This is a genomic window from Streptomyces sp. NPDC015125 (assembly GCF_043080045.1).
In the GTDB taxonomy this organism is placed as follows: Bacteria; Actinomycetota; Actinomycetes; order Streptomycetales; family Streptomycetaceae; genus Streptomyces.
In genome coordinates this window covers 168,607-226,277 of sequence record NZ_JBIBVF010000008.1, presented here as the reverse complement: position 1 = coordinate 226,277, position 57,671 = coordinate 168,607, and the positions used below count along the sequence as shown (strand labels likewise).

Annotated in this window: 50 protein-coding genes and 1 tRNA gene (1 of these 51 running past the window's edge); 29 read left to right on the top strand and 22 right to left on the bottom strand. The window is 71.1% G+C overall.

The genetic code is table 11. The features are described from left to right. A protein-coding gene (locus ACF088_RS20075; RefSeq protein WP_392377106.1) for a PP2C family protein-serine/threonine phosphatase crosses the window boundary here: on the top strand, positions 1-1,154 show its 3' portion. Its footprint begins 88 nt before the window's first position; the window shows 1,154 of its 1,242 coding nt (coding positions 89-1,242); the start codon falls outside the window, past its left edge; its stop codon occupies positions 1,152-1,154. 323 nt (positions 1,155-1,477) lie between these two features. Here the strand turns inward: ACF088_RS20075 and ACF088_RS20070 are convergent. Then, positions 1,478-1,552 (bottom strand) — tRNA-Val (locus ACF088_RS20070). Between the two features lie 142 nt (positions 1,553-1,694). Here ACF088_RS20070 and ACF088_RS20065 point away from each other — a divergent pair. From ACF088_RS20065 to ACF088_RS20035, 7 genes are all read left to right on the top strand, one after another. Further along, positions 1,695-3,083, top strand: a complete 1,389-nt coding sequence (locus tag ACF088_RS20065; RefSeq protein ID WP_392377105.1) for a hypothetical protein — start codon at positions 1,695-1,697, stop codon at positions 3,081-3,083. 451 nt (positions 3,084-3,534) lie between these two features. Then, entirely contained in the window at positions 3,535-4,251 is a 717-nt protein-coding gene (locus ACF088_RS20060) for a DUF4383 domain-containing protein (RefSeq protein WP_392377174.1), read from the top strand. A gap of 408 nt (positions 4,252-4,659) precedes the next feature. After that, the gene (locus ACF088_RS20055; protein ID WP_392377104.1) at positions 4,660-5,364 is read left to right on the top strand and encodes a FadR/GntR family transcriptional regulator; all 705 of its coding nucleotides are present in this window, start codon (positions 4,660-4,662) and stop codon (positions 5,362-5,364) included. A gap of 284 nt (positions 5,365-5,648) precedes the next feature. Then, positions 5,649-6,794 carry a galactonate dehydratase gene (gene dgoD / locus ACF088_RS20050; RefSeq protein ID WP_392377103.1) on the top strand — a complete coding sequence of 382 codons (1,146 nt, stop codon included), beginning with the start codon at positions 5,649-5,651 and terminating at the stop codon, positions 6,792-6,794. 378 nt (positions 6,795-7,172) lie between these two features. Further along, positions 7,173-7,793, top strand: coding sequence for a bifunctional 4-hydroxy-2-oxoglutarate aldolase/2-dehydro-3-deoxy-phosphogluconate aldolase (locus tag ACF088_RS20045; protein WP_392377102.1), 621 nt, complete (start codon positions 7,173-7,175; stop codon positions 7,791-7,793). Then, positions 7,790-9,037: a sugar kinase gene (locus ACF088_RS20040; protein WP_392377101.1), complete on the top strand. Its 1,248-nt coding sequence runs from the start codon at positions 7,790-7,792 to the stop codon at positions 9,035-9,037. The genes ACF088_RS20045 and ACF088_RS20040 overlap by 4 nt, the downstream gene beginning before the upstream one ends. A 25-nt stretch (positions 9,038-9,062) precedes the next feature. Further along, entirely contained in the window at positions 9,063-9,275 is a 213-nt protein-coding gene (locus tag ACF088_RS20035) for a zinc ribbon domain-containing protein (protein ID WP_328387039.1), read from the top strand. A 166-nt stretch (positions 9,276-9,441) separates the two neighbouring features. Here the strand turns inward: ACF088_RS20035 and ACF088_RS20030 are convergent, their stop codons facing one another. The 3 genes from ACF088_RS20030 to ACF088_RS20020 form a co-directional block, all read right to left on the bottom strand. After that, positions 9,442-10,065 carry an O-methyltransferase gene (locus ACF088_RS20030; RefSeq protein WP_392377173.1) on the bottom strand — a complete coding sequence of 208 codons (624 nt, stop codon included), beginning with the start codon at positions 10,063-10,065 and terminating at the stop codon, positions 9,442-9,444. A 447-nt stretch (positions 10,066-10,512) separates the two neighbouring features. Then, complete coding sequence (locus tag ACF088_RS20025) at positions 10,513-11,172, bottom strand: response regulator (protein WP_381063086.1); 660 nt, start codon at positions 11,170-11,172, stop codon at positions 10,513-10,515. After that, entirely contained in the window at positions 11,163-12,302 is a 1,140-nt protein-coding gene (locus ACF088_RS20020) for a sensor histidine kinase (RefSeq protein WP_392377100.1), read from the bottom strand. The genes ACF088_RS20025 and ACF088_RS20020 overlap by 10 nt, the downstream gene beginning before the upstream one ends. A gap of 109 nt (positions 12,303-12,411) precedes the next feature. On the opposite strand from ACF088_RS20020, the gene ACF088_RS20015 reads away from it, so the two are divergent. Further along, the gene (locus ACF088_RS20015; protein WP_392377099.1) at positions 12,412-13,050 is read left to right on the top strand and encodes a DedA family protein; all 639 of its coding nucleotides are present in this window, start codon (positions 12,412-12,414) and stop codon (positions 13,048-13,050) included. On the opposite strand, the gene ACF088_RS20010 is transcribed toward ACF088_RS20015, so the two are convergent. The 3 genes from ACF088_RS20010 to ACF088_RS20000 are packed head-to-tail and all read right to left on the bottom strand — an operon-like array spanning position 13,013 to position 17,613. Continuing rightward, positions 13,013-13,834, bottom strand: coding sequence for an HAD family hydrolase (locus ACF088_RS20010; RefSeq protein ID WP_392377098.1), 822 nt, complete (start codon positions 13,832-13,834; stop codon positions 13,013-13,015). The genes ACF088_RS20015 and ACF088_RS20010 overlap by 38 nt on opposite strands. Continuing rightward, entirely contained in the window at positions 13,834-16,425 is a 2,592-nt protein-coding gene (locus ACF088_RS20005; protein ID WP_392377097.1) for a phosphoribosyltransferase, read from the bottom strand. Before ACF088_RS20005 ends, ACF088_RS20010 begins: the two co-directional genes overlap by 1 nt. A gap of 15 nt (positions 16,426-16,440) precedes the next feature. Beyond that, on the bottom strand, positions 16,441-17,613 hold the full coding sequence (locus ACF088_RS20000) for an HpcH/HpaI aldolase/citrate lyase family protein (RefSeq protein WP_392377096.1): 1,173 nt from the start codon (positions 17,611-17,613) through the stop codon (positions 16,441-16,443). A 217-nt stretch (positions 17,614-17,830) separates the two neighbouring features. On the opposite strand from ACF088_RS20000, the gene ACF088_RS19995 reads away from it, so the two are divergent. Next, the gene (locus ACF088_RS19995; protein ID WP_392377095.1) at positions 17,831-19,006 is read left to right on the top strand and encodes a TerD family protein; all 1,176 of its coding nucleotides are present in this window, start codon (positions 17,831-17,833) and stop codon (positions 19,004-19,006) included. A gap of 129 nt (positions 19,007-19,135) precedes the next feature. Here ACF088_RS19995 and ACF088_RS19990 read toward each other — a convergent pair whose 3' ends face one another. The 6 genes from ACF088_RS19990 to ACF088_RS19965 form a co-directional block, all read right to left on the bottom strand. After that, positions 19,136-19,894: a Tellurium resistance gene (locus ACF088_RS19990; RefSeq protein WP_392377094.1), complete on the bottom strand. Its 759-nt coding sequence runs from the start codon at positions 19,892-19,894 to the stop codon at positions 19,136-19,138. An 86-nt stretch (positions 19,895-19,980) separates the two neighbouring features. Beyond that, entirely contained in the window at positions 19,981-21,120 is a 1,140-nt protein-coding gene (locus ACF088_RS19985; RefSeq protein WP_392377093.1) for a DUF475 domain-containing protein, read from the bottom strand. 53 nt (positions 21,121-21,173) lie between these two features. Next, positions 21,174-21,749 (bottom strand): TerD family protein, encoded by a 576-nt coding sequence (locus ACF088_RS19980; protein WP_392377092.1) that lies wholly within the window; start codon positions 21,747-21,749, stop codon positions 21,174-21,176. 206 nt (positions 21,750-21,955) lie between these two features. After that, the gene (locus tag ACF088_RS19975) at positions 21,956-22,531 is read right to left on the bottom strand and encodes a TerD family protein (RefSeq protein WP_086721103.1); all 576 of its coding nucleotides are present in this window, start codon (positions 22,529-22,531) and stop codon (positions 21,956-21,958) included. Positions 22,532-22,720: 189 nt separating this feature from the next. Next, positions 22,721-23,179, bottom strand: a complete 459-nt coding sequence (locus ACF088_RS19970) for a peroxiredoxin (protein ID WP_392377091.1) — start codon at positions 23,177-23,179, stop codon at positions 22,721-22,723. Between the two features lie 148 nt (positions 23,180-23,327). Continuing rightward, positions 23,328-23,759 (bottom strand): DUF3052 domain-containing protein, encoded by a 432-nt coding sequence (locus ACF088_RS19965; RefSeq protein ID WP_350250709.1) that lies wholly within the window; start codon positions 23,757-23,759, stop codon positions 23,328-23,330. A gap of 515 nt (positions 23,760-24,274) precedes the next feature. On the opposite strand from ACF088_RS19965, the gene aceE reads away from it, so the two are divergent. After that, positions 24,275-27,007 carry a pyruvate dehydrogenase (acetyl-transferring), homodimeric type gene (gene aceE / locus ACF088_RS19960; protein WP_392377090.1) on the top strand — a complete coding sequence of 911 codons (2,733 nt, stop codon included), beginning with the start codon at positions 24,275-24,277 and terminating at the stop codon, positions 27,005-27,007. 146 nt (positions 27,008-27,153) lie between these two features. Here the strand turns inward: aceE and ACF088_RS19955 are convergent, their stop codons facing one another. Together ACF088_RS19955 and ACF088_RS19950 are read right to left on the bottom strand one after the other, a co-directional pair. Next, entirely contained in the window at positions 27,154-27,573 is a 420-nt protein-coding gene (locus tag ACF088_RS19955) for a peptidase inhibitor family I36 protein (RefSeq protein WP_392377089.1), read from the bottom strand. Between the two features lie 590 nt (positions 27,574-28,163). Further along, on the bottom strand, positions 28,164-29,765 hold the full coding sequence (locus ACF088_RS19950) for an MFS transporter (RefSeq protein WP_392377088.1): 1,602 nt from the start codon (positions 29,763-29,765) through the stop codon (positions 28,164-28,166). Positions 29,766-29,880: 115 nt separating this feature from the next. Here ACF088_RS19950 and ACF088_RS19945 point away from each other — a divergent pair, with 115 nt between their 5' ends. From ACF088_RS19945 to ACF088_RS19915, 7 genes are all read left to right on the top strand, one after another. Next, positions 29,881-30,534 carry a TetR/AcrR family transcriptional regulator gene (locus tag ACF088_RS19945; RefSeq protein ID WP_392377087.1) on the top strand — a complete coding sequence of 218 codons (654 nt, stop codon included), beginning with the start codon at positions 29,881-29,883 and terminating at the stop codon, positions 30,532-30,534. A gap of 399 nt (positions 30,535-30,933) precedes the next feature. Further along, on the top strand, positions 30,934-32,148 hold the full coding sequence (locus ACF088_RS19940) for an alpha/beta hydrolase (protein WP_392377086.1): 1,215 nt from the start codon (positions 30,934-30,936) through the stop codon (positions 32,146-32,148). A 225-nt stretch (positions 32,149-32,373) separates the two neighbouring features. Continuing rightward, positions 32,374-33,252 (top strand): DUF4429 domain-containing protein, encoded by an 879-nt coding sequence (locus tag ACF088_RS19935; RefSeq protein ID WP_392377085.1) that lies wholly within the window; start codon positions 32,374-32,376, stop codon positions 33,250-33,252. A gap of 201 nt (positions 33,253-33,453) precedes the next feature. Continuing rightward, a complete protein-coding gene (locus ACF088_RS19930; RefSeq protein WP_392377084.1) occupies positions 33,454-34,830 on the top strand; it encodes a sensor histidine kinase in 1,377 nt (458 codons plus the stop codon). Further along, entirely contained in the window at positions 34,827-35,507 is a 681-nt protein-coding gene (locus ACF088_RS19925; protein WP_392377083.1) for a response regulator, read from the top strand. Before ACF088_RS19930 ends, ACF088_RS19925 begins: the two co-directional genes overlap by 4 nt. 234 nt (positions 35,508-35,741) lie before the next feature. Then, positions 35,742-36,908 carry an alpha/beta hydrolase gene (locus ACF088_RS19920; protein ID WP_392377082.1) on the top strand — a complete coding sequence of 389 codons (1,167 nt, stop codon included), beginning with the start codon at positions 35,742-35,744 and terminating at the stop codon, positions 36,906-36,908. Positions 36,909-37,135: 227 nt separating this feature from the next. After that, positions 37,136-38,374, top strand: a complete 1,239-nt coding sequence (locus ACF088_RS19915; protein ID WP_392377081.1) for an acyltransferase family protein — start codon at positions 37,136-37,138, stop codon at positions 38,372-38,374. 115 nt (positions 38,375-38,489) lie between these two features. On the opposite strand, the gene ACF088_RS19910 is transcribed toward ACF088_RS19915, so the two are convergent. Beyond that, positions 38,490-39,509 carry an aldo/keto reductase gene (locus ACF088_RS19910; RefSeq protein ID WP_392377080.1) on the bottom strand — a complete coding sequence of 340 codons (1,020 nt, stop codon included), beginning with the start codon at positions 39,507-39,509 and terminating at the stop codon, positions 38,490-38,492. Positions 39,510-39,513: 4 nt separating this feature from the next. Continuing rightward, a complete protein-coding gene (locus ACF088_RS19905; protein ID WP_392377079.1) occupies positions 39,514-39,999 on the bottom strand; it encodes a MerR family transcriptional regulator in 486 nt (161 codons plus the stop codon). A gap of 185 nt (positions 40,000-40,184) precedes the next feature. On the opposite strand from ACF088_RS19905, the gene ACF088_RS19900 reads away from it, so the two are divergent. Continuing rightward, positions 40,185-41,006: a serine hydrolase domain-containing protein gene (locus tag ACF088_RS19900; RefSeq protein WP_392377078.1), complete on the top strand. Its 822-nt coding sequence runs from the start codon at positions 40,185-40,187 to the stop codon at positions 41,004-41,006. Positions 41,007-41,114: 108 nt separating this feature from the next. Here the strand turns inward: ACF088_RS19900 and ACF088_RS19895 are convergent, their stop codons facing one another. Then, the gene (locus tag ACF088_RS19895) at positions 41,115-41,786 is read right to left on the bottom strand and encodes a pirin family protein (RefSeq protein ID WP_392377077.1); all 672 of its coding nucleotides are present in this window, start codon (positions 41,784-41,786) and stop codon (positions 41,115-41,117) included. 57 nt (positions 41,787-41,843) lie between these two features. On the opposite strand from ACF088_RS19895, the gene ACF088_RS19890 reads away from it, so the two are divergent. From ACF088_RS19890 to fabF, 5 genes are all read left to right on the top strand, one after another. After that, positions 41,844-43,028 (top strand): PucR family transcriptional regulator, encoded by a 1,185-nt coding sequence (locus tag ACF088_RS19890; RefSeq protein ID WP_392377076.1) that lies wholly within the window; start codon positions 41,844-41,846, stop codon positions 43,026-43,028. A gap of 89 nt (positions 43,029-43,117) precedes the next feature. Next, the gene (locus ACF088_RS19885) at positions 43,118-44,068 is read left to right on the top strand and encodes an ACP S-malonyltransferase (RefSeq protein WP_392377075.1); all 951 of its coding nucleotides are present in this window, start codon (positions 43,118-43,120) and stop codon (positions 44,066-44,068) included. A gap of 13 nt (positions 44,069-44,081) precedes the next feature. After that, positions 44,082-45,128 carry a ketoacyl-ACP synthase III gene (locus tag ACF088_RS19880; protein ID WP_392377074.1) on the top strand — a complete coding sequence of 349 codons (1,047 nt, stop codon included), beginning with the start codon at positions 44,082-44,084 and terminating at the stop codon, positions 45,126-45,128. Between the two features lie 105 nt (positions 45,129-45,233). Further along, positions 45,234-45,482: an acyl carrier protein gene (locus ACF088_RS19875; protein ID WP_030991425.1), complete on the top strand. Its 249-nt coding sequence runs from the start codon at positions 45,234-45,236 to the stop codon at positions 45,480-45,482. Positions 45,483-45,559: 77 nt separating this feature from the next. Then, a complete protein-coding gene (fabF, locus tag ACF088_RS19870; RefSeq protein ID WP_392377073.1) occupies positions 45,560-46,825 on the top strand; it encodes a beta-ketoacyl-ACP synthase II in 1,266 nt (421 codons plus the stop codon). Positions 46,826-46,967: 142 nt separating this feature from the next. Here fabF and ACF088_RS19865 read toward each other — a convergent pair whose 3' ends face one another. Both ACF088_RS19865 and ACF088_RS19860 read right to left on the bottom strand, forming a co-directional pair. After that, a complete protein-coding gene (locus ACF088_RS19865) occupies positions 46,968-47,858 on the bottom strand; it encodes an NAD(P)-dependent oxidoreductase (RefSeq protein ID WP_392377072.1) in 891 nt (296 codons plus the stop codon). Positions 47,859-47,928: 70 nt separating this feature from the next. Further along, positions 47,929-48,423 carry a DUF3145 domain-containing protein gene (locus ACF088_RS19860; protein ID WP_088802014.1) on the bottom strand — a complete coding sequence of 165 codons (495 nt, stop codon included), beginning with the start codon at positions 48,421-48,423 and terminating at the stop codon, positions 47,929-47,931. Positions 48,424-48,746: 323 nt separating this feature from the next. Here ACF088_RS19860 and ACF088_RS19855 point away from each other — a divergent pair, with 323 nt between their 5' ends. The 3 genes from ACF088_RS19855 (at position 48,747) to ACF088_RS19845 (ending at position 51,719) form a co-directional block, all read left to right on the top strand. Then, positions 48,747-49,637, top strand: coding sequence for an SGNH/GDSL hydrolase family protein (locus tag ACF088_RS19855; RefSeq protein WP_392377071.1), 891 nt, complete (start codon positions 48,747-48,749; stop codon positions 49,635-49,637). A gap of 218 nt (positions 49,638-49,855) precedes the next feature. Further along, positions 49,856-50,899 carry an aldose epimerase family protein gene (locus tag ACF088_RS19850; RefSeq protein WP_392377070.1) on the top strand — a complete coding sequence of 348 codons (1,044 nt, stop codon included), beginning with the start codon at positions 49,856-49,858 and terminating at the stop codon, positions 50,897-50,899. A 121-nt stretch (positions 50,900-51,020) separates the two neighbouring features. Continuing rightward, a complete protein-coding gene (locus tag ACF088_RS19845) occupies positions 51,021-51,719 on the top strand; it encodes a DUF4097 family beta strand repeat-containing protein (protein ID WP_392377069.1) in 699 nt (232 codons plus the stop codon). A 74-nt stretch (positions 51,720-51,793) separates the two neighbouring features. Here ACF088_RS19845 and ACF088_RS19840 read toward each other — a convergent pair whose 3' ends face one another. After that, positions 51,794-54,349, bottom strand: a complete 2,556-nt coding sequence (locus ACF088_RS19840; protein ID WP_392377068.1) for a beta-glucosidase — start codon at positions 54,347-54,349, stop codon at positions 51,794-51,796. Between the two features lie 143 nt (positions 54,350-54,492). On the opposite strand from ACF088_RS19840, the gene ACF088_RS19835 reads away from it, so the two are divergent. Continuing rightward, positions 54,493-55,170 carry a TetR/AcrR family transcriptional regulator gene (locus ACF088_RS19835; RefSeq protein ID WP_392377067.1) on the top strand — a complete coding sequence of 226 codons (678 nt, stop codon included), beginning with the start codon at positions 54,493-54,495 and terminating at the stop codon, positions 55,168-55,170. A gap of 20 nt (positions 55,171-55,190) precedes the next feature. Here the strand turns inward: ACF088_RS19835 and ACF088_RS19830 are convergent, their stop codons facing one another. After that, a complete protein-coding gene (locus ACF088_RS19830) occupies positions 55,191-56,102 on the bottom strand; it encodes a hypothetical protein (RefSeq protein ID WP_392377066.1) in 912 nt (303 codons plus the stop codon). 177 nt (positions 56,103-56,279) lie between these two features. On the opposite strand from ACF088_RS19830, the gene ACF088_RS19825 reads away from it, so the two are divergent. After that, positions 56,280-57,572: a pyroglutamyl peptidase gene (locus tag ACF088_RS19825; RefSeq protein ID WP_392377065.1), complete on the top strand. Its 1,293-nt coding sequence runs from the start codon at positions 56,280-56,282 to the stop codon at positions 57,570-57,572. The last annotated feature ends 99 nt before the right edge of the window (positions 57,573-57,671 follow it).

Below are 57,671 nucleotides of genomic sequence, written 5' to 3'. Positions count from 1 at the left end.
GGGCACATGAGATGCCGCCACAGTTGATCGCCCCGCTGATCGCGGAAGAGGTGGCCAGGGTTGGCGGCCGCGACGTCTCGATCCTCCTGCAGGACTATGCGCAGCTGCTGCTGGTGCCGCTGCCCGGTAGGGGGCTGACCGTCGGCGAGCCCGAGCTGATCGGTGACTCCCCCGCGGGATCGGCCTTCTTGTTCGGGGCCCCGGTCGAGGTTCCGCAGGCCGATGGCGTCCGGATGTATCTGCCGTTGCTGGACGGCAGCGACCAGGTGGGAGTGTTGACCCTCACTCTGAACACCGTCGATGACGACGACCGGCGCTTGCTGCGCAGACTCGCCGGTCTCGTCGCCGACATGCTGGTCACCAAGCACAGCTACACCGACCAGTTCTTCCTCGCACGACGCCGCGAACCGATGAGCTTGGCCGCGGAGATCCAGTGGTCCCTGCTACCGCCGCTGGCGATGTCCGTCCCCCAGGTCGCGGTGGCCGGAATTCTGGAGCCCGCCTACAACGTCGCCGGCGACAGCTTCGACTACGCCCTCAACGAGGACATCCTGCACGTGGCCATGGTCGATGCGATGGGCCACGGCCTGGACGCCGCCACGATGGCGACCGTCTCCGTCGGCGCCTACCGGCACGCCCGACGTGCCGGCATCGGCCTGTCCGAGATCTACGTGTTCATGGACCGGGCCATCGCCGAGCAGTTCGGGCCCGATCACTTCGTCACCGCGCAGATGATGCGCTTGAACATCACCACGGGACACCTGCAGTGGGTCAACGCGGGCCACCCCGCACCACTGCTCATCCGCGACCACCGGGTCGTCCGACAACTGGAGAGCCCGACAACCTTGCCGGTCGGCTTCGGCGGTGAAGCACCCCGGATCAGCGAGCACATCCTCCAGCGCGGCGACCGAGTGCTGTGCTTCACCGACGGCCTGATCGAGGAGCACGAGGCCGGCGAAGAACAATTCGGCGAGGAACAACTCATCCACTGGGTCAACCGCATCGAGCCAGCGGAGAAGGGAGTGCGGGCGGTGGTGCGCTCGCTCTCCCACACCTTGCTGCAGGAACGGGGCGGGAGCACCAGCGACGACGCGACCCTCTTCCTGATCGAGTGGCGCGGGGGCGCCGCCGACCACCTCGCCGTCCTGGAGTGAGCAAACAACCGCCCCCTTGGCGCCAGGCCCTGCATGGTCCATGCGCCGTGCGGTGCCCAGGTCTGGCGAGGAGGCCAGGCGGCAACAACAGGATCTGGGGCCGGTGGGAGTGGTGACGGAGATCTTGGGACACAGCCGGATCGCCCTCACGATGCACACGTACCCGCACGTCGTGCAGGACACGCAGCGTGCGGCTGTGCGCCACATGGGCCGGCTCTTGAAGCGGCGGCCCACTGGCGGCCCGCTACCGGCCGACCAGTGCCGTTGATGTCAATTCCAGATGTCAAAGACCCCCTACCATGATCAGTAGGGGGTCTTTTGACTGGTGGGCACAACAGGATTTGAACCTGTGACATCTGCTTTGTAAGAGCAGCGCTCTACCGCTGAGCTATGCGCCCTGGCCGAGCAGACAGACTACCTTGCCTCCAGGGCTGAACGGCAAACCAGTGCTCGAAGTCCGAACTTACCGGCCGGTGTGTTCGTTTCCGGTGAGTGGGAGAATGACATTCGGTCCTGGGGCGATCCGATCGGGAGAGGGAAGTGACGGCGACAGAGACGCAGCCGCATGAGCAGCGAGAACGCCGTCGCGTCCGTGGGGGTCCGCTCCGGGATGTGGTGGGGCTCGTGTTGCTGCCGTTGCCGTTGCTGGTGGCGATGGTGCCGATGTCGTTCGCGGGTGGAGGGACCCGTCGCTGGTTCGGGCGCGGGGAGAGTCAGCGGGCCGATGCGCAGGCCGCGAAGGATGCCGCCGCGGCGGCGTTCTACGAGCTGGACACCGCACACCGTGACCTGCGGATCTCCATAGAGGCGATCACCGCGGTCGACAATTCGCCGGCCGCGCGGAAGGCCGCGGAGGATTACGAGGGCTTCGGCCGGCGGATCGACGAGGTGAGTCAGCGGTACATCACCGCGGTCGACTCCCACGATCTGGACCGCGACGACCTGGACGGCGCCGCGGTGGCGCGGGCACGAGCGGATCTGACGCGTGCCAAGGAGGAGCTGGACCGCGTCAAGGGCGAGCTGGAGCGGTTCGCCCAGGGGCTCGGGCCGTTGCTGCAGACCGCCGAGACGCAGCTGGCGCGGCTGGCTCCGGCCGTGGAGCGGGCGCGGCAGGCGCTGCTGGCGGCGAGCAATGCGCTGGACGCGGTCCGTGCGCAGGGTCTGCGGGCCGATGATCTCGCGACCCGGCTGGCGGCGCTCGGGCCCGAGCTGACCAAGCTCAATCAGGGCGCCGGGCAGCACGGCGTACAGGAGACGATCCGGCGCGCCGACGACATGCTGCGCACGGCCGAGGGCGTACGGGCCGAGGCCGAGCGGCTGCCGGGGAAAGCGGCGGAGATCGACAAGCGGCTGGTGTCGCTGCGGACCCGGGCGCAGGCGATCACGACGCGTGCCGGGAAGGTCGACCCGGTCCTCAGCGAGCTGCGGCGGCGGTACAGCGCCGCATGCTGGCAGGACCTGCAGCAGGTACCGGAACAGGCCGCGCAGTCCGTCCAGCAGGCCGAGGTCAAGCTGCGGGAGGCGCAGCAGGCGCGGGACGAGCAGCGCTGGGCGGATGCCACGAGCCTGCTGGCGACCGTACGGGCGCTGCTGGACGGCACCGACGAGGCGGTCTCGGCGGCCGGTGACCGACTGCAGCGGCTCGATGCGGTGTCGTTCGACCGGCAGAAGGAGGTCGAACGGACGCGCTTCGCGGTCCGGGATGCGCAGCGGCTGGCGATGACCGGGCGCAGCACCCCCGATCCCCGGCATGCCGGTCCCCTGGACGACGCGGTGGCACGGCTGGACCGTGCGGTCGCGGGCCTGGAAGGGCGGCATCCGGACTGGTGGCATTTCCTGACGGAGACCGAGGCGGTACGGGAGACGGCGGCCCGGGTGGTGCAGGAGATCCGCGAGGCCAGGGGCGGCGCGGGGGCCGGCGGCGGCTGAGATTCCCGGGGGAGCGGCTGAGACTCCGGGCAGCGGTGAGCCTCCCGGGGGGGGGGCGGCTGAGGCTCCCGGGGGGGGCGGCTGGCTCCGGGCAGCGGCTGGGATCACGGGCCGGCCGGTGGTCCCGAAGCCAGCCAGTCAGCCAGCCAGCCCGGATGACACCTAGGTACTCGTCACCGGGGCTATCACCGGGGTTACGTGCTCGTCACCGGGATTTGCGCCCGTCACCGCGGCTATGTGCCCGTCGCCGCAGCTACGTGCCGTCACCCAGGGTGCAATGGCGTGATGTCGCACGTGGGCGGATCCTGGAGAGAAGTACGGCCCAGGCGGCACACCTGCGCGAAGGAGGCCGGAGATGGCTACTGGGGTTACTGGCCAGACCCTCCACGGGCCCTCGAACCCGTTCCACCGGACGAAGACGCCGCACACCCGGCTCGATGAGCATCTGCCCGTGGACCACCGGCTCAGCAAGGTCTACCGCATCGGCGCTGGGCTGATGGGCTTGGTGCTGATCGCCTTCGGCATCCTCGGGCTGACCCACCACATCGGCTTCTTCGACACCGGCGGCGACACCGTTGCCGGGCTGAACACCAACGGCTCCCTGAGCGTCCTCTCGATCGTCGTCGGCGCGATCCTCGTCGCCGGAATGGTGATCGGCGGTAACTTCGCCTCGACCCTCAACATCGTGTTCGGTGTCCTCTTCCTCCTGAGCGGCTTTGTGAACCTGGCGCTGCTGGACACCGGCGCGAACTTCCTCGCCTTCCAGCTCCAGAACGTCCTCTTCAGCTTTGTGGTCGGACTGATGCTGCTGGTCTTCGGGATGTACGGACGGGTCAGCGGCGGCCTCCCGCACGACAATCCGTACTGGCGCGCCCGGCACCCGGAGGAAGCGGAGCGGTTCGACCGCGGACAGCTGCATCCCGTCTCCGGCATGACGGCCGCACGGCAGGCGGCGCGGGTCAAGGTCCAAGGCGCCTCGCATGCCGGGCGCGGTTCGATCGGGGCCGGCACCAGCGGGAGCAGATCCCGCACGGGCATGAGTACGGGTACGGGTGCGAGTGCGCGTGCGAGTACGGGTACTGGCTCCGGTACGAGGGGTGCGGGTACTGGCTCCGGCACCGGCACCGGCACCGGGACGGATGCCGGAACTGTCGGCAAGAGGCCCTGAGCCGGGGCGAGGAGACGTCAGGGCGTACCGAGGTGGGAAGGGAATGGGGTGCTCGGTACGCCCTGACGGCTGATGACGGGCTGGAGACGGGGGGTGGATCACGGGGACCGGATCACAAGGACCGGATCACGGGGACCGGATGACGGGGGTTGCATAGCGGGTGACGGTGCTGGCGGGGACGGCTGGACGGCAGGTGCGGTGTGACGGCCCGAGCGGTGGGCAGGTGGGGCGGGGACTGCAGCGGCGGGCGGGACCGGAGCGGGCAGGCGGGACCGGAGCGGGCAGGCCGGTGTGACGGCCGGGTGGCACGGGGTGGGTGTGGGTGAGGACGGCATGGGTGTGGGTGGGGACGGCGTGGGTGTGGGTGGGGACGGCAGGTCGGCGGAGACGGGTAGCAGGGAGCACACGATGAGCCGTTCGGAGCACACCGCCTCCTCCAGCGGGCACGGGGTGCACCACGAAGCGGTCGAAGCGCTCGCCAAGCGGATCGTCAAGGGCACTTACGGTGAGGGCGACAGCCTTGTCATGCCGGACGTGATGACGCAGCTGGACGTGACCCAGACCGTGCTGCGTGAGGCGGTCAAGGTGCTGACCATGAAAGGCCTCCTCGACACCGACAAGGAGCGTGGCACGTTCGTCCGCCCCCGGGACGACTGGAACCTCCTGGATTCGGACGTGCTGCGCTGGAAGCTCGCGGCCGGTGTCTCGTCCGATTTCTTCGCCGATGTGCTCGAACTGCGCCGTTCCATCGAGCCCGCGGCGGCCGCGCTCGCCGCGGAGCGCCGCACGGATGAGGATCTGGCGGCACTGGACACCGCGCTCGGTGCGATGGCCACGACCGACACCGATCCGGCACTGCGCATACGCGCCGATGCGTCGTTCCACACGGCGCTGCTGATCGCCTCGAACAATCGCTTCTACGCGCAGATGCACCGGGTGATCGTGCCGATACTCGTCCAGCGTGACCGGGCCGTGCTCGCCGGGGACGGCGCATCCGAGCATCCTCATGCGGCCCACGCCGCGGTGGTCGAGGCCGTACGGAACCGGGACGTCGACGGGGCCTATATGGCGATGCTCGAACTGCTTGATCTGTCGGCGCGGGAGCATCCGTAAGGGCTGGTGGGGCGGTCGGGCCGGTGAGACGGAGGCCGCCCGTAGGCGGCGCGCCGCACTGGCGATAACCGGTGCAGGGTCCCGCACCGGTTATCGCCAGGACATGGGTGGGCAGGACACCGCGCAGGGGCCGGACGCCCCAACGCGCCGCACGGCCGTACACCGCACACCCCACCTCGTACATCGCCCACCGCTGCACCCCGCACCCCCCGTCCCCCGTCCCCCGTCCCGCGTCCCACGCCCCACGCCCCACGCCCCACGCCCCGAAAGGACGGAACCGGTCCATGAAGATCAGCCGCATCGAGACGTTCCTCGCGCCACCACGCTGGCTGTTCGTCCGGGTGGAGACCGATGAGGGCGTCGTCGGCTGGGGTGAGCCGGTGGTCGAGGGGCGGGCCGAGCCGGTCCGGGCAGCGGTGGAGGTGCTGTCCGAGTACCTTCTGGGCCAGGATCCGGCGCGCATCGAGGACCACTGGCAGGTCATGACCAAAGGCGGCTTCTACCGCGGCGGGCCCGTCCTGTCGTCCGCCGTCGCCGGCCTGGACCAGGCACTGTGGGACATCAAGGGGAAGCGGCACGGTGTCCCCGTCCACCAACTGCTCGGCGGGCCGGTCCGCGAGAGGATCCGCGCATACGCATGGGTGGGCGGCGACGAGCCGCACGCCGTCCGCGACGCGGTCACCGCCCAGGTCGAGGCGGGTTTCACCGCCGTCAAGATGAACGGCTGCGGCCGGATGACGCCGGTCGCCACCCGCGCCGAGGTACGGGAATGCCTGCGGCGCGCCGAGACCGCACGCGAAGTCCTCGGCGACGAACGGGACTTCGGCCTCGACTTCCACGGCCGGGTCTCGCCCGCCAACGCCCGCAGGCTCCTCCCCCTGCTGGCCGACTACGCACCGATGTTCGTCGAGGAGCCGGTGCTCTCCGACTACCTGCAAGCCCTCCCCGACCTCGTCAACGCCTCCAATATCCCCCTCGCACTCGGTGAACGTCTCTTCAGCCGGCGAGAGTTCCTGGCTCCCCTCCAAGCCGGCGTGGCGATCCTCCAGCCCGATATCTCGCATGCGGGCGGCATCTCCGAGCTGCGCCGGATCGCCGCACTCGCGGAGGCGTACGGGGCACAGCTCGCCCCGCACTGCCCGCTCGGTCCGGTCGCACTCGCCGCCAGCCTCCAAGTCGCCTTCACCACCCCGAACTTCCTCATCCAGGAGCAGTCCATCGGGATCCACTACCACCGGGGCGCCGAGCTGCTGGACTACGTGGTGGATCCGGAGCCGTTCCGCTTCCACGAGGGGTCACTGCTGCGGACCGACCGCCCCGGGCTCGGTGTGGAGGTGGACGAGGCCGCGGTGCGGGCGGCGGATGAGCGGGGCCACGCCTGGCGGAACCCCGTGTGGCGCCATGAGGACGGGTCGTTCGCCGAATGGTGAGCGGTGCGCCCGGTGCTCGGAGCCCTGGCCCCTCTGTTGGGGAAGCCCGGCCCCGGGATGGGCACGGGGGGACGGGGGGACGGGGGCATTGGGGCACGGGGCATGGGGGGGCATGGGGGCACGGGGCAGGGGCCTCCCTGACCCCCGCCGAAGGGATCCCCGGCACGGGCCGCCCGGCCCTGAGACCAGGTACCCACCCCGGGGCGTACCGGACGACGAACACGCAGGTCACCCCCACAACTCCAGTCCCGCCCCATGCGGCACACCCCTCACGCGCGTCGGCCCGGCCCGGAATAATCGAAGGTGTCACCCGCGCGCCCGAACGACCCCGCCGCGCAGTACGCACACGGCGGGGTGCAGGAGAAAGCAGGAAACGCCATGGACCTCAGCACAGCGCTCCGGACCGAACGGCTGGTCGCCATCATCCGGGGCAGAGATGCGGAGGCGTCCTTCCGTACCGTCATGGCGCTTGTGGAGGCGGGCCTTCCGCTGATCGAGATCTCGCTCAGCGGAAAGGACGCCCTCACCGTGATCCGACGGGCGCGCGCCGAGCTCGGCGACACGGCCTGGCTCGGCGCCGGCACCATCCTGACCGCAGCTGACGCCCGGCGCGCCGCCGAAGCCGGGGCGAATCTCATCGTCACCCCCGGGCTCGGAGCCGGTCTGGAGGAGTCCGTACGCCAGGGGCTGCCGACGCTCGCCGGGGTGCTGACGCCGTCCGAGGTGATCGCGGCGGACGCGCTGGGTGTCTCGGCCCTGAAGCTGTTCCCGGCGTCGGTCGGCGGACCCGGGTATCTGCAGGCGCTGCGTGCGCCCTTCCCCGAGCTGCCGTTCGTGCCGGTCGGTGGGGTCGACGCAGCCGCTGCGCAGGCGTACTTCGCCGCCGGGGCGGTGGCGGTGGGTGTCGGTTCGCCGCTGGTGGGGGACGCGGCGGACGGCGGTGACCTGGACGGGCTGCGCAAGCGCGCGGCGGAGTTCAGGGCGGTGTGCGCACGATGACGCAGCAACCGGGTCCCGGGAGCGGCGAAGCCCAGCGGGACAGTGACGATGACGGGCACGGGAACGGGCACGGGAACGGGCACGGGAACGGGCACGGGAACGGCGACGGGAACGGGCACGGGAACGGCGACGGGAACGGGCACGGGAACGGCGACGGGAACGGGCACGGGAACGGCGACGGGAACGGCGACGGGGACGGGGAGGCGCAGCACGGCGGGGCCGATCCCCGCCCCGGCGCCGCCCCCGGTCGTCCGTGGGTTCCCCCGCAACCGGGCCGTCCGGACCTCTTCACCTTCGGCGAGACCATGGTCGCGCTACGCGGCAGCGGCCCGCTGAAGCTCGGCGGCACGATGCAGGTCTCCATCGCCGGAGCGGAGAGCAATGTCGCGATCGGGCTGGCCCGGCTCGGGCACGAGGTCCGCTGGGCGGGTGCGGTCGGCGAGGACGAGGCCGGCCGGCTGGTGCTGCGTACGCTGCGCGCCGAGGGCGTCGAGGTATCCGGCGCCTCGACCGATCCGGGCGCCCCGACCGGGCTGCTCCTCTTCGAGCCGCGGCTGCCCGATGTCACCCGGGTGCACTACTACCGTGCGGGCTCGGCCGGCTCACGGCTCACGGCAGGCGTGATCGAGCGCGCCTTCCGCGCAGCCCCGCCCCGCATCCTGCACCTGACGGGCATCACCCCGTCCCTGAGCCCCACGGCTCGCTCGGCAGCCCTGCAGTCCCTCCGACTGGCCCGCGAGTACGGCTCCTTGGTCTGTCTCGATGTCAACTTCCGCGCTCGGCTGTGGACGGCCGAGGAAGCCGCCGTGGTCCTGGGCGAGTGGCTCCCCTACGTGGATCTCCTGATCGCCTCCGATGACGAACTCCCGCTGTGCCTCCCGCCCCGCGACGCCGCCGGTGGCTCCGCCGCCACCCTCGCGTCGCAGGCCAGGCTGCTGAGGGAGCTGGGCGTCGGCGAGATCGTGGTCAAACTCGGCGCGGAGGGGGCAACGGCCTTCACTCACGGCGGCTCCCTGCACCGGCCCGCCAGGGCCGTACGAGCCGTCGATGCCGTGGGAGCCGGCGATGCCTTCGTGGCGGGCTATCTGTCCGCGCTGCTGGACGGTGAAGGGCCGGCCGGATGCCTGGAGCGCGCCGTGAACACCGGAGCGTTCGCCGTCGCGTCCCCCGGCGACTGGGAGGGCGCGCCGACCCGTGCGGAGCTGGGCATGCTGGGCGCGCCGCCCGGCACCGTCGTCCGCTGAGCGGCGCCACGGCTAACCTGTGCCCATGCCTCGTTACGAATACCGGTGCCGCCCCTGCGGTTCCACCTTCGAGCTGAACCGGCCGATGGCCGAGTCCTCCGCCCCGGCCGTGTGTCCCGAGGGCCATGAGGACACCGTGAAACTCCTCTCCACGGTCGCCGTGGGCGGCTCCGCGACCGCTGCCGCCCCGCAAGGCGGGGGCGGCGGCTGCTGCGGAGGCGGTTGCTGCGGCGGCTAGTGGCTGGTGCTGCACCGGCGGGGTGCCCTGGAGCCCCGCCCGCGCCCCCGTCCCGCCCCCGTCCCCGTCCGCGCAGTGACGCCATGGCCTCAAGGACCGTCCCTCGACTCCGAAGCCTCGGATCCGAGGCCCCGGATCTGAGGCCCCGGATCTGAGGCCCCGGCCGCTATTTCTTGCGCGCCAGGGTCACGCCGTCCGCCACCGTGAGAATGACCGCCTCCATACGGGCGTCCTCCACGACATGGTCGTTGAATGCCCTGATCGCCAGGGCCGACCCGGTCGCCGCCGGGTCGACAACCTCCCCGTGGTACAGGACGTTGTCCGCCACGATCAGGCCCCCCGGCCGCATCCTGGGCACCAGCTCTTCCCAGTACGCGATATAGCCGCCCTTATCCGCGTCGAGGTACGCGAGATCGATGTGCGGTTCGGACGGCATCGCCCGCAGCGTTTCCAACGCGGGCGCGATCCGCAGCTCGACACGGTCCCCGACACCGGCCTTCTCCCATGCCTCCCGGCCGTACGCCGTCCACTCCTCGGAGACATCGCAGGCGATCAGCGTGCCGTCCGCGGGCAGCGCCTGGGCCATGGACAGCGCCGAAAACCCGGTGAACGTGCCCACTTCGACGACATGGCGGGCCCCGATCAGCCGCACCAGGAACGCCAGCAGGGGCCCCTGTTCCTCCGCCGACTGCATCCCCGCCGCCTCGGGGAACTGCTGGCGGGTGAGCTCCACGATGTCCCGCTGCGCCGCGTTCAACGGTGGGTTGTGGGCGAGGACGTAGTCGTACATCTCCGCCGTGATCGGCGTGCTCTTGGACTCGGTCACTGGCTCTCCCCTTGATCAAGGATCACGGTCTCGGCCGATCACCGGACGATGCAGCCAACCGTCTCGCGAGACTAACCCGAGCCTCACCTCCACCGACGGTTTTTCGCCCCCCGCCCGCCACGTGCCGAGCCCTCGGCCGTGCATCGGTCGGCGTCGGTCGACATCGATCGGCGTCGGCCCCGCGTCGGCCCGCGTCCCGAGTGCCCCACTCGGTCGGACGGCCTCGGACGAGTCGGGCCTCGCCGATTGCCGCGGTCAGAGTCCCCGCCTCCCCCTTCCTGGACTGGCGGATTCTCGTGTGCCGGCCCAGCCGTGCCCGCTCTTTCGGTGTTGCCGCCGCCCTCCTCCCCCTCCCCGCCCCTCCCCGCCGTCTCCCTCGCCCTTCCCCCTCTCACTCTCGCGTCTCGGATTTCACGTCCCCAGGTACCGCAACACCGCCAGGACCCGGCGTGAGTATCCGGAGGTGCCGATCAGATCGAGCTTGTCGAAGATCGCGTTGGCGTGTTTCTCCACGGCGCTCTGCGAGATGTGCAGCCGGACGGCGATCGCCGCGTTGGTGTGGCCCTGTGCCATCTCCCCCAGCACTTCCCGCTCGCGTGCGGTGAGGGTGCCCAGCGGATCCGTGCGGCGGCTGCGCATCAGCAACTGCCGGACGACTTCAGGGTCGAAGGCCGCCTGCCCGGCCCCCACCCGCTCCAACGCGTCCAAGAACTCGTCCACCTGGACCACCCGGTCCTTGAGCAGATAGCCCACCCCCTCACTGTCGTCGGTCAGCAGCTCCGTCGCATACCGGCGCTCGACATATTGCGAGAGCACCAGCACGCCGATGTCGGGCCAGCGTTCCCGGATCTGCACGGCAGCGCGCAGCCCTTCATCGGTGTGCGTGGGAGGCATACGGACGTCCACCACCACGGCATCCGGCTTCTCCTGCTTCTCATCCGCCTGCTCCAGCACGGCCATCAGCTGATCGGCGTCGCCCACCGCGGCTGCCACCTGGTGTCCCTCCTCGGCGAGGAGGCGCACCAGGCCCTCCCTCAGCAGGGTCGAATCGTCGGCAAGCACTACGCGCACGGCAGCTCCGCGGTGATGGTGGTCGGTCCGCCGACCGGGCTTTCCACCCGGAACCGGCCGTCGAGGGCGGCGACCCGGCGGGCCAGCCCGAACAGACCGCTGCCGGAAGAATCCGCGCCGCCCAATCCGTCGTCCTCGATATGCACGAGCACGGCGTCCTCGCCAGGGGCGACGCGGACGGTTATCAGCCCGGCGTCCGCATGCTTGACGGCATTGGTGACGGCTTCGGAGACCACGAAGTAGGCGACCGTTGCCACGCTGGTGTCGGGGTCGGTGGCAAGTGCGTAGTCGAGACGTACAGGGATGGCCGAGCGCTCGGCGACCGTCTCCAATGCCGCCCGCAGACCTGCCTCGTCCAGCACCGTCGGATAGACCCGCCAGGCCACCTCGCGCAGCTCGGCCAAGGCCTGGCTGCTCTCTTCGTGGGCCTGGCGGAGGAGTTGCTCCGCGCGCTGCTCGTCCTGGCTGCGCAGTGCGCGGCCGAGCAGCATGCCCAGGGCCACCAGCCGCTGCTGCACACCGTCGTGCAGATCCCGCTCGATACGGCGGCGCTCATCGTGGACCGCGGCGATGACGCCGGCGCGGCTGGCGGCCAGTTGCTCGATGCGGCGCTCCAGCTCCTCATGGTGGCTCGGGCCCAGGAAGTACCGCGCCAGCTTGGTCTCCAGCCGGGCGACGCCGAACGCGCCCTGGAAGCTGAGGAAGAGGAGGAAGAGACCGCCGACGCTCGACAGCGCGAGGGTGCCGGGGTGGTGGACTTCGGTGAACAGCAGGATGAAGATCCAGGAGGTGCCGTACGCCGCTCCGATCAGCGCCACGCTCAGGACGAGGGCGGCCAGCAGCCCCAATCCCCAGCGCAGGGAGAGATATTGCAGGGCGCGGTGGTCGGCGTAAGAATCTGATGTACCGGCCGCGACATAGACGCGGAGGCGGCTTCGGTTGGTTTCGGTCAGAGGGCGCGCCGCGGCGGTCACATGCTTGAGGACCGCGCGGCGGCCGCGCGGCCAGGCGAGGACGAGCAGCAGGGAGAGGCCGGAGAGCACGACGAAGGGGAGCTCGGCCAGCGTCGTCGCGGCACCGAGCACAAGCCCTGTCGCCAAGCGCAATCCGCGCCTTGCCATTTCCCACATGATCAAAACGCTAGCCGCACCGCACGTCCTCGCGCACTGCGGAAAACCGCAGTCTTTTGTGCGGAGTACCGCAATGTGCCGCAAGGCGAGAATTCATAGCGTTGAAAACATGATCGAGAGCATCGGAAGCACCGCACCCGGCTGGATCACCGACCTCATGGACACACTCGGCGCGCCCGGCGCGGGTGTGGCCATCGCCGCAGAAAATCTCTTCCCACCGCTGCCGAGCGAGGTGATCCTGCCGCTGGCGGGCTTCACGGCCGGCCGCGGCAGTATGCATCTGGCGTCCGCGCTCGCGTGGACAACCCTCGGCTCGGTGACCGGCGCCCTGGCGCTGTACGGCGTGGGCGCGTTGCTCGGGCGCGAGCGAACGATCGCGATCGCGTCGAAACTGCCGCTGGTCAAGGTGTCGGACATCGAGAAGACGGAGCGCTGGTTCCGGCGGCACGGGACGAAGGCGGTGTTCTTCGGCCGGATGATTCCCCTCTTTCGCAGCTTCATCTCGATACCCGCCGGCATCGAGCGCATGCCGATACCGATCTTTCTGGCCCTGACCACGCTCGGCAGCCTCATCTGGAACGCGATCTTCGTCCTCGCCGGCTATCTGCTCGGCGAGAAGTGGGAGGAGGTGACGGGATATGTGGATGTGTATTCGAAGGTGGTCCTTGTGGCGGCCGCGGTGGCGGTGGCGGTCTTTGTGGCCGCCCGGGTCAGTCGGCGTGGCTCGGGGATGCGGCGCCGCGGATGAAGGACCGCACGATTTCCTCGCCCGCGGCGACACCCCGCTCGTCGAGCGCCGTGACATGAGGGGCGTGCCAGCCGGAGTCCGCCAGTTCGCCGTGGCCGGGCCGCCATCCGCGGTCCGCGGCCAGCAGCAGATCGGCGTCGAGAAGAGAGTCCCCGGCCGCAAGGATCTCGGACGCCCCGGTTCGGCGCGCCACCTCCGCCACGGCGGCGCTTTTGGTCAACGGCTTTGGTACGGCATAGATCTTGCGGCCCTGCAGGGACACGGTCCAACCACGTTCGCCCGCCCAGCCGGTGAGGTCCTTCACCCAGGTGTCGGGCAGCAGCGGCCGCTCCACGACCAGATAGGCGAAGAGGTCCTCGGCGACGCGCTCCTTGAGGAGCCAGGCCGGGTCGGCGGTGCGGACAAGATGCGCGCGGACCTCGTCCAGGGGTGCGCAGTGCGCGGCGAGCCGCTCGGCGACGGTGCGCTGCCAGTCCGGGTCGGACTCACCCCGTACGAGCAGCTGGCCGCCGTTGGCGCAGATGGCGAACTCCGGTGCCGGCCCGGGAAGATGAATGCGGCCGTATTGCTCCCGGGTGCGGGTGGTCGCCGGCACAAAGGTGGTGCTGCGGGCCAGTTCGGCGAGCAGTCCGGCGGCCGTCTCCGTCATATAGGACAGCGGCTTGCGCTCGTATGTCTCGACACACAGGAGCCGGGGGGCTTCGGCGTCGGGCATGGTGAGGCCCAGCGCCGGGGCCGAATAGATCAGGGTGCGGTCGAGGTCGCTGGCGACGATCGCGCTCATCAGCAGGCCACCGCCTTGCCGTCGGCACCCGTGGCCCCGCGGGTGAAGCGGGGGTGGATCAACCCGACACAGGTGTAGGGAAGTTCGTCGACCTCTTCGACGGGCACGCCCCGTTGTTCCGCCAGGAGGCGCACATGATCGAGATCGGCCCCGGCCCCCTGCCGGGCCAGGATCTTCCAGGGGACCCGGCGCAGCAGTACGCGCGTGGTCTCGCCGACACCGGGCTTCACGAGATTGACGTCGTGGATGCCGTACTCCTCGCTGATCCGTTCGACGGCTGCCCAGCCCTCCCAGGTGGGGGCCCGGTCGGCGGCGGCCAACTCCTTGACCTGCGCGGCGACCTCCGCGGCCACGTCGTCGAAGTGGGCACCGACCGTGTCCAGGAACGCGCGCGACACATCGGCCGCCGCCAGGTCGCGGTAGAACTTCGCGCCGTGGAAGTCGTCCGGCCCCACGAGGTCGTCGCGCAGGACGGTGCGGGATATGAGGCCGGAGACGGTGGAGTTGAGGCAGGCGGACGGGATGAGGAAGTCGTCCCGGGTCCCATAGGTCTCGACACAACCGCCGGGGTCGGCGAGCACGGCGATCCGCGGGTCGAAGCCCGGGAAGTCCGCCAGGGCCTCGGCGAGTTCGCGGGTGATGGCGCCCTTCCCGGTCCAGCCGTCCACGAAGACGACATCCGCCGGATCGTGATGGGCGGCCAGCCAGCGCAGCGCGGTGGTGTCGATGCCCCGGCCGCGGACGATCGAGACCGCGTAGTGCGGCAACTCCACGCCGTGGGTGTGCAGCGCCCAGCGGCGCATCAGCACCCCGACGGGGGTGCCGGCCCGTGCCAGCGACACCAGCACGGGGCGTGGGCTGCGTTCGGCGAGCACGGTCTCGGTGACGGTTCCGACCGCCCGCGCTATCCGGCTCGCGGAGGTCCGCAGCGCGCTGTGAAACAGCGCCTGGTACTGCTCGCTCGGCTGGTATTCGACCGGCAGCGACTCGGCGTAGTGGGCGCCACCGCGCTGAATCGCCTCCTCGCGTTCCTCGGTCGGCGCTTCCAGGGTGACGTCGGAGAGATCCTGCAGCAGCCAGCCGACCTCGTCGGCGGTGTAGGAGGAGAAGGCGGGGCCGCGCAGCGGCTCGGGAAGGGGCATGGGGGGCCGGGCCTGTGGTTCGGGGGCGTACGAGGGGATGACGGCAAGCAGCAGCCGGTCGGTGTGCTCGGCGAGCCGGTGCAGCAGACCGCTGGGGGCGTGCAGTTCCGGGCCGTCTCCGGGCGAGTCCACGACGGCCACGATGGCGTCGAAGCCGCGGGCCGGGTCGGCGCCGGCCGCGACGTTGTAGGCGTACCGCTCCCCCGGCCCGTCGGCCGGCTTGTCGTGAGCGGGGAAGGACAGCCGGGTCCGTATCGCGTAACCGGGGTCGTCGACGGCGAGCACCGGCGACCGGGTGGTGGTGGAGAAGACGACGCCCGTCCCCCCGGCCGGCGCGGACGGCTGAGCGGTTCGGGGCGCCGGGGCGCCATCCCCCGCTTCGGTGGCCTCAGGGGTCGGCACCGGCTCGGCGCCGCCCTCCTTCTCGGCCAGGAGAGCGTCCAGAGCCCCGGCTATTCGCAGCGGCGCGTACATCAACTCCTCGTTGCCGAGGACGAGGATGCGGCGGGCACCGTCCAGCTCCCGGGCGATCCGGGCCGCCATGTCCGGCAGAGCCGCCTCCAGCCGGGCGCGATGCGCCGGTGTGAAGCCGTGCCGACCGCCGTCCGGCAGCCCGGCGGGCCAGCCGAGGTCGATCCGCACGGCATCGGCACCGCCTCCGGGCGCCGCCGTCCGCGCCTCCCGGGCCCCGGGGGCCTTCCGGGCCCCATGGCCCTGAAGGGCCTCATGGGCGGCGACGAGTTCCTGTCCGCGGGCCAGGACGTCCGCGGGCAGGCGTACGCCGCCCGCGGCCAGTGCCACGAGGTCGACGCGGGCGCCCAGTTCCGCCGCGAACGTCTCCAGGTGGCTGCGGTCCGCGGCGGAGCGCATGTCGACCAGGGCGACGACCACGTACCGCTCACGCGGGAAGTGCGCATGCAGCGCCTTGATCGTGTTCAGGACGGTCCGGCCGGTGGAGAACTCGTCGTCGACGAGCACCAGCGGCCCGTCCCCGGCGAGGAGCTCACGGTCCTCCGGGAGCAGCAGATGCGAGGTGGCGTGACTGTGCTCCTCTTCGAACCCGCCCACCTGCGCCACCCCCGCGACCGGCCGGCGGGTGGAGTGCAGATACGGCGCGAGTGCCAGGCCGTCGGCCACCGAGTGCCCCAGGCCGGTGGCGGTTTCGGCATAGCCGAGGACGACGGAGCGGGCAGCGGCCTCGTCGCCCAGCAGCTTCCGCACCCGGCGCCCCAGCCCGAGGCCGGCGCCATGGACCACCTCCGGTCGCTGGGGCACGTGCTTGCCGAGCACGTTCGACACGAGCAAATGGGCCCGCTTGGGGTTACGCCGCAGCGCAAGCCCCAGCAGTTCCGGCAGCTCGTCCCCGCCGCTCAGCGAGACCCCGAGCCGACCGGCGACCCATTCTCCCGTCCAGACCACGTGTTCCGTCTCCTCCGTCGTACCGTTCATCTGTCTCATCGCGTGTCACGTCTGCGGCAGGCTCGCCGCCAGCAGCTCCACGAACCCGATGCCTTCCCTGGCCACCCCGAACGCCTCGGCGCGCAACAGGGTCCGTTCGGCCCAGGCGCGATGCGGCTTCACCTCGTTCATCTTGTTCGTATAGGCGGAGCGCAGAACCCCGCCGTCGCCCCGTTCGGGCCGCAGGATGTCGACCGCGTCGCTGAACTCCTCATGGCTGACGACCGAGAGGGCGTGCACCGGCGCGACATGCGAAGGGTGGATGCAGGTCTTGCCCTGCAGACCGTTCGCACGGTCGAGTTCGATCTCCCGCAGAAGGCCGTCCATGTCGTGCTCGATCAGGGCCGTCCGCAATTCCTCGGCGCGTCCGAGGAACGGGCTGCGTCGCAGCTGTGGCTTGAACATCCGCTCCTGCAGCCGGAAGTACTCCCACACCGGGCCGGTGACCGTGAAGCCCGTGCCGTCCGCCCGTCCCAGCACATTCACCACGTCGGCGATCACGGAGGCGACGATCTGGACGTCGTACGCCGTCATGTCGGGGGCTCTGCGCAGTCCGTAGGCGGAGCAGAAGTCCGTGACGCCGAGCCGCAGGGCAAGCACCCGGTCCCGGTATTTGTCCACGGTCCGGGCGATGCCCGCAAGGGTCTCGGCGCGGCTCTCCAGATGCAGCAACTGCGGCGATTCCAGCACCGGCATCACAAACAGCCGCCGGGCGGCGTCGCCCTCGGCCGCGTTCAGCGCCTCAAAGAACGGGATGCCACGCTCCTCGGTGAACTTCGGAAGTACAAATCCGGACAGCCTGTGCACGGCAGTGCCCATCCGGCGCACCAGATCCGGTATTTGGCCGGGGGTGCGGACGCGGATGAACAGCAGGGGAAGATCCGCGCCCGTGGCGGCCGCCTCGTCGAGAAGGCCGAGCTGCCGCACGAGGTTCTCCTCGCCGGCCTCGACATCCCCGTCGCTTATGGAGTCCTCCAGGCACAGGACCATGGATTTCACGCCACGTGCGGCCTGCTTGAGGACATCGGCGGCGAGTCGCGGGCGGGTGGCGGGGCTGTAGAGCGTCGCCCCCAGAGCGACCGCGAGCGTGCGGGCCGGAGAGCCGGCGGTGAACTCCACCGGCTCCTGGTGGAACAGTGCCTTCCGGATGTCTGGCGGAAGGTGCCCAAAATGACGCATATAACTCCCCGTCTACATGCGGGATCCGGCACCCCCGCTGCGTCTCGCTGTCTGGATCCAGCCGGTAATCGTACGTGCGTGGGGGCACGGTTAGTTCCCGCGTACAGGAAAATCACGTAACACCCACCAGGCGCCCGGGTATCCGCTGCCACACCCCGGGAACGGCTCGCGGCCCCCCGCGTTGTCGCTGCGACCTCAGGGAAGGCAGGATTGCGGCATGACGCACGCGATGCTGAAAGGGTCGAACGTACCCCTCGATGCCACGGCTGTCCGGGCCGTCCTGCGCTGGACCCCCGGCGCCGGTGTCCCCGATGTCGATGCCTCGGCCCTGTTGGTGGGGCCCGAGGGGCGTGTGAACTCCGACGAGGACTTCGTCTTCTACAACCAACCGCGGCACCCCAGTGGTCTGGTGCGGCACCTGCCCAAGACCCGGCTCGCGGAGAGTCTGACCGACACCATCGAGGCGGAGCTGTCGGCGCTGGATGCGTCGGTGGACCGGGTGGTGCTGGCCGCGTCGTCGGACGGTGGCGCGTTCGCGGGCGTCACGGATCTGCGGGTCGTGCTGTACGACGCGGCACAGAGCGACGGCGAGCCGCTCGTGGTCTTCGATGTGGTTCCCGAGACCGGCGACGAGACGGCGCTGATCTGCGGGGAGTTGTACCGGCGCGCCGACGGCTGGAAATTCCGCGCCCTGGGGCAGGGGTACGAGAGCGGTCTGGTCGGTCTGGCGACCGAGTTCGGGATCTCGGTGGACGAGAACGAAGCTGCCGCCGACGGTCCGCCGGCCTCGGAAGCACCGGTGTCGGCACCTCCCGGCCCGGAGCCCGCGCCGGCCGTCGCCCCGGCCCCTGGGAACGAGCCCGGCCCGTCCGGCGACCCGGCCGCCCCCGGCCCGGCCGTGACCAGCCCCGCCGCCTCCGCCGCGACCCCGCCGCCCAGCACCTGGCCCGAAGAGGCCTCGGGCCCCCCGTCCGCGGCGGACCCTCAGGCATCTTCGGCGTCGGACCCGGAAGCGGTCACCCAGCATGTGCCGGACGCCATGCCGGAGCCGCTCTCCTCCGCACCGCTCTCCTCCGCACCGCTCTCCTCCGCACCGCTGGCCTCACCCGCCGCGGCGCCCCAGGCGCCGGGGATGGCGCCCACGAGCGGCGGCTACGGCTATCCGCAGAACGTTCCACCACCGCCGACGCAGCCCCCGGCCCAGCCCGCCTACGGCTACCCGGGACCGCCGCCCCAGTACCAGCCCCAGCAGCCGCCACCGCCCCCGTACGTCGCTCCGCAGCCGGCGCAGCAACACCCTGCCTCGACGTACGGCTACCCGGTGCAGCAGCCTTTCGTGCCGGACCCGTCCTTCGTCCTGCCGCCCCAGGGCCCGCAGTTCCAGCGCCGTTAGGGAGATCGGACGGATGCCCGCTGCGGCGAGGGCGCAGCACGGACGGGGGCCGCAGGGGCGGGATACGGAACGAGCGGCGCGCCGCACCGGTGGCGCGCGGCACCGGCGGCGGACCGCAGCCTGCCCGGCTCACGCGTTCGTCTTGTAGCCCCGCCCCCACTGCAGCCCCCAGCCGTACAGCCGGTCGAGCTCCGCCTGGAAGCCGTAGACGTACTTCACCTCGCGGCGCACCGTCAGCTCGCCCTTGACGTTTTCGAGCATGAAGACGGCGCAGGAGCGAGCCTGTGGCGCCCGCTCGTCCAGCTTGACCTCCACCCGCGGTCCGCTGCTCGGATAGAGCGTCACGATCGCATGCGTACGGTCGAAGGCCGGCGTGCCGTCGTAGATGTAGACGAAGATCAGCATGCGCTTGATCTCGTCGCGGTGGTCCAAGTTGATGTAGAGCGTCTCGCCGGATCCCGAACCGAAGCGGTCGTCACCGCTGAGCTTGACGAAGGGCGGCCCGTTGAGGTCGCCCAGAAAGTTGCCCAGCGGCTGCACCACGCCCCTGGTGCCGTCCTTGAGCTCGTACAGACACGCCAGATCCAGGTCGACATTGACCACGGCCGGCCCCTGCGCCTGCACTATCTCGGGTTTGAACAGTTTGCCCGGATGCCGCAGCAGACCGCCCCTGCCCTGCCTGCTCCGCTCGTGCAGGTCCGAGGGCCGCATCTGCCAGTGCAGATTGACCCGCAGATGCCCGCTGGCCGCCCCCTGCTTGGTCAGGGAGACGGCCGGATTGCGTTTCGTCAGCTCGACGACGTACGACGCTCCGCCGCTGTCGAAGTCGAACTTCGCCGCGCCACCGCGCCGCAGATTCCCCAGGAACGACACTTTGCCCCACCCCATTGCTCGGCCCCATATCGCTGCGGGGCGGCCTGGAGGTCCGCACCTCAGGGCCGCCCCGCAGAGAGCGTTCCGCAATCAGCGTCGCATCACACTCGGTGCGCCACTTCCGACTGTGCCTTTGAGGAATCTCCCGGCTTGCCCTCGCGCCGGTTCCTGATCACGGACGAGGCGAAGGAGAGACCGATCAGCGAGATGCCCACAAGGCCGGTGACGACCTCGGGGATCTCGTACTTGATCGTGGCCAGCAGGATCACGGCCAGCGCGCCGATCGCGTAGTGGGCGCCGTGCTCCAGGTAGACGTAGTCGTCCAGGGTCCCCTTGCGGACCAGGAAGACGGTCAGCGAGCGGATGTACATCGCGCCGATGCCCAGGCCCAGCGCCATCATGAAGATGTCGTTGGTGATCGCGAAGGCGCCGATGACGCCGTCGAAGGAGAACGACGCGTCGATGACCTCGAGGTAGAGGAACATGAAGAACGCGGCCTTGCCGGCCAGGCCCACTGCCGCGCCGGTGCCCTTCTTCGCGGGAGCCGCCGCGGCCTCCTCGCCTTCCTCGTCCTCGTCCTCGTCCTCGTCCTCCAGCTTGTCCTCGAAGTAGCCGGAGATGCCGCCGACGACGAGATAGGTGATCATGCCCGCGACGCCGGCCAGCAGGACCGTGGCGCTCTTGTCACCGGCGCCGTGCGCGGCGGCGGTGGCCACCGTCATCGCGCTCACCAGCAGGACGACCAGCCCGATGATGACCGACAGCATGTCGAGCTTGCCCATCTTGGCCATGGGCTTCTCGATCCAGGAAAGCCACTTGTAGTCGCGCTCCTCGAATATGAAGTCGAGGAAGATCATCAGCAGGAAGATTCCGCCGAAGGCCGCGATGGCCGGGTGCGCGCTGGTGACCAGTTCCTGGTATTGCGCCTTGTCATTGATGGCGAGGTTGACCGCCTCGATCGGCCCCAGCTTCGCGGTGATCGCGACAATGACGACCGGGAACACCAGCCGCATGCCGAACACCGCGATGAGGATGCCGAAGGTGAGGAAGATCTTCTGCCAGAAGGCGTTCATCTTGCGCAGGATGCCTGCGTTGATGACGGCATTGTCGAACGAGAGCGAGATCTCCAGGACGGACAGGATCCCGACGATCGCGAGCCCCTGCCACCCCCAGAGCACGCCCGCCAAGGCGAGGCCTATCACCGTGATGGCGAACGACCAGCCAAAGGTTTTCAGGAGCACTGCCTACCCAATCCCTCGCTGTATGGGGTCCCCCGCGCGCAGCGCGCGGCGCTTTACGAAACGTTGACCCCGAAGTCTAGAGCGATGCCCCGCAGACCCGACGCGTACCCCTGCCCTACCGCTCGGAACTTCCATTCGCCGTTGTAGCGGTACACCTCACCGAAGATCATCGCGGTTTCGCCGGAGGCGTCCTCGCTGAGGTCGTAGCGGGCGAGCTCACTGCCGTCGGCCTGATTGACGATCCGGATAAAGGCATTGCTGACCTGGCCGAAGCTCTGACCGCGCGCATCGGCTTCATGGATCGAGACCGGAAAAACGATCTTGTCGACCTGTTCGGGCACCTGCGAGAGATCCACCAGGACCGACTCGTCGTCGCCCTCCCCCTCACCGGTGAGATTGTCCCCGGTGTGCTCGACGGAGCCCTCGGGGCTCTTGAGGTTGTTGTAGAAGACGAAGTACTCGTCCCCCAGCACCCGGCCCGACTGGCACAGCAGCGCGCTGGCGTCGAGGTCGAAGGGTGCCCCGGTCGTGGACCGTGCGTCCCAGCCGAGGCCGACCATGATCTGCGTGAGATTCGGAGCGGCCTTGGAAAGGGAGACATTGCCCCCCTTGGCGAGCGTGACGCTCATCGTTCGCTTCCTCCCCGGTGTCGGTGCGGGCCGTGCCCGGCGCGGCCCGTGTCCCTTCATGCACGTCCGGCGCCGCACTCCCCGGACGGGGCGTACGGCGCCGGACGCGGTCACTCCTGGCCCGGCAGCCACTGCGGTGGTGCTGCCCGGTCCGGACGTCGACGATCAGCTGGCGGATCCCCTCGGATCCCCTCGGATCCGGCCGGTCAGACGTTGACGCCGAAGTCCTGCGCGATGCCGCGCAGCCCCGAAGCGTAGCCCTGGCCGATGGCCCGGAACTTCCACTCGGCGCCGTTGCGGTACAGCTCACCGAAGACCATGGCGGTCTCGGTCGAGGCGTCCTCGCTCAGGTCGTAGCGCGCCAGCTCGTTGTTGTCGGCCTGGTTGACCACGCGGATGAAGGCGTTGCGGACCTGGCCGAAGCTCTGCTGGCGGGTCTCGGCGTCGTAGATCGACACCGGGAAAACGATCTTGGAGACATCGGCCGGCACCGCGGCCAGATTCACCTTGATCTGCTCGTCGTCGCCTTCGCCCTCACCGGTGATGTTGTCACCGGTGTGCTCGACCGAACCGTCCGGGCTCTTCAGGTTGTTGAAGAACACGAAGTTCTGGTCGTTGGCCACCTTGCCCTGGTCGTTCGTCAGCAGGGCGCTGGCGTCCAGGTCGAAGTCCGTACCGGTGGTCGTACGCGCGTCCCAGCCCAGACCGACGACGACGGCGGTCAGATTGGGGGCTTCCTTCGTCAGCGAGACGTTGCCGCCCTTGCTGAGGCTGACTCCCACGAGTCCTCCCATAGATTCGAGGGGTACGTAAAGATTTGCGCCCCCATCGTGCATGGCATCGGATCAACGAATTGATCCTAGTGACCGGTTCCCACCGATTGCAGATATCGCACCTGGATCAGTGCGGATTCGGCCCGGTGGGCGCAGGGACACAGGAGGCACAGGGGGCGCCTGGGAGAGTGCGCCGCCTCAGAGGGTGTCGAGCGCCTTGACGTACTCGTTCAGGTCACGGGCGTCGGGCAGGCCGTTGACGACCGTCCAGCGCACCACGCCTTCCTTGTCGATGATGAAGGTGCCGCGCACCGCGCAGCCCTTCTCCTCGTCGAAGACGCCGTACGCCCGCGAGACCTCGCCGTGCGGCCAGAAGTCCGACAGCAGCGGGTACTCCAGCCCCTCCTGCTCGGCGAAGACGCGCAGCGAGAACGGGGAGTCGTTGGAGACGGCCAGCAGCTGGACGTCGTCGTTGACGAACTTCGGCAGCTCGTCACGGAGCGCACAGAGCTCGCCGGTGCAGACGCCGGTGAAGGCGAAGGGGTAGAAGAGGAGGACGACGGCCTTCTCGCCGCGGAAGCCGGAGAGCTTGACCAGCTCGCCGTGCTGGTTCTTCAGCTCGAAATCCGGAGCCTTCGTGCCGACCTCGATCGCCATGGGGTGCTTCCCTTCCGCTCACGCTCAAACAGGACGCGGCCAACCCTACGCGCCGGGGTGCACGTCCGGGGAACCCGTCCTGAACGGGGCCGAGCCCCCTCCGGAACAGGCGGAGGGGGCTCGGTGGCGAATGGTGAGACCGTGCGGCTCAGCGCTTGCCGGCCTTGGGCGTGACCAGTCGGCTGCCTGCCCAGTCCTTGCCCGCATTGATGCTCTTGGTCTGGGACAGACCCGCGGTCTGCGCGGCCTCATTGATGTCGCTCGGCTCGACGTAGCCGTCGCGGCCGGTCTTCGGGGTCAGCAGCCAGATCTGCCCGCCCTCGTCGATCAGCCCGATGGCGTCCACCAGCGCGTCCGTGAGGTCGCCGTCCTCGTCGCGGAACCACAGCAGAACGACGTCACACACGTCGTCGTAGTCCTCGTCGACGAGATCCTGGCCGATCACGGTCTCAATGCCTTCGCGGAGTTCCTGATCGACGTCGTCGTCGTATCCGATCTCCTGGACCACCTGTCCGGGCTCGAACCCAAGCCTGGCGGCAGGGTTGGTCCGCTCCTCCGCGTGGTCCGCGGTCGCGCTCACGGATTGCCTCCTGTCATGTTTCGGAAATGCTCGGGGACCCCGCGCGTGCGCGGAGCATTGGGCGTAGTCCACACGGGCCGGGCGGATCGCGCAAGTACCCGGCGGTCCAGACCGCCGAAACGGTGACGTTTCGAGGCGTCTCGCCGCAAGCGCGACCCCCGCAGGCCAGGCTGAAGTGATTCACGCCACAGCTTTCTGTGAAGTTTATCGGGTACTTGCGCGGCACTGGTCCCTTCGGGGGGCACCGGCCGGCTGCGGACCTGATTTCGGGGACCGCACGTCCGTACGCGAAGCACTTTCGACATGGGCGTATGGTTGCGATTTGGCCGACCCGAGAAATCGGCCTTTTCAGCGCCATCTCTCTACGGATGGGTTACCCATCGGTAGAGGTGACGTATCCCTGTGGCTCGGTACACGATGGAGACGGCGCGACACCAAGGCAGCGACAGCATTCGTCCCGTGCACGGCACCCATCACTTGCAGAGCACGAAACGAACCGAACACGAAGGAACAGCGTGGCTTCCGGATCCGATCGAAACCCGATCATCATTGGCGGCCTTCCCAGCCAGGTCCCGGACTTCGATCCCGAAGAGACCCAGGAGTGGCTCGACTCGCTCGACGCAGCCGTCGACGAGCGGGGCCGGGAACGTGCCCGCTACCTCATGCTCCGCCTGATCGAGCGCGCGCGCGAGAAGCGGGTGGCCGTGCCCGAGATGCGCAGCTCGGACTACGTGAACACCATCGCGACCAAGGACGAGCCGTTCTTCCCGGGCAATGAGGAGATCGAGCGCAAGGTCCTGAACGCGACCCGGTGGAACGCCGCGGTCATGGTCTCGCGCGCCCAGCGTCCGGGCATCGGCGTCGGCGGGCACATCGCCACCTTCGCCTCCTCCGCCTCCCTCTACGACGTGGGCTTCAACCACTTCTTCCGGGGCAAGGACGAGGGCGACGGCGGCGACCAGATCTTCTTCCAGGGCCACGCCTCGCCCGGTGTCTACGCCCGCGCGTTCCTCCTGGACCGGCTGTCCGAGGCCCAGCTCGACGCCTTCCGGCAGGAGAAGTCCAAGGCCCCCAACGGTCTGTCCAGCTACCCGCACCCGCGGCTGATGCCGGACTTCTGGGAGTTCCCGACCGTCTCGATGGGCCTCGGCCCGCTCGGCGCGATCTACCAGGCGCGGATGAACCGCTACATGGAGGCGCGCGGCATCGCCGACACCTCCAAGTCGCATGTCTGGGCCTACCTCGGCGACGGCGAGATGGACGAGCCCGAGTCGCTCGGCCAGCTGTCCATCGCCGCCCGGGAGGGCCTGGACAACCTGACCTTCGTCGTCAACTGCAACCTGCAGCGCCTCGACGGCCCGGTCCGCGGCAACGGCAAGATCATGCAGGAGCTGGAGTCGCAGTTCCGCGGCGCCGGCTGGAACGTCATCAAGCTGGTGTGGGACCGCAGCTGGGACCCGCTGCTCGCGCAGGACCGCGACGGCATCCTGGTCAACAAGCTCAACAGCACGCCCGACGGTCAGTTCCAGACGTACGCCACCGAGACCGGCTCGTACATCCGCGAGCACTTCTTCGGTGACGACCAGCGGCTGCGCGCGATGGTCGAGAACATGACCGACGACCAGATCCTGCACCTGGGCCGTGGCGGTCACGACCACAAGAAGATCTACGCGGCGTACGCGGCGGCCAAGGCCCACAAGGGCCAGCCGACGGTGATCCTCGCGCAGACCGTCAAGGGCTGGACGCTCGGCCCGAACTTCGAGGGCCGCAACGCGACCCACCAGATGAAGAAGCTCACGGTCGCGGACCTCAAGGGCTTCCGTGACCGGCTGCACCTGCCGATCCCGGACAAGGACCTGGAGGACGGCCTGCCGCCGTACTACCACCCGGGCCGGAACTCCGAAGAGATCCAGTACATGCACGACCGCCGCAAGGGGCTGGGGGGCTATGTGCCCACCCGGGTCGTGCGCGCCGAGCCGCTGCAGCTGCCGGACGACAAGGCCTATGCGGGTGCCAAGAAGGGCTCGGGGCAGCAGAAGATCGCCACGACCATGGCGTTCGTCCGTGTCCTGAAGGACCTGATGCGGGACAAGGAGATCGGCAAGCGGTTCGTGCCGATCGCGCCCGACGAGTACCGCACCTTCGGTATGGACGCGTTCTTCCCGTCGGCCAAGATCTACAACCCGCTGGGCCAGCAGTACGAGTCGGTCGACCGCGAACTGCTGCTCGCGTACAAGGAGTCGCCGACCGGCCAGATGCTGCACGACGGCATCACCGAGGCGGGCTGCACCGCTTCCCTGATCGCCGCGGGCTCCGCCTATGCGACGCACGGCGAGCCGCTGATCCCGGTCTATGTCTTCTACTCGATGTTCGGCTTCCAGCGCACCGGCGACCAGTTCTGGCAGATGGCCGACCAGCTCGCGCGCGGCTTCGTTCTCGGCGCGACCGCGGGCCGGACGACGCTGACCGGTGAGGGCCTGCAGCACGCCGACGGCCACTCCCAGCTGCTGGCCTCGACCAACCCGGCCTGTGTCGCCTACGACCCGGCCTACGGTTACGAGATCGCACACATCGTCAAGGACGGTCTGCGGCGGATGTACGGCGAGAACGCCGAGGACATCTTCTACTACCTGACCGTCTACAACGAGCCCATCCAGCACCCGGCGGAGCCGGCGGACGCCGATGTCGAGGGCATCCTCAAGGGTCTGCACCGCATCAAGGCAGGCGAGAAGGGCGAGCACGCGGCCCGGATCCTCGCCTCGGGTGTCGCGGTGCCGTGGGCCGTCGAGGCCCAGCAGATCCTCGCGGACGACTGGAACGTCAAGGCCGATGTCTGGTCGGCGACGTCCTGGAACGAGCTGCGCCGCGACGCGGTGGAGATCGAGGAGCACAACCTGCTGCACCCGGAGGAGGAGCAGCGCGTCCCGTATGTGACGCAGAAGCTCCAGGGTGCCGAGGGTCCGACGATCGCGGTCTCGGACTGGATGCGGGCGGTTCCGGACCAGATCGCGCGCTGGGTTCCCGGCACGTACCAGTCGCTGGGCGCCGATGGCTTCGGCTTCGCGGACACCCGTGGCGCGGCCCGTCGCTTCTTCCACATCGACCCGCAGTCCATCGTCCTCGGCGTGCTCACCGAGCTCGCCAAGGAGGGCAAGGTCGACCGGTCGCTGCTGAAGCAGGCGATCGACCGCTACCAGCTCCTGGACGTCACGGCCGCCGACGCGGGTGAGGCCGGCGGCGACGCCTGACCCCTCCGCGGCAAGCCGCCGCACCGCCTCCGCCGCGCCCCCCGACCAGCGTCTTTCGCCGGTCGGGGGGCGCGGCGGTGTGTGGTGGGGCGCGGCGGTGTGGTGGAGCGCGGCGGTGCGTACGGGGAGGTCCGTGGGCGGCCGGTTCAGCGCTCCCACACCTTGAACGCCCGTACCTGGTACGGGGACCGGGGCACCCAGCTGCCGCCGCCCGGGTAGGTGTCGAACTCGGCGGTCTCGGCGCATTCCTCGCTCTGGTAGGTGGTGACCGGCCGGCCGGTGCGGTTGGCGAGCGCGGCGGCACTGGTTCCCTCGGGCAGCGGGGTGCAGCTCTCGATGTCGGTGCCGGACAGCTCGTAGGTCCGCCGCGTGCCGCCGAAGTCCGCCTTCGGCCAGAGGCACAGCTGTCCTGCCGCGCAGGGGCCCGAGGCGGCACCGACACGGCCGCCGGGGGCCGCGTGCGCAGCCGGGGTGCCGAGGGCCGGCGGGACGGCGAGGGCCGCGGTGAGCGCGGCGAGGCCGGTGAGGAGCGCGGTGGTGTGGGGCGTACGCAGACGCAGACGCATAGGAATCTCTCCCCCGTGAAGGACGACGATGGCGTTCCGCCGTGGGCGGGTTGCCCGCGGCGGGTGCTGCGGTGTCGAGCTTCGCGAGGGCGCGGCGCGGTTGCCAAGGCCGTGGCGGCACGGCCACCCGGATCAGGTATGTGGACAGGGAAGACGGCCCGGCGTGGGGCATCGGGTGCACGGCGTTGACGTGGGACGGACCGGCGGGGAGAGGGTGCGGAAACCGTTCGCCCCATGGGCTGCCGGGGGTCGGGAGGCACCTGACGCCCCCGGAGGGGGCCGGTGCCCGGCTCGGTTCCCCGACCGCCTCATCCGGATGAGGGATTCGGCCGTCCGCCAGCGGCCAACTCCCGCCCGTCACACGGCGGAAGGGGCCGGGTGCGGTCCGGGACGGCCGGTTGACGCCCGCCGTTGACGGCACCACGCAAAAAGCGGCGCGCGGCCGGACGAGGACGAGCCTCGTACCTGCCGCGCGCCGGCGTCCGGGCCTCGGGCGTCGGGCCTCGGGCGTCAGGCGTCAGACGACGGGCGTCAGACGTCGGGCGCCGCGGAATGGTGCCGACCGGTCGTATGCCGCGGCCGGGGCCCGGTCAGATGTGGCCGACCCCGGCGCCCGCCTCGGCGTTCGCGCCGCGCTTGGTGAAGACGGCGACGACGGCGGCAACGGCCGCCACACCGCAGGCGACCGTGAAGGCCAGGCCCATGCCGGACACAAAGGTGTCGTGGGCGACGGAGGTGATCTTCTGGGCGAACTCCGGCGGGGTGCCCTTCGGAACGGGGGCGATACCGGCCGAGACCGCGTCGGAGAGCTCGGACGCCTTCGCGGGCGGGACGGGCGGGAGGCCGGCCGCCTTCCAGTTGTCCGGGAGTTCGCTGTCGACACGGGAGGCCATCACCGCGCCGAGCACGGCCGTGCCGAGGCTGCCGCCGACCTGCATCGCGGCCTGCTGGAGACCGCCGGCCACGCCGGAGAGCTCCAGCGGGGCGTTGCCGACGATGACCTCGGTGGCGCCGACCATGACAGGCGCGAGGCCGAGGCCGAGCAGCGCGAACCAGAGGGACATCGGGCCGGTGCTGCTGTCCGTGTCGAGGCCGGACATGCCGTACATGGCGACGGCGGTGAGGACCATGCCGCTGACCAGCGGAATGCGCGGGCCGAGCTTGGTGATCAGGGCACCGGCGAGCGGCGAGCCGACGATCATCATGCCCGTGAGCGGGAGGAGGTGCAGACCGCTGTCGACGGGGGTCATGCCGTGGACGTTCTGGAGGTAGAACGTCACGAAGAACAGGCCGCCCATGAAGGCGAAGGCCATCAGCACCATCAGGACCGTGCCGGCGGTCAGCGGCAGGGAGCGGAACATCCGCAGCGGGATGAGCGGTTCGCGGACCTTGGTCTCCAGCACGGCGAACAGCGCGAAGAGGACCACCGCGGCGATCAGGAAGCCCCAGGTCTTCATATCGCCCCAGCCCCATTCCGACGCCTTGATCAGCGGCCAGATGAGGCAGAACATCGCTGTGGAGAGCAGCACGATGCCCGGGATGTCGAACGAACGCGGGGCATTCTCCGCGCGGTGGTCCTTGAGGATCACCAGGCCGAGGACCAGCGCCAGCACACCGACCGGGACGTTGATGAAGAACACGGACTGCCAGTTGACGTGCTCGACCAGCAGTCCGCCGACTATCGGCCCGCCGGCGGTGGAGGCGCCGATGACCATGCCCCAGATGCCGATCGCCATGTTGAGCTTCTCGGCCGGGAAGGTGGCGCGCAGCAGTCCCAGCGCGGCGGGCATCAGCAGCGCGCCGAACAGGCCTTGCAGGACGCGGAAGGTGATGACCAGCGCGACCTCGTGGGAGAACCCGATGGCGCCGGAAGCGGCGGCGAAGCCGAGGATGCCGACCAGGAAGGTCTGGCGGTGGCCGAAGCGGTCGCCGAGCTTGCCTGCCGTGATCAGCGAGACGGCCAGCGCGAGCATGTAGCCGTTGGTGATCCACTGCACATCGGCGAGCGAGGCACCGAGGTCCTTCTTGATGGCCGGGTTGGCGATGGCGACGATCGTGCCGTCCAGGGCCACCATCATGACGCCGATGGCAACGGAGAAGAGGGTCAGCCACGGATGGCCGCGCAGCCCCTTCGGGGGCTGTGGTGCGGGAAGGTCCGGCGCAGCAACGGCAACCGGGGTCTGGGAACTCATACGACGAGGCTAATGTCAGCCACTGACAGTTGACAAAGCAAATCATGAGTCAGTAACTGTCATTCCGCTCACAGGTAACCTGAGCAGCGAGAACACCACGGAAAGGCGGCTCAGGATGGCGACCCCGACGCCGCATACGGCACCCACCGGCCTGCGGGAACGCAAGAAGCAGCGCACCCGCGACGCGCTGATCCGCGCGGCGCTCGAACTCTTCACGGAGCAGGGGTACGAGGCGACGACCATCGATGAGATCGCGGAGGCGGTGGATGTCTCCCAGCGGACGTACTTCCGCTACTTCGCCAACAAGGAGGACGTCGCCTTCGCCGTCCAGGAGATGATCGAGGCCCGTTTCCTCGACGAGCTGAGCGCACGGCCCGCGACCGAGGCCCCGCTCACCGCCCTGCGCAGCGCCGTGATGGTGGCCTGGGACGACATCGGCAGCGCCATCGAGTCGGTGATCCCGGTGGAGCTGCACATGCGCTCGTACCAAATGATCGAGTCGACGCCCGCACTGGTCGCCGCGCATCTGCGGCGCTCCTCCGAACTGGAGCTGGAGATGGCGCGGTTGATCGCCCGGCGCGAGGGGCTGGACGTGGATGCCGATCCGCGGCCGCGGGTGCTGGTTGCCGCGTTCGGCGGGGTGATGCGGGTGGCCGGCAAGGTGTGGGGCGAGGGACAGGACTGCAGCGTGGCGTCCATCCGCGAGCTCACCCAGTCCTATCTGGACCACATCGGGCCGGCGATGGAGGGCGACTGGCGGGCAAGGTGAGCGCACCGGCGCCACGGCCGGTCAGTGGCCGGTCAGCGGGCGGACCTCGGGCCGGACGAACCGCGGACCGGGCGGACCGCGGACCGGTCAGCCCGCCCGTACGACGGTTCGTGCGGCGGTTCGTGCGGTGGTTCGTGCGACGAGTCGCACGACGGCCCGTGCGAGGACCCACGGCGACCCGTGCGACGGCCCGCGGCAGCCCGCACGGAATGCGTTACTCCCCGTAACGCCAATCCACCTTTACGCGATCACTCCGAGCGCCCCCTGAGACCGCGCCTGCACGACTGAGCACCGAAAACAGCTGACATGTGTCCGGTTTGGTCGAAATACCCACCGCGAAACGTGATCTCACTCACGGTCACAGCAAGCATCCTTCCGCGTCTCCTAGGGTGGCACGCGGTGACTTCTTTCCCGGGCCTCGGCCCCTCCTCCAGCTTCCTGCAGTCCTCCACCTGGCGTGCCGCACTCGCCCTGGCGGTGGTGTTCGTGATGCTCGCCCTCACCGGCTGGACGGCCGTCAGAGGCACCAAGGAAGACGCCAATCCGCTGGCCACTGCCAAGACCGCCTGGCAGCACGCCACTTTCCACGGCCGCCCGCTGCCCGACCCCGACGGTTCGCCGGCCGCGCTCCGGGGCTTCTTCGCCAAGCTCACCGGTGCCGAGAAGCAGCAGCTCGCCGACCGCTATCCGCTCGTCGTGGGCAATATGAACGGCGCCCCCGTGCCGCTGCGTTACCGCGCCAACCGGATGGCCATCGACGATGCCCGCCGGATCGAGAAACAGCGGATGGGCGACCGCCGGCTCACCCCCGTCGGCCGCCAGGAAGCGGGCCGGCTGATGCACCGCTTCGAGTCGATGATGAGCCCCGCCCGGCAGATCCTGGCCTTCGATCCGGCCGGCGACGGCCGGGCCGCCGAAGTCTTCGGCAACCTCCCGGCGGCGCAACGGGTTTCGGTCGTGGTGCCCGGGGTGGACACCAATCTGTCGACCTTCGAGCGCACCGCGCGGGCGAACACCGCCCCCGTCGGCATGGCGCAGTCCCTCTACGGCGCCGAGCGCGAAGCCCGGCCGAGCACCCGTACCGCCGTGATCGCCTGGGCCGACTACACCTCGCCGCCCGGAATGGGCGTCGAGGCCGCCACCGGGAAGCTCGCCGCGGACGGCGCGGTCCGGCTGCGCGCCCTGGTGGACTCGCTGCCCTCCTCCGAGGCCGTCTCGCTGTTCTGCCACAGCTACGGGTCCGTGGTGTGCGGCGTCGCGGCCCGTGACCTGCCGTCCAACGTCGAGGACATCGCGGTGGCCGGCAGCCCCGGCATGCGGGCCGGCAACCTCTCCGGGCTGGGCACCCACGCCCGGGTCTGGGCCATGCGGGACGCCGACGACTGGATCCAGGACGTGCCCTACCTGGAGGTCGGCGGGCTCGGCCACGGCGCCGACCCCGTCGATCCGTCCTTCGGCTCACGACTCCTGTCGGCCGACGGCGCCGTCGGCCACGCCGGCTACTTCGCGCCCGGCACCCGCAGCCTGCGCAACTTCGCCCTGCTCGGGGTGGGCGCGACCAGCACCGTCTCCTGCGCCACCGACGACCCGCACTGCAGCTCGGGCCTGGCCTAGGGGGTGTCCCCCCTCGGGACCACCGGCCCGTACAGACCGGTTCCCGCCGGCACGGCCCGGCGCCCGGGGACGGGCCGTGCCGGCGGGAACCGCACCCGGCGCCGGGGACGTCCACCACACAGGGAACGCAGCGGGTGGCCGGAGTGACGCGCGTAGCTTCGGCAGACGCCCCCGAGGTGTCCGGAAGGGGGACGGGTGGGCAACCGCCCGCATACGATGAGCCGCATGGGTGATGTGCTGGCCGGTTTTCATGCCGTCTGGGAGTTCGACACGGACTCCGTACTCATCCGCTTCGAACGGGGGATCCGCAGGCCGAAGCTGTTCCAGGCGCTCGGCGAGCGACGCATTCCGTACGAGGCGCTGAGCTCCGTCGAGGTGACCGGAGGCAGACGCGGCACGGTGGTGCTGCATGCCGTGCCCCGGCCCGGCGCCGATCCTTTGATGGAGGCGGCGGACGGACAGCTCAAGGAGGACGCCGATCCGTACCGGCTGGTGCTGCCGGCCGAGCGCGGGACGCTTGCCGAGTACTACGCCGACGAGCTGCGCACGGTGCTCGGCCCCGATGCGAAGGAACCCGCCGACCGCCACCTGGTGGCCGCGCCGGAGCCCCCGCTGCACTTCAAGGCGTACGACGGCAAGGCATCCTTCGACGGCCGTTCGGTCGCCTTCCGGTGGTTCTGGACGGGTGCGTCCTCGGCGAAGTGGAAGTGCGGCGACCAGACCTTCCCGGTCGGCGAACTGGCCGGGGTCGAGTGGCGGTCGCCGGAGATCCTCAACGGCTATCTGCGTCTCCTGGAGCGCGGTGCCCGTGAGCCGGGGCCGGGTGAGGCGGACCAGGATCCGGCCGCGGTGGTGTTCGGGCTGGGGTACGGCCCCGTTCACGAGTCGCTGCCGTTCGCGGCCTCGGTACTGCAGGCCGTCCGCGCCGCCGAGCCGGTGCAGGAGACGCCGGAGGGCGAACCGCGCCGCCGGACCGGTGACGCGCGCCGGGACCCCGCCGATATCGCGGAACGGATTCGGCACCTCGGCGAGCTCCACGGGGCCGGCCTGCTGACCGACGACGAGTTCAGCACGAAGAAGGCCGAGCTGCTGGCGGAGCTGTAGGGGCTCCAGGGGTTCCGGTTCAGGGGCTCCGGTTCCAGGGGATCCAGGGGCTCCGTCGGCTCCGGATGCTTTCGGGACTCGTGCGGGCCGGGGGGCGGGATCCAGGTGCGGGATCCCGGGACTCATACCGTGGTAGGGGGCCGAAGCCGGGACCCTGGTATGACGCCGTGGCCGCGGTGCTCCGCTTGGATGGAGGGCGCGATGATCAGACCCTCTTCCCGCCCCGCACCCGAGCCGGCCCGTCACCGGATGCTGCGCGCCGTACGGCAGGCGCCGCACGTCCTCGCCGCCGAGCTCGGCACTCCCACCGAGCCCGGTACTCCACTCTTCGGCAGCGTCCGGAATGCCTGGCTGCGTTGGCTGCCGTATGCCGTCGCGTTCGCGTTCGCGGTGTCCCTGCTGCCGACGACCGTCACCGTCCTCAGCCACGACTACGGCATGAGCGGCGGACTGGCCGGTGCGCTGGCCACGGCACAGACCGCGCCGCTGCTGCTCGCGGTGACCCGGCCGCTGCAGGCCTGGTGGGTGATCTTCACGGCGGACGTGGTCTGCGCCCTGGCGCTCACCGGCGCGGACGGTGTCGCGGACCGCTCCTGGCCCTGGCCGCCCATGGTGATCGTCGGCTATCTCGCGCTGATGCTGGCACTGTCCCTGCGCGAGCGCGGCCGCACCCTGATCGCCGTCTGGCTGACGACCGGTGTGGCGGGCGTCCTCTCCGAGGCGATCACCCCGGACCGCATCAACAGCACCTGGGTGCTGCTGTTCGTGCTGACCGGAGTGGTACTGCTGACGGGCGCCACACTGCGGGAACGCGGCGACGCCCAGCGGAAGTTGATCGAGCAGGAGACCATCAGCGAGGCCGAGCGGGCCCGTCGGACGCTGCTGGAGGAGCGCACCCGTATCGCCCGCGAGCTGCACGATGTCGTCGCCCACCACATGTCGGTGATCACGGTCCAGGCCGACAGCGCCCCGTACCGCATCAGCGGGATTCCCCGGGAGGCGGCGGAGGAGTTCGGTTCGATCGCGGCGACGGCACGGGAGTCGCTGGCGGAGATGCGCCGACTGCTCGGGGTGCTGCGCAGCGAGGAGGCGGAGCGGCACGGCGGCCCGGAGAAGACCCCGCAGCCCGGTATCGGCATGCTGCCGAAGCTGGTCGAGGGGACCGTACGGGCGGGTGTGCCGGTGGAGTTGTCGCTGTCCGAGGACCGGGCGCCGCTCGCACCGGCGGTGGATCTGTCGGCGTACCGCATCGTGCAGGAGGCGCTGGCCAATGTCGTACGGCACGCCCCGGGCGCACGGACCCGGGTGTCGGTGACCACGGCGGCGGACGGCTCCCGGCTGACCGTTCTCGTCGTCAACTCCCCGCCGCCGGCGCCGTCCGTACCGTCCGCACCGCTGGAGACCAACGGCACCGGCCATGGCCTCATCGGCATGCGGGAGCGGGTGCGGCTGGTGGGCGGTTCGCTCGACACCGGGCCGCTCCCCGACGGCGGGTTCCGGGTGGCCGCGCAGCTCCCCCTTTCGCCGCCGCCCGCCCCGGCGGCTTCCCTTTCACCGAAGGATTCCGACTCCCTGTGACCACGCGCGTGATCATCGTCGACGACCAGGCCATGGTGCGCGCGGGCTTCGCCGCGCTGCTCGCCGCGCAGAGCGGTATCGAGGTGGTGGGCGATGCGCCGGACGGCGTGCAGGGAGTGGAGCTGAGCCGCCGGACGCACCCCGATGTGGTGCTGATGGATGTCCGGATGCCGGAGATGGACGGGCTGGAGGCGGCCCGGCAGCTGCTCGACCCGCCCCCCGGCGTGCTGCACCGCCCGAAGGTGCTGATGCTGACCACCTTCGATGTCGACGACTACGTCTACGAGGCGCTGCGGGCGGGGGCGTCCGGCTTCTTGCTCAAGGATGCGCCGCCGGGTGATCTGATCTCCGCGGTCCGGGTCGTGGCGGCCGGGGAGGCGCTGCTCGCCCCGTCCGTGACCCGGCGGCTGATAGCCGATTTCGCCCGCCGGCGGCCCGCGCCCCGCAAGGGCCGGGCCGCGCTCCGGCTGAAGGGCCTCACCCCGCGGGAGACGGAGGTCCTGGAGCTGATCGCGCGTGGCCTGTCGAACCAGGAGATCGCCACTGCGCTGATCGTCGCCGAGCAGACCGTGAAGACCCATGTCAGCCGGGTGCTCGCCAAGTTGGCGCTGCGCGACCGCGCCCAGGCCGTGATCTTCGCGTATGAGTCGGGACTGGTCACGCCCGGGGAGCAGTAGCGGCCGCGGAGGGCTGCCCGGCGTGCCCTTCCCTGCCGCTCCTCCTTGTTGCTCCTCCTTGCCGCTGCTGCTCCTTGTTGCTGCTCCTTGTTGCCGCTCCTCCTTGAGGACGAGGGAGGCTTCTCCCCCCTACCGGGGTATCACCCGGCAGTTGGCTCCGCGGTGTGACGCCGCGTCATACGCCCTCTTCCTACGTTTCCCTCCGCCACACCAACGGGAGAGGGAGACACCATCATGTCCAGGCTGCGAACCACCGCCCGCCGCGGCCGGCGCACGCTCCTCGGCGCCGCGCTCGCGCTGACCGTGGCCGCCGGCACCGGCGGCTGGGCGGCCGGCACCGCGCAGAGCGCCGTCACGGGCCCGGCGCCCGGCGCCGCCGCCTGGCGCGCCGACCACTCCCTCGGCGTCCGGCTGCCGGACCCGGCGACCGCACGGCCCGCCGAGGTCACCCGCTTCTTCGCCTCGCTGACCGACGGGCAGCGGCAGGCACTGGTGGCCCGGCACCCGCTCACCGTCGGCAATCTCGACGGGACGCCCCCCGCCGTGCGGTACGCGGCCAACTCCCGTGCGCTGAAGGCGGAACGGGACCGCCAGCTGGCCCGTGCCACCGCTCCGGCCGGCACCCTCCAGGACCACCGGCAGGCCAGGAAGGCGGCCGCCCGCTGTGCCTCGCTGCTCTCCCCCGGCCGTCACATCCTCGCTTTCGACCCCCGCGGCCGCGGGCAAGTGGCCGAGGTGTACGGCGACTTGGCCACCGCCGAACGCACCGCCGTGATCGTGCCGGGCTCGGACATCGACCTGGCCTCCTTCGACCGCGACGGTCAGCCGTACGGCACACCGGCGGGCATGGCCAAGTCGCTGCGGACCCGGCTGGCCGCCGACGCGCCCGGGACCCGTACCGCGGTCATCGCCTGGGCCGGATACACCACGCCGGTCGGCATCGGCCCGGATGCCATGACCGGCCGGCTCGCCGATGCCGGAGCGCCGCGGCTGGCCCGGTTCCTGTCCGGGCTGGCCGCCGCAGGGGCGCCGGCCCCGGCCGTGCTGTGCCACAGCTACGGCTCGGTGGTCTGCGGGCTGGCCGCCTCGCAGCCGGCCCGCGGCCGCATCGCCGACCTGGTGCTCTTCGGCTCCCCCGGCGTCCGCCGGGACAACGTGGCACAGCTGCACACCTCGGCCCGGGTCTGGGCGGCGCGGGACGCATCCGACTGGATCGGCGATGTCCCGAACGTCGAACTGCTCGGCCTGGGCCACGGCACCGACCCCACCGACCCCGCCTTCGGCGCCCGCCGGGTCTCCGCCGAGCGCGCCGTGGGCCACACCGGCTATCTCGCCCCCGGTACGGACTCCCTCCGGAACTTCGCGGCCATCGTGCTGGGCCACTACGGCGCCGTGCGCTGACACCGGTCCGCGCCACCGGCCCGCGCCGCAGGTCCGCGCCACCGGTCCGCGTCGCACGTCCGCGCCGCAGGTCCACGTCGCAGGTCCGCGCAAGGGCCCAGGGCCCGGGGCGCCCGGCGCGGGCACCGGCCGCTCCGGCCGCAGCGACCGCCCCGGCCCCTCCGGTCCGCCCTTCGCCCGTCCCTCCTCCCCGCTCCCCCTCCAGTCCCAGGACTCAAGGACGCCTCATGGACATCGCCTTCCTCACGCCTCTCAGACGTGCCACCCGCACGGCGGTCCGCACCATCGAGGACCGCACGCCGGCGGACCGCGACCGCGCCCTCGACGGACTGCGTGCGCTGGCGCTGCTCGCGGTCCCCGTCGGCCACTGGCTGATCGGGGGCTTCACCCTCGATGCCGGTGGCGCACTGCACAACACCAGCCTGCTGACCACCTTCGGCGCCCTCGCGCCCGCCAGTTGGGTGCTGCAGCTGCTCGGCATCTTCTTCCTGGTCGGCGGCCATGCGTCGGTGCGCTCCCTCCGGCGCGCCACCGAGCGGGCCGAGTCCGCCGGGACCTGGCTGCGCGGCCGGATCCTCCGGCTGGGCCGCCCGGTGCTCGGCGTGACGGCCGTGTGGGCGGTGCTGCTCCCCGTCCTGTACGGCCTGGGGGTGCCCGAGGCGACCCTGCGGACCGGGGCGACGCTGGTGATCCAGCCGTTGTGGTTCGTCGGCGTGTATGCGGTGGTCACCGCGCTGACGCCGTACTGCCTGCGGGCCGCCCGGCGGTGGGGCGCCTGGGCCGCGGCACCGCTGGCGACCGCCGTGGCGGCGGTGGACTTCCTGCGCTACGGGCCGTTCGCCGACGCCATGCCCACCTGGCTCGGCCTGCTCAACCTCGTGCCCGGCTGGCTGTTCGCCTATCAGCTCGGGGTCTCCTGGGGTGAGCGGCGGCTCGGCGGGCGGACCGCCTGGTCGCTGCTGCTCGGCGGCGCCGCACTGTTCGCCGCGCTGCTGCTGTTCTTCCACTACCCGGCGAGCATGGTCGGCGTCCCCGGTCAGGACCGTACGAACTCCCACCCGCCGTCGCTGCTGGTCCTGGCGCTGGCGGCAGCCCAGTCCGGCGCCGCCGTCCTGCTCCGTGACCGGCTCGCCCGTCTCCTGCGCCGGCCTGCCTTGTGGGCACCGGTCACGATCGTCAACCTCTCGGCGATGACGGTCCTGTGCTGGCATCAGACGGCGCTGCTCTCGGCGGCCGTGCCCGCGTCCTTCCTGGGCGAGATCCCCGGGCTGACCGCGCAGCCCGACACCCTCGGCTGGCTCCTCGCCCGGCTCGCCTGGCTGCCGGTGTTCGGCGGGGCGCTGCTCCTCATCGGGCGCACCACCCGCCGCTTCGAGGCACCGTGGACCGGTGTCACCCGGGCCCGCCGGGCTGCCGCGGCGCTCCTGGCCGCCGGCTTCGCCGCCTTTGCGCTGGGGCTGGCGTGAGCACCCCGCCCCGGCCGCCCGGGGCGGGTCACCCGGGGCCGGGACGCCCCACGGCAAGGGGGCCCAAGGGAGCCCAAGGGGCCCAAGGGGGCCACCCGGACCCGCCCCGAGCGCCTTACCGCCGTCCCGCCGAGGTGTGCGCCATGTCCGCGTACCGCGCCCCCGCGACCTGCCCGGCGATCGGCTCCAGCAGCGCCAGGTCCTGCTCGGTCAGCGGGATCCGGGTGGCCCCGGTGTTCTCCTCGACACGGCTGCGCTGACGGGTGCCGGGGATCGGTACGACGGCCAGACCGCGGGCCGTGGCCTGGTGCTGCACCCAGGCCAGCGCGATCTGGCCGGGCGTCGCGCCATGGGCGTCGGCGACCTTGCGGACGGGCTCCAGCAGCGCGGCGTTGGCGGTGGCGTTGTCACCGGTGAAGCGGGGCTGGGTCCGCCGGAAGTCGTCCTTCGTCAGCTCCTTGTCGGCGCTGACGAACGCACCGGTGAGGAAGCCCCGGCCGAGCGGCGAGTACGGAACGACGCCGACCCCGAGCTCGGCCGCGGCCTGCACCACGCCGTCCTCGATGTCCCGGCTGAACAGCGACCACTCGGACTGCAGGGCCGCGATCGGGTGCACGGCCTGCGCCGCGCGCAGCTCGGAGGCGGTCACCTCGCTCAGCCCCAGGTGCTTGACCTTGCCCTCGGCCACCAGTTCGGCCATGGCGCCGACCGATTCCTCCAGGGGGACGTCCGCCGTGCGCCGGTGCATGTAATACAGGTCGATCTCGTCGACGCCCAGGCGCTTCAGGCTGCCTTCGACGGCCTGGCGGATGTACGGCCGGTCGTTGCGGATGACGCGCTTGGACCGGTCGTCCGGGTCGGCGGCTATCGCGAACTTGGTGGCCACCACGACCTCGTCGCGGTGCGCCTGGATGAACGGGGCGATGAACTTCTCGTTCTCCCCCCTGCCGTACATGTCGGCCGTGTCGAAGAGGGTCACGCCCAGCTCCAGGGCCCGCTCCAGCGTGGCCCGCGCCTCGTCGGTGTCCGTCGTCGGACCATAGGCGAAGCTCATGCCCATGCAGCCGAGGCCCTGCACCCCGACCCGCGGTCCGCCGGTGCCCAGCTCGACCGTCTCGATCTTCTCGCTCCCCATGACCTCAGAACCTCTCGGACGCCCGTCGGGCGTCGGCATAGACGTCGATTTTGTAGTCGAGTACGTCCAGCGTGCTCTGCAGCTCGGCTATCCGCTGTCGTACGTCCTCGCGATGCGCGGTCAGCAGCTCCTCGCGCTCGGCGAAGGTGCGCTCCCCGTCCCGCACCAGCTCGGCGTAGCGGACCATGTCCGCGACCGGCATGCCGGTCAGCCGCAGCCTGGCCACCAGGCTCAGCCAGTCCAGATCGCGGTTGGTGAAGCGCCGCTGCCCGGTGTGGGTGCGGTCCACATGCGGCATCAGGCCGATGCGCTCGTACCAGCGCAGGGTGTGCGCGCTGAGCCCGGTGTGCTCCGCCACCTCGCTGATCGTGTACTGGTCCCGGCCGGCGGGCCGCGGGTGCGTGAGCGCGGGGCCACAGTCGCGCGGCCTCGCCGGCAGCCTCCCGGCCGCGGCCCCGCTCGTGACCGGTTCGCTCTGCGTTACCGTCATGCCCCGTCTCCCCTGTATCGCCGGATGTCTCCCGGCCTGATCGCCGGATGCCTCTCGACGTCCTCAACGCTAGAGACTTCGAGTGCACTCCAGGCAAGGGCGGATCACCGGCAGACTTGACCGGATTTTGGGAACGTACGGGCCTCCGGGCCGGGGCAGACCCCACACCCCCTAGGCTCGTGGGCATGCAGAGCCTGCGGATGATCGAGAACTGGCCGGTGCCCACCGCTGCGGCCGCCGTCGTACGAGCCGATGGGTCGGTGGCCGGATCCTACGGCCCCCAGGAGCACCGCTTCCCGCTGGCGTCCGTCACCAAGCCGCTGGCCGCATACGCCGCACTGCTGGCCATCGAGGAGGGCGCCATCGAGCTGGACGAACCGGCCGGGCCCGAGGGGTCCACGGTCCGTCATCTCCTGGCCCACACCTCGGGGCTGGCCTTCGACGAGCAGCGCACGATGGCCGAGCCGGGCACCCGCAGGCTCTACTCCAACACCGGTTTCGAGGCGCTGGGCGATCACCTCGCCAAGGCGACGGACATCCCCTTCCCGCAGTATCTGCACGAGGCGGTGCTCGCACCGCTGGGGATGACCGCGACGGAACTGCCCGGCTCGCCCGCCAAGGACGGCGTCTCCACCGTCGCCGACCTGGTCCGGTTCGCCGCGGAGCTGCAGGCGCCGCGGCTGCTCGCACCGCAGACGCTCGCGGAGGCGACGCAGGTGGCCTTCCCCGGTCTGGCGGGGGTGCTGCCGGGCTACGGCCACCAGAAGCCCAACGACTGGGGGCTCGGCTTCGAGATCCGCGACGGCAAGTCGCCGCACTGGACGGGCAGCGCGTCCTCGCCCCGCACCTTCGGGCATTTCGGCCAGTCCGGGACGTTCTTGTGGGTGGATCCGGACGCGCGCGCGGCGTGTGTGGCGCTCGCCGACCGGGCCTTCGGGCCGTGGGCCATCGAGGCCTGGCCGCAGCTGACCGATGCGGTGCTGGCCGAACTGGCACAGTCCGCCTGACGGCGCGGTACGGGACGGACCGGACCGTGCGGACGGCGCGGACGCCCCGGCCCGGGACGGCGCGGACGGCGCGGCGCGCTACCGCCGGCTGCGGGCCCGCCACCGCTCTCACCCGTACGCCGGCTCCGCCCCCATCTCCCACACCAGGCACTCCGCCGGCTCCAGCCCCTTCAGCTCCAGCCCCACCCCGTCGGTGATCCGCGCCGCGTCGCCGGCCTCCAGGCGCTCCGCCCCGACCCGTACGGCGCCGCGCACCACCTGCACATACGCCCGTGCGGCCTCCGGGACCGCGGTGCGCTCATCCTCGGCGAGGCGGCGCAGATGCAGCAGGGCCCCGGCCCGCGGGACGGCGTACGGGGTGCCGTCGGCGATACCGCGCACCACCTCGTACGACGCCTCGCCGCCGAATTCCAGCGGCGCCAGCCACATCTGGACGAAGCGCAGCGGCCGCGTGCCGTCATTGCGTTCCACATGCCGCACGCCACCGGCCGAGCTGAGCCGCTGGAGATCGCCGGGGCGTACGGTGGTCTCGTGGCCGGCCGAGTCGCGGTGGGTCAGCTCGCCCTCGACCACCCAGGTCACGATCTCCGTGTCGCGGTGCGGATGCTCGTCGAATCCGGTGCCCGCCGCCAGCCGCTCCTCGTTGCAGGCGATCAGCGCGCCGAAGCGCAGATTGTCCGGGTCGAAATGCGGCCCGAAGGAGAACGCGTGCAGCGACTCGATCCCGGCCTCCGCGTCCCCGCCCGGATACCGTTCATGGCCTCGGTGCACCTGAATCATGGGCCCACCGTAGCCCCGCCCCCGCACCCTCCCGCCCCGATAGTGCAGGCTTGTCCCGTGTCTGAACCCGCATCGCGCGACGCGCACCCGCACTCCGCCACCCTCCGGCGCCTGGAGAATTCCTCCGGCAAACTGGCGGCCGCGGCCATCGCCCGCATGGACGCCACGCTGCCGTGGTACCGCGCGATGCCCCCGGAGAACCGCTCCTGGATCGGCCTGGTGGCACAGGCCGGTATCGCCGCGTTCACCGAATGGTTCCGGCATCCGGAGACCCCGCAGGCGATCAGTACCGACGTCTTCGGCACGGCGCCGCGCGAGCTGACCCGGGCGATCACCCTGCGGCAGACCGTGGAGATGGTGCGGACCACCATCGAGGTCATGGAGTCCGCGATCGACGAGGTCGCGGCCCCGGGTGACGAGTCCGTGCTGCGCGAGGCGCTGCTGGTCTACGCCCGGGAGATCGCCTTCGCCACCGCCCAGGTCTACGCCCAGGCCGCGGAGGCCCGCGGCGCCTGGGACGCCCGGCTGGAGTCGCTGGTGGTCAACGCGGTGCTGTCGGGCGAGGCCGACGAGGGCGCGGTCTCCCGTGCCGCGGCGCTGGGCTGGAACTCCCCCGAGCATGTGTGCGTGGTGCTGGGCACGGCCCCGGACGGGGACAGCGAGCTGACCGTGGAGGCGATCCGGCGGGCCGCCCGGCACGCCAAGCTCCAGGTGCTGACCGGTGTGCTGGGCTCCCGCCTGGTCGTGATCGCGGGCGGCTCGGACAATCCGCTGAAGGCCGCGAAGGCGCTGATCGGCCCGTATGCCGCCGGTGCCGTGGTGGCCGGTCCTGTGGTCTCCGACCTGCTGGCCGCGACCCGCTCGGCACAGGCCGCAGCGGCCGGTCTGCGGGCGTGTGCCGCCTGGCCCGACGCGCCGCGGCCGGTGCTCGCCGATGATCTGCTGCCGGAGCGCGCGATGGCCTCGGACCCGGTCGCCCGCGAGCAACTGGTGGAGGAGATCTACAGACCGCTGGAGGAAGCGGGCTCGGCACTTCTGGAAACGCTGAGCGTTTACCTGGAGCAGGCGAGCAGCCTGGAGGGCGCCGCCCGCATGCTGTTCGTGCACCCCAACACCGTGCGCTATCGGCTGCGACGTGTGACGGACGTCACCGGCTGGTCACCCTCCGATGTGCGCTCGGCGTTCACCCTCCGTATCGCGTTGATTCTGGGGCGTCTGGCTGACAGTGAGGCGCAACCCTAGACTTTTGTCGGACACCAACAATTCCCCCGATGGTTCTTCGTCCTTGTCCCCACGGGCGGGCGGAACCACCCACAAGAGAGAGTGTGAGGGTGCTCGTACTCGTCGCTCCCGGCCAAGGCGCTCAGACGCCCGGCTTCCTGACTCCCTGGCTCGACCTCCCCGGTGTCGAGGACCAGCTCCGTGCCTGGTCGGACGCCATCGACCTGGACCTGGTCCACTACGGCACCAAGGCGGACGAGGAGGAGATCCGCGACACCTCGGTGGCGCAGCCGCTGCTGGTGGCCTCCGCCCTGGTCTCCGCCCGGCAACTGTTCGCGACGGCCGACGATGTCGCCGCGCAGGTCGGCGCGGCGGCCGGCCACAGCGTCGGTGAGCTCGCCGCCGCCGCACTGACCGGCGCGGTCTCCGACGAGGCCGCGATGAAGCTGGTGCGCCGGCGCGGCCAGGCGATGGCCGAGGCCGCCGCCGTCACCGAGACCGGTATGGCCGCGCTGCTGGGCGGCGACGAGGCCGTCGTCATCCCGCATCTGGAGCAGTTGGGCCTGACCCCGGCGAATGTGAACGGCGCCGGACAGATCGTCGCCGCGGGCACCGCCGAGCAGATCGCGGCGCTGGTCGAGAACAAGCCGGAGGGCACTCGCCGGGTCGTACCGCTGAAGGTGGCCGGCGCGTTCCATACTCACCACATGGCACCCGCTGTCTCGGCCCTGGAATCGGCGACCACCCGGCTCTCGATCGCCGACCCGCACACGCGCTACGTCTCCAACAAGGACGGGCGGCTGGTCTCCTCCGGCCAGGAACTGGTGCAGCGGCTGGTGGGCCAGGTGGCCAACCCCGTGCGCTGGGACCGGTGCATGGAGACCTTCAAGGAGCTCGGGGTCACCGCGCTCATCGAGGCGGCTCCCGGTGGCACGCTCACCGGTCTGGCCAAGCGTGCGCTGCCCGGCGTGCGGACCCTCGCCCTCAAGACGCCCGACGACCTCGACGCGGCCCGCACGCTGATCGCCGGACACGCCGACAACGCTGCACCGGCCGAATAGGAGTCCGAAGCGCATGACCTCGAAGATCAAGCCCTCGCAGGGCGCCCCGTACGCGCGGATCATGGGTGTCGGCGGCTACCGTCCGACCCGCGTCGTGCCCAACGAGGAGATCCTCAAGTACATCGACTCGTCCGACGAATGGATCCGTTCGCGGTCCGGTATCGCGACCCGCCACTGGGCGGGTCCCGACGAGACCGTCGCGACGATGTCGGTCGAGGCGTCGGGCAAGGCGATCGCCGACGCGGGCATCACGCCCGCGCAGATCGGCGCCGTGATCGTCTCCACCGTGTCGCACTTCAAGCAGACCCCGGCCATCGCGACCGAGATCGCGCACCGTATCGGTGCCGGCAAGCCGGCCGCGTTCGACATCTCGGCGGGCTGCGCGGGCTTCGGCTACGGCCTGACCCTGGCCAAGGGCCTGGTGACCGAGGGCTCGGCGGAGTACGTCCTGGTCCTCGGTGTCGAGCGGCTCTCCGACCTGACCGACCTGGAGGACCGCGCGACGGCCTTCCTCTTCGGTGACGGCGCCGGCGCGGTGATCGTCGGCCCGGCCAACGAGCCGGCGATCGGCCCGACCGTCTGGGGCTCGGAGGGCGACAAGTCCGAGACCATCAAGCAGACCCTCGGCTGGGACGTCTACCGTTCCACCCCCCTCCCCGGAGGGGACGCCCCCGAGGGCCGCCCGGCTCCGGAGGAGATCCGGTACCCCGCCATCACGCAGGAGGGCCAGTCGGTCTTCCGGTGGGCGGTGTTCGAGATGGCGAAGGTCGCCCAGCAGGCGCTGGACGCGGCCGGAGTCAGCCCGGACGACCTGGACGTCTTCATCCCGCACCAGGCCAACATGCGGATCATCGACTCGATGGTGAAGACTCTGAAGCTGCCGGAGAGCGTGACGGTCGCCCGCGATGTGGAGACCACCGGCAACACCTCGGCCGCTTCCATTCCGCTCGCCATGGAGCGGCTGTTGGCGACCGGGCAGGCCAAGAGCGGCGACACCGCGCTGGTCATCGGCTTCGGGGCGGGTCTCGTCTACGCCGCGACGGTCGTTACCCTCCCCTAGGCAAGATCTGCGCAGGGTCGTACGTCTCCGGACGTGTCGGCCGTCGCACGGATCCTCACCGCAAGTAACGCAGTTTCCCCATAAAATGACCGAAGGAGCGCCATCATGGCCGCCACTCAGGAAGAGATCGTCGCCGGTCTCGCCGAGATCGTGAACGAGATCGCCGGGATCCCCACCGAGGACGTCCAGGTGGACAAGTCCTTCACCGACGACCTGGACGTCGACTCGCTGTCCATGGTCGAGGTCGTCGTCGCCGCCGAAGAGCGCTTCGACGTGAAGATCCCGGACGACGACGTCAAGAACCTCAAGACGGTCGGCGACGCGACCGAGTACATCCTCAAGCACCAGAGCTGATCCAGCTCCCGCGCATGTCGCCACCCCGCGGTGGCGCCGTCGATTCAGACCCCTCTACCCGTGGAGTAAGAATTCCCGTGAACGCGACCAATCGCACCGTGGTCGTCACCGGTATCGGCGCAACCACACCGCTGGGTGGCGACAGCGCTTCGTCCTGGGAGGCGCTGCTCGCCGGACGTTCCGGTGTCAGCACCCTCGAACAGGACTGGGCCACCGATCTGCCGGTCCGTATCGCCGGGCAGATCGCCGTCGAGCCGTCCGAGATCATTCCGCGTCCGCAGGCCCGCAAGCTGGACCGCTCGGCGCAGTTCGCGCTCGTCGCGGCCCAGGAAGCCTGGAAGGACGCGGGCTTCACCGCCAAGGCGGGCGAGGACACGGCGGTCAACCCCGACCGTCTGGGCGCCGTCATCGCCTCCGGCATCGGCGGTGTGACGACCCTGCTCGACCAGTACGACGTGCTCAAGGAGAAGGGCGTACGCCGCGTCTCCCCGCACACCGTGCCGATGCTGATGCCGAACTCGCCGTCCGCCAACGTCGGCATCGAGTTCAACGCCCGCGCCGGTGTGCACACACCGGTCTCGGCGTGTGCATCGGGCGCCGAGGCCATCGGCTACGCGATCGAGATGATCCGCTCGGGCCGCGCCGACGTCGTGGTCGCGGGTGGCACGGAGGCCGCCATCCACCCGCTGCCGATCGCGGCATTCGGCAACATGATGGCGATGTCCAAGAACAACGACGACCCGCAGGGCGCCTCCCGCCCCTGGGACGTCGACCGCAACGGCTTCGTGCTCGGCGAGGGCGCGGGCGTGATCGTCCTGGAGTCCGAGGCGCACGCCAAGGCCCGCGGCGCCACGATCTACGCGGAGGCCGTCGGCCAGGGCATCTCGGCCGACGCCCACCACATCACGCAGCCCGAGCCGTCCGGCAACGGCATCGCGGCGGCGCTGCAGAACCTGCTCGACAACACCGGTCTCGACCCCGCCGAGATCGTGCACGTGAACGCGCACGCCACCTCGACGCCGGCCGGTGACGTCGGTGAGCTCCGGGCACTGCGCAAGGCGTTCGGCGACGACGTCGACCACATGGCCATCACCAGCACGAAGTCGATGACCGGCCACCTCCTGGGTGGCGCGGGCGGCATCGAGACGGTGGCCACGGTCCTCGCGCTCAAGAACCGGATCGCCCCGCCGACGATCAACATCGCCCAGCTCGACCCGGAGGTCGACGCGGACATCGTCCGCGGCGAGCCCCGCAAGCTGCCCGCCGAGGGCCGGATCGCGGCCCTGAACGACTCGTTCGGCTTCGGCGGCCACAACGTGGTCCTGGCCTTCCGGACGGTCTGACACGCAGCGGAAGGGCCCCGTCCGGTGACTGTCACCGGGCGGGGCCCTTCGCCTGTCTCCTTGCCCGTCTCCTTGCCCGTCTCCTTGCCTGTCTCCTTGCCCGCCTCTTTGCCCGTCCCCTCGCCCGTCTCCTTTGCCTGTCTCAGCCGCCGAAGCTGGCGAAGTGCGCGGCCGCCGCGTCCTCTTCGCCGTGGCCCTGCCCCTCGGCCCGGCGCAGGCGTTCCGCTGCCGCAGCCGCCAGATCCATCCGTACACCGGCGTTGCCGGCGGCCTCCAGGATGAGCCGGGCATCCTTGCGGGCCGCGGACACCGTGAAGCTCGGCGGGTAGTTCCCGGACAGGATCAGCTCGGACTTCAGCCGGAGATACGGCATGTCGAGCGCCCCGCCGGCGACCGCGTCGAGGAAGTCGCGCGGGTCCACTCCGAGCGCCTTGGCGAGCGCGAGAGACTCACCCGTACCGTTGATGACCGTCAGCACCCAATTGTTGACGACGAGCTTGAGATGGCTGGCTGCCCCGCTCGCCCCGTCCTCACCGACCCACAGGGTCCGGCTCCCGACGATGCCGAAGATGCGCTCGGCGCGCTCCCGGACGTCCTGCGGGCCGGCCGCCAGGATCGTCAACTCCCCCTTCTCCGCGGGCGCCTTGGTGCCCAGTACGGGGGCGTCCACGAACCGCAGGTGGTGCGCGTCGGCGAACCGGGCGAGCGGCGGGAGGGCTTCGGTGCCCACCGTGCTCGTCTGGAGCCACAGGGCACCGGCCGGCAGCGCGTCCGCGGCCTGCCCGAGCGCGCCTTGGACCGCCTCCCCGTCGAGCAGCATCGTGAGGACCACATCGGCGCCGTCCACCGCCTCGGCGGGAGTGCCGGCGACGTGGGCCCCGTCGGCGGCCAGTGGCTCGGCCTTGGCGCGCGTGCGGTTCCAGGCCCGGACGTCCAGACCGGCCCTGGCGAGGTTGCGGGCCATCGCCGCACCCATGATTCCGGTGCCGAGCACCGCTACTGACGGGGCGTCGGAAGAGTTGTTGTCGGCCATGACGGCACGCTAGGCGGTGGAGCGGACTCCAGGGCAACCGCTGCCGCGTGTCGGGGCGGCGCCGTTGCGGCTAGACGACCTGATGGAGCCAGCGGACCGGGGCGCCCTCGCCCGCGTACCGGAACGGCTCCAGTTCGTCGTCCCAGGGCTTGCCGAGGAGCTTGTCGACCTCTGCGGCGAGTTCGGTCTCGCCGCGCGCCGAGCGGGCGACCGCGGCGCGCAGCCGGTCCTCGGGGATGAGGATGTCACCGTGGATGCCCGTGACGGCATGAAAGATGCCCAGGTCGGGGGTGGAGCTGTAGCGCTCGCCCTCGGCGGTGGAGCAGGGTTCCGCGGTCACTTCGAAGCGCAGCAGATGCCAGCCGCGCAGCGCGGAGGCCAGCTTGGAGGCCGTGCCGGCCTCCCCCTGCCACGAGAACTCGGCTCTCCAGGTGCCCGGGGACGCCGGCTGGCGGATCCAGTCGAGATTGACGCGCACACCGAGGACGCCCGCGACGGCCCATTCGACATGCGGGCACAGCGCGCGCGGAGCGGAGTGGACGTACAGAACTCCACGTGTCGTCACCGGGACCTCCAGTGCGGTTCGAGGTTCGCCTTCCCCAGCGGCCTCGTGCCCGTTCCGGTTGCGGCCGGGACAGTTGTCATTCTGCCCCAGTGACCACTTCGGCACCAGCATGCTGGTGACCTACAGTAAACACCATTAGGCGGAATTTGCCGCAAAAGGGACAGGAAATGACGTGATGTAATTTGGTCTGTGCCGACTGCACCAGCCACTTTGGGTCACCGCCCGGCAGGCACGGGGCAAAGCTACCGCGCGGTGCCGGTCGAGGGGGTGACGTACCGTCGGTACCCGAAGAGATATCACTCGCACGCCGGAGGGGACAGGGGATGAAGCAGATCGATCGGCCTGTTCGCCCCCGGCGCAGCCGCTTCGGCCGCCGCTCCTCACGCACCGTCGCCACCGCTTCCGCACTGGTGATCGCCCTCACCGCCTGTAGCGGCGGCGGGCACCCCGAGAAGCCGCACGCCAAGCCGACGCCCGTCTGGCACACCGACCCCGGCTCGATCGCGGCGCTCGGGGACTCGATCACGGTCGGCTTCGACGCCTGTACGCTGCTCTCCGAATGCCCCCGGGTCTCCTGGGCCACCGGCACCGACCCCAAGGTCGGCAGCGTCGCCCGGCGCCTCGTCAAACACCCCGCGACGGACAGCTGGAACTTCGCCAGGACCGGTGCGCTGATGAGCGATCTGCCGGACCAGATCACCGCGGCCGTCCACCGCAAACCCGAGCTGGTCACGGTCCTGATCGGCGCCAATGACGCCTGCCGGCGCGATGTCGGGGCGATGACCCCGACAGCCGCCTTCCGCGCCGACTTCGCGCGCTCCATGAAGCGGCTGCGGCGCGCCCTGCCGCACACCCAGGTGTATGTCGCGGCGGTCCCCGACCTGTTGCGGCTGTGGTCCGAAGGGCGCAAGAACCCGCTCGGCAAACAGGTGTGGAAGCTGGGCATCTGCGGGTCCATGCTGCGCGATCCGGACGATCTGACGAAGGCGGCGCAGGACCGCCGGACGACGGTGCGGGAACAGGTGATGGCCTACAACTCGGTGCTGGCCGAAGTGTGCGGCAAGGATCCGCTGTGCCGCTTCGACAAGTCCGTCTTCGACTACCGCTTCACCGGGCGCCAGTTGAGCACCTGGGACTGGTTCCACCCGGGCACCCGCGGCCAGAAGGAGCTGGCGACACTGGCGTTCCGCGTGATCACCCGGGCGCAGCCATAGGGGTTGCCCCCGCCTCCGCCTCCGCTGTCCCCGCTGTCCCCGCCACTCCAGATGTTCCGCGCGGCCCCGGGCGGTTCTCCGGGCCGCTCTCCGGGCCGCTCTCCGGGCGGTTCTCCGGGCATACGCCCCGGCCAGGCGCCCCGGCGGGGTGACGTCCCCGGCACCTGCGTGCGGTACCGGGACGGTGGGCGCCGGGCTTCGGGCATAGGCTCACCCGCATGACGACGCAGGTCAGCAGGGAACCCTTCGGCACGCTGGACGACGGCACCCGCGTCGACCGCTGGACCCTGGAGGCGGGTCCCGGCGGGCTGCGGGTCCGCATCCTCACCTACGGCGGGATCATCCAGACGGTGGAGGCGCCGGACCGGGACGGGGCGAGAGGGCAACTGGCACTGGGCTTCGCCGACCTCGCGTCGTATGCCGCGCACGGCGGGTCGTACTTCGGGGCGCTGGTCGGGCGGTACGCCAACCGGATCGCCGGGGCGTCCTTCGCGCTCGACGGCAGGACCCGCACGCTGACGCCGAACGACGGGCGGCACAGTCTGCACGGCGGGCCGGGCGGCTTCTCCCGGGTGGTGTGGGAGGCCCGGGAGGTCGACGGTGGTGTGCAGTTGCACCGGGTCAGCCCGGCGGGTGAGGAAGGCTTCCCCGGCGCCCTGGACGTCCGCGTGACGTACACCCTCTCGGCCGGCGCGCTGCGAATCGTCTCGCACGCGACGACCGACGCACCGACCGTCGTCAACCTCACCCACCACACCTACCTCAATCTGGGGGGTGACGGCAGCGGCAGCGCCGCCGGCCACGAGCTGCGGCTGACGGCGTCCCGGTACACGCCCGTCGACGACACCGGCATACCGGTGCCCGGGGCGCCCGCCGACGTCACCGGCACCCGCTTCGACTTCCGGGCGGCGCGTGCGGTGGCGGGTGCGTACGACCACAACTTCGTGCTGGACGGCGGTGTGTGCGCGGCACCGCGTGCGGTGGCCGAGCTGTACGACCCCCGCTCGGGCCGCGTTCTGGAACTGGCCACCACCGAGCCCGGTCTGCAGCTCTACACCGCGGATCACCTCGACGGCACCCTGACCTGCACCTCGGGCGTCCCCTACGGACCGGCGGCCGGCCTTGCCCTGGAAACTCAGCACTTCCCGGACTCGCCGAACCGCCCGGACTTTCCCAGCACGGTGCTGCGGCCCGGCGAGAGCTATTCGTCGCAGACCGTGTACGCGTTCTCGGTGCGGCCTCGGAGTGCGGGAAACCCTTAAGGGCGGGGCCGGACGAGGTCATCCTGTGCGCCGACGCGGTGGGGCGGCGCAGCAGGAACGATGAACAGTGACCGGAGCTCCGGTCCCTTCGTCCGTCGTCTGCCTCGGGAGACCTCTCATCATGGCCCGCCTTCGCGTTCCCCATCTCGTACTGTCCTGTGCGGCGTTGACCGTGCTGGTGACCGGCTGCTCGGTGTCGGGTTTCGGCCTGACGAAGGAGGCGGAGCGGACGTACACCGTCAAGGGCAAGGTCACCGCGCTCTCGGCGACGACGCACGGCGGGGACATCGAGGTGGTGCCGATAGACGCCGGCGGGTCGGTCAAGGTGACGGAGAAGTACGAGTACAACAAGGTGAAGCCGTCCCCCGCGCACGGGGTCAAGGACGGCCGGCTGACGCTCAAGGCCGAGGAATGCGGCATGGGGCGCAAGTGCGCGGTGAACTACCGGGTCCTGCTGCCGCGCAACGCCTCGGTCGATCTGCGGACCAGCGGCGGGAACATCACCGTCCGCGGCGCCTCGGGCGGCATCGCCGCGGAGACCAGCGGCGGCGATATCACCGTCGCGGACTCCGCGGCCCGCACGGCGAAGGCGAGGACCAGCGGCGGAGATGTGGACCTTGCGCTGTCCACGGCACCCGCCGAGGTGTCGGGCCGGACCAGCGGGGGCAGCGTCACCATCCGCCTGCCGAAGGGCTCCTACGCCGTGGACGCCTCGTCGAGCGGCGGTACCCGCAAGGTCTCCGTCCCGACGGACGAGGGCTCCGCGCACAAGGTGACGGCACGGACGAGCGGCGGTGATGTGTCCGTGGTGACCTCATGAGGGGGCGCCGCCGGGGGCGTTCCCGGGCAGGCGCGCCCCCGTCCCCGTACCGGAGCGCCCCGTCCCCGGACCTGTCAGCCGACGGTGACCTCCGCCGTCAGCCTGCGGTCGTCGACGCTGTGCGCCGCCTCGACGAGGTAGACGCCCTTGACCCGGCGCCAGCCGCCGTCCGCCGCTTCCCCGCCGTCCGCCGCTTCCTTGCCGTCGCCCGCGTCCCAGACCGCGAAGGCCCGGTCCGGCAGCGGGATCTCGGCCTCCGCGCTCTCGCCGGGCCCGGCCTCGACGACCGCGAAGCCGGCCAGCCAGCGGGCCGGGCGCTCCGGAGCGTCAGGGGCGGCGTCCGCAGTGGGCGCCAGATAGATCTGGACGACCTCGCGGCCGGGCCGGTCGCCCGCGTTGCGGATCCGTACCCGCACCGAGTCGGGGGTGGTGTCCAGCGACTCGTACTCCCAGTCGGTGTAGCCGAGTCCGTGGCCGAAGGGGTAGGCGGGCGCGGGAGCGGAGCCCTGCCAGCCCCGATAGCCGAGGTACACCCCTTCGGAGTAGGCGAGTTGGCCGTCGACCGGGGTCACGGTGGTGACCGGGGCGTCGGCGAGCCGGGCCGGCCAGGTGGTGGGGAGCCGGCCACCCGGCTCCTGGGCACCGAGCAGGATGTCGGCCAGCGCCGCACCGGCCTCCTGGCCGGGGAACCAGCTCAGCAGCACGGCGGGGACCTCGGCGCGCCACGGAAGCTCCACCGGGGAGCCGGAGTTGACGACCACGACCGTGTGCGGGTTGGCGGCGGCGACCTTGGTGACCAGCTCGTCCTGACGGCCGGGCAGCCGCAGATCGCTGCGGTCGAAGCCCTCGGACTCGGCCTCTTCGGTGGTGGCGACGACCACGATCGCGACATCGGCGCCGGCCGCGGCGCGGACCGCCTCCTCGATCTCCGCATCGGCGTCGGGCTGCGGTTCGCCGTGGCCGAGGGCGAAGTTCAGCCCGGCCGGACCTTCGCCCCACTGCGGGCCGCCCGCCGCGCACCGCAGGGTGACCTCGACGCTCTCCCCCGCCGTCAGCTCCGCCGTCATGCGCCGCTGGGCGGGGCGCAGATACGCCTCGAAGGGGTCGGTGCCCCCGGGCGCGAGGCGGCCGTCGAAGAGCACCGCCCCGCCGACGGTCAGCCGCAGCTCACCGGCGCCGGAGACCGCGAGGGTGTGGCTGCCGGTGATCCGCGGGAGGTAGCTCCCGGTCAGCTCGACGGCGCTCAGGTCCTGCCGGGTGACACCCTCGGGCAAGCGGCCCGTCATCTGCACCGTGCCGTCGGCCTGCGGTGTCTCCGCCAGTACCTGCCCGTCGGCCGCCAGGTAGCGGGCGCGCAGCGTGAAGCCTTCGCGGGCGTGCGGGACCCGGGTGCGCGGGTCGGCGCCGACGGCGAAGGTGACTTCGACGTCGTCGGGGAGCGCGGCGCGCAGCCCCTCCAGCGGGGAGACGACCGCATCGGGGAAGACGGTCGCGGAGCCGCCGCCGAGGACCCGGGCCTCGCGGGCGGCCGCCCCGATGACGGCGACCCTGCGGACCGCCGCGGCGTCCACCGGCAGGGCCCGTCGCGCCCCGCTCACCGGCTCGTTGCGCAGCAGGACACACCCCCGCCGGGCGATCTCGCGGGCCACCGCCCGGCCGTCGATGCCCTGCGGCACACCGGCCGGGTCGACCGCGGCCGGCACCCCTTCCAGGCATCCGGTGCGGGCGGCCAGCAGCAGCACCCTGCGCACCGCGTCGTCCACCTCCGACTCGGCCACCTCACCCGCACGGACGACCTCGGCGAGTGGCGCGCCGTAGACCGTACGGGGCCCCGGCATCGCCACGTCCAGGCCGCCGCGCAGGGCGCGCACGGTGTCGCGGGCAGCCGTCCAGTCGGAGACGTTGACGCCGTCGAAGCCCCATTCGCCGCGCAGCACGTCCTGCACAAGCGCCCGGTGTTCGGTCATCGTCGAGCCGTTGACCTGGTTGTAGGCGGTCATGACACCCCAGGGGCGGGCGTGTTCGACGATGTGCTCGAAGGGCGCGAGGTAGAGCTCGCGCAGCGGGCGCGGGGCGATGCGGTTGTCGACCGTGAACCGGTCGGTCTCTGCGTCGTTGCCGACGAAGTGCTTGACCGTCGTGCCGACGCCGCCTTCCTGCACACCGCGCACATACCCGGCGCCGATCGCGCCGGTGAGCAGCGGGTCCTCCGCATAACACTCGAAGTGGCGGCCGCCCAGCGGTGAGCGGTGGAGGTTGACGGTCGGCGCGAGGAGCACGTGCACGCCCTTGCGGCGGGCCTCCTGGGCGAGGAGGTGGCCGGCCCGGCGGGCGAGCGCGGGGTCCCAGGTGGCGGCCAGCGCCGTGGGGCTGGGCAGCGTGACCGAGGGGTCCTCGGCGTTCCACTCCCGGCCCCGCACACCGACCGGGCCGTCCGACATCACCAGCGACCGCAGCCCGATCTCCGGCACGGCCGGCAGGGTCCACATGTCCTGGCCGGACAACAGCCTGACCTTGGTGTCGAGGTCGAGCGCGGTGAGCGCCCGCTCCACCACTGCGGTGTAGTCGTGCCCGTCGCCGCGGGCGGGGTGGTGGGCGTCGGTGGGGTGGTGGGGCTGGGCGTCGGTCATGCGCTTCTCCGGTACTCCCTGACTGGACGTGTGGGTCCCCCCCTGCCGCGATTCTTGCCGTCCCACCTCCCGAACGGTAGGTGTCGTTACTTTTCCGATACACCAGTCGTACGGGATCTCCACGCGGGCGTTACGCTCGGCCGGTGACTGCACCAGACCAGGACGGATCCCACGGTGGCGGGGCGGGCGCCCGGCGGGGCGGTGGCGGGCGGGAGGCCCGGCGCGCGGAGCGGCGCGAGGCCATCCTGCAGGCCGCCATGGAGCTCATCGCCGAGCGCGGCTACCGCCGTACCTCACTCGCCGCCGTCGCCGAGCGCGCCGGACTGACCCAGCAGGGGCTGCTGCACCACTTCCCGACGAAGCAACTGCTGCTGGTCGGCGTGCTGGAGGCGCGCGACCGCTGGGACCTGGCCTCGGCCGCCGCGGCGTCCGACACCCTGCGCACCGACGCCCTCGCCCAGCTCGTCGACTACAACGCCACCCGCTCCGGCGTCGTCCGGACCTACACGGTGCTGTCCGCCGACAGCGTCACCGAGGACCACCCCGCCCGTGCCTTCTTCGAATCCCGTTTCCGCGCCGTGCGGGCTTCGATGACCGAGGTGCTGCGGGCCGAATACGGCGACACACTGCCCGGCGGCCTGACCCCCGAGCGGGCGGCGCCGCTGCTGGCCGCCGTGATGGACGGACTGCAACTGCAGTGGCTGCTGGACCCGGAGGAGGTGGACATGCCGGCGGCGTTCCGGGACTTCCTGGCGCTGCTCGGGCCAGGAGAGGTGCAGGGCGGCGGCGCCGGGTCCGGCAAGGAGCCGGACGGGGGCTGATCCTCCAGGCCTCTGCGCCCCTACCGGGCGGGGGCGAGGCAGGAAATCGTCACCTTGTCCGGGCTGTACTCGGGATCGGCGAGCATCTCACCGTCGACGCACTGGTCCTTCGAGGTGTCGAGCCTGCGGGTCACCTTGTACTCCGCGTCGGCCGAACCGCAGCCCACGACCTCCAGGTCCTGGTCCTTCCAGTCGCCTTCGTTGCGTACACAGTCACCGACGGCGAGGGTGGGTGCCTTCCCGATACCGGCCTCCTCGATGAACACGCCGCATACGAACAAGACCGGAATCGCCACGACCACGAGGACCATCGGCACCAGGAAGAGCATCGCCTCCGGCCGGCGCAGCAGCGACTTGCCCGGGTCGAGCGAGGGCCTGAAGCCGCCTACCGGGGCGGCCAGTTTGCGGAACCGGCCCCGGGGACCGAGGTTCATCAGCAGGGTGAGCGGGGTGATGGCCACGGACAGCGGGCTCCACCAGCCCTGCCACAGCGTCTTCGCGGACATCTCACGGTAGGTGGCCAGCCCGCAGGAGCGGCAGAACACTCCCCTGCGGCTGAGGAATCGCATCAGGAAGAGGATGCCCTGATGCCCGCGCACGGTGGCCTGCACGGCGGGCTGAGCACCGCAGAGCCGGCAGCCCGGGGCGGCGGCGTACGGCTGCGGGTGGGGGTGGGGGTGCGGGTACGGGTGGGGGTGGAGTTGCGAGTGCGGCTGCGGGTGCTGCTGGGCGTGCGGGTACGGGCCCTGGCCCGGGTATCCCGGCTGCGGGGCATACGGACCGGCAGGCTGGTACGGGAAGGCCCCCGGCGGCTGATGCGGGGAAGCACCCGGCGGCTGATGCGGAAAGGCACCGGCGGGCTGCTGCGAGGAGGGCTCCGCGGGCGGTTGGGCGTACGGGTACGGGCCGTGCGGTGGTGGCGGGGTGGCCACGGAGATCCCCCTGAGTCTCGTGGATATCGCCGGACGCGGTGGTGGGCCGGACCGGACCGAATCAGAAACCCTATCCGCGGTCGATCGGCGGGCGATCGGCGGGCAGGGGGCAGGGCTCCCCGGGGTAACCGCCCCTCCCTCTACCGCCCCGCGCCGCACACCGCTTTACTCGCCCCCATGAGACGCATACGTACCAGGATGGGCGCACTCGGTGTCGCGCTGCTTGCCGCCGCCCCGCTGTCCCTGGCGACGCCGGCCACCGCGGCGGCCCCGGCGGATGTCACGGTGGAGGAGGGGCGGCTGACACAGACCGCACCGCAGGAGATCCTGCGGCGCAGCGGATTCGACGCGGTGGAGCGGGAGTTCGGGCGCGGGCTGGCCCGGGTGAGCACCTACGGCGAAGCCCGGCGCCATGTCGCCGACGAGGGACGGGCGCTGTGGCGGCGGGCCGTGGACCGGGCACAGGGACGCGGACCCGACGGCGGGGATCTGAGCCGGGACGACGACCGGCCGCTGTACTGGGCGCGGCTGGGGATGGCCAAGCAACTGCGGCAATGGCAGCCGGACTTCGAGCTGACGGACTCGCGTCGCGATGCCCTCCTCGGGTCGTTGGAGCGGGGATCGCGCGGTCAGGACTCGGTCGAACTGCCCGCGGGCACACACATCCTGCGGATCGTGGTGACCGGATTCGACCCGTTCCAGCTGGACGCCGATGCGCGGCGCAGCAATCCGTCGGGGGCGGCCGCGCTCGCGCTGGACGGGACGACGGTACGTACCGCCTCCGGGCAGCCGGCCCGGATCGAGACCGCGGTCTTCCCCGTACGGTGGGCCGACTTCGCGGACGGCACGGTGGAGCGCACACTGCTCCCGCACTTCCGGAGCGGGCCGCGGCAGGCCGATCTGTTCACGACGATCAGCCAGGGGCAGCCCGGGCGGTTCGACGTCGAGCGGACCAACGGGGCCTGGCGGGGCGGCTATCCGGACAATGCGCGGGAATCCCGTACGGAGATCGTGCCGATTCCGGCAGGGGTGCCGACCGTGCGGCCGCAGCCGCAGTGGACGACCACCAGCCTGCCGTACGCACGGATCGTGGCGGCCGGGACCGGGCCCTTCCCCGTGGTCGACCACACCGAGGTCACGGAGATCCCGGCGGGCGGCACCGAGCCGGTCGACCGGCCGGACGGCCCGACTCCGGGATCCACGGCCCGGGCCGGGGGCGGCGGGGACTATCTGTCCAACGAGATCGCCTACCGGGCGACCCTGCTGAGGGACGCGGTGCGCCCGGCGCTCCCGGGCGGGCATCTGCACACCCCGGTACTGGAATTCGGCCCCGGCAACACCGACCCGGCGCACGGCCAGGTCACCGACCCGGACTTCGTACACCACCGGGTCGCGATCACCGAGCAGATACGGGCGATCCTGACGGTGGCGGCCTCGGAGACGGCGACGGCGCGGGGCACCCGGGGCTAGGCCTACCCACAAGAGTTCCGTTTCCGGGGCCAGGCGGCCTGCCCCGCCCCCCGAGTGCGCTGTCCCGTCACCGACGTGCCGGGACGGCACACCCAGGGG

Coding starts and splice junctions, on each gene's coding strand:
- ACF088_RS20040 (WP_392377101.1), top strand. CDS start 7,790: ATGACGCAGCAACCGGGTCCCGGGAGCGGCGAAGCCCAGCGGGACAGT.
- dgoD (WP_392377103.1), top strand. CDS start 5,649: ATGAAGATCAGCCGCATCGAGACGTTCCTCGCGCCACCACGCTGGCTG.
- ACF088_RS19935 (WP_392377085.1), top strand. CDS start 32,374: ATGGGTGATGTGCTGGCCGGTTTTCATGCCGTCTGGGAGTTCGACACG.
- ACF088_RS20045 (WP_392377102.1), top strand. CDS start 7,173: ATGGACCTCAGCACAGCGCTCCGGACCGAACGGCTGGTCGCCATCATC.
- ACF088_RS20015 (WP_392377099.1), top strand. CDS start 12,412: ATGATCGAGAGCATCGGAAGCACCGCACCCGGCTGGATCACCGACCTC.
- ACF088_RS19920 (WP_392377082.1), top strand. CDS start 35,742: ATGTCCAGGCTGCGAACCACCGCCCGCCGCGGCCGGCGCACGCTCCTC.
- ACF088_RS19875 (WP_030991425.1), top strand. CDS start 45,234: ATGGCCGCCACTCAGGAAGAGATCGTCGCCGGTCTCGCCGAGATCGTG.
- ACF088_RS19930 (WP_392377084.1), top strand. CDS start 33,454: ATGATCAGACCCTCTTCCCGCCCCGCACCCGAGCCGGCCCGTCACCGG.
- ACF088_RS20030 (WP_392377173.1), bottom strand. CDS start 10,065: ATGTACGACTACGTCCTCGCCCACAACCCACCGTTGAACGCGGCGCAG.
- ACF088_RS19825 (WP_392377065.1), top strand. CDS start 56,280: ATGAGACGCATACGTACCAGGATGGGCGCACTCGGTGTCGCGCTGCTT.
- ACF088_RS19840 (WP_392377068.1), bottom strand. CDS start 54,349: ATGACCGACGCCCAGCCCCACCACCCCACCGACGCCCACCACCCCGCC.
- ACF088_RS19995 (WP_392377095.1), top strand. CDS start 17,831: ATGACGCACGCGATGCTGAAAGGGTCGAACGTACCCCTCGATGCCACG.
- ACF088_RS19990 (WP_392377094.1), bottom strand. CDS start 19,894: ATGGGGTGGGGCAAAGTGTCGTTCCTGGGGAATCTGCGGCGCGGTGGC.
- ACF088_RS19850 (WP_392377070.1), top strand. CDS start 49,856: ATGACGACGCAGGTCAGCAGGGAACCCTTCGGCACGCTGGACGACGGC.
- ACF088_RS19970 (WP_392377091.1), bottom strand. CDS start 23,179: ATGGCGATCGAGGTCGGCACGAAGGCTCCGGATTTCGAGCTGAAGAAC.
- ACF088_RS20010 (WP_392377098.1), bottom strand. CDS start 13,834: ATGAGCGCGATCGTCGCCAGCGACCTCGACCGCACCCTGATCTATTCG.
- ACF088_RS20000 (WP_392377096.1), bottom strand. CDS start 17,613: ATGCGTCATTTTGGGCACCTTCCGCCAGACATCCGGAAGGCACTGTTC.
- ACF088_RS19905 (WP_392377079.1), bottom strand. CDS start 39,999: ATGACGGTAACGCAGAGCGAACCGGTCACGAGCGGGGCCGCGGCCGGG.
- ACF088_RS19855 (WP_392377071.1), top strand. CDS start 48,747: ATGAAGCAGATCGATCGGCCTGTTCGCCCCCGGCGCAGCCGCTTCGGC.
- ACF088_RS20020 (WP_392377100.1), bottom strand. CDS start 12,302: ATGTGGGAAATGGCAAGGCGCGGATTGCGCTTGGCGACAGGGCTTGTG.
- ACF088_RS20005 (WP_392377097.1), bottom strand. CDS start 16,425: ATGAACGGTACGACGGAGGAGACGGAACACGTGGTCTGGACGGGAGAA.
- ACF088_RS20055 (WP_392377104.1), top strand. CDS start 4,660: ATGAGCCGTTCGGAGCACACCGCCTCCTCCAGCGGGCACGGGGTGCAC.
- ACF088_RS19895 (WP_392377077.1), bottom strand. CDS start 41,786: ATGATTCAGGTGCACCGAGGCCATGAACGGTATCCGGGCGGGGACGCG.
- ACF088_RS19950 (WP_392377088.1), bottom strand. CDS start 29,765: ATGAGTTCCCAGACCCCGGTTGCCGTTGCTGCGCCGGACCTTCCCGCA.
- ACF088_RS19910 (WP_392377080.1), bottom strand. CDS start 39,509: ATGGGGAGCGAGAAGATCGAGACGGTCGAGCTGGGCACCGGCGGACCG.
- ACF088_RS19980 (WP_392377092.1), bottom strand. CDS start 21,749: ATGAGCGTCACGCTCGCCAAGGGGGGCAATGTCTCCCTTTCCAAGGCC.
- ACF088_RS20035 (WP_328387039.1), top strand. CDS start 9,063: ATGCCTCGTTACGAATACCGGTGCCGCCCCTGCGGTTCCACCTTCGAG.
- ACF088_RS19955 (WP_392377089.1), bottom strand. CDS start 27,573: ATGCGTCTGCGTCTGCGTACGCCCCACACCACCGCGCTCCTCACCGGC.
- ACF088_RS19945 (WP_392377087.1), top strand. CDS start 29,881: ATGGCGACCCCGACGCCGCATACGGCACCCACCGGCCTGCGGGAACGC.
- ACF088_RS19900 (WP_392377078.1), top strand. CDS start 40,185: ATGCAGAGCCTGCGGATGATCGAGAACTGGCCGGTGCCCACCGCTGCG.
- ACF088_RS19880 (WP_392377074.1), top strand. CDS start 44,082: ATGACCTCGAAGATCAAGCCCTCGCAGGGCGCCCCGTACGCGCGGATC.
- ACF088_RS19845 (WP_392377069.1), top strand. CDS start 51,021: ATGGCCCGCCTTCGCGTTCCCCATCTCGTACTGTCCTGTGCGGCGTTG.
- ACF088_RS19915 (WP_392377081.1), top strand. CDS start 37,136: ATGGACATCGCCTTCCTCACGCCTCTCAGACGTGCCACCCGCACGGCG.
- ACF088_RS19865 (WP_392377072.1), bottom strand. CDS start 47,858: ATGGCCGACAACAACTCTTCCGACGCCCCGTCAGTAGCGGTGCTCGGC.